General features: G+C 69.7%; 27 protein-coding genes, 2 tRNA genes and 4 pseudogenes (2 of these 33 only partly in view). 27 read left to right on the forward strand and 6 right to left on the reverse strand.

Annotated elements, in window-relative coordinates:
* The 4 genes from ACXIZN_RS00575 to ACXIZN_RS00590 form a co-directional block, all read left to right on the forward strand.
* A protein-coding gene (locus ACXIZN_RS00575) for a S8 family serine peptidase (protein WP_457951830.1) crosses the window boundary here: on the forward strand, window positions 1-1,736 show its 3' portion. 1,669 nt of this gene lie to the left of the window's left edge; the window shows 1,736 of its 3,405 coding nt (coding positions 1,670-3,405); the start codon falls outside the window, past its left edge; it ends in the stop codon at window positions 1,734-1,736.
* A 236-nt stretch (window positions 1,737-1,972) separates the two neighbouring features.
* A complete protein-coding gene (locus ACXIZN_RS00580; RefSeq protein ID WP_007031599.1) occupies window positions 1,973-3,016 on the forward strand; it encodes a 3-isopropylmalate dehydrogenase in 1,044 nt (347 codons plus the stop codon).
* Between the two features lie 450 nt (window positions 3,017-3,466).
* The gene (gene cimA, locus ACXIZN_RS00585; protein WP_457951831.1) at window positions 3,467-5,092 is read left to right on the forward strand and encodes a citramalate synthase; all 1,626 of its coding nucleotides are present in this window, start codon (window positions 3,467-3,469) and stop codon (window positions 5,090-5,092) included.
* Between the two features lie 19 nt (window positions 5,093-5,111).
* Window positions 5,112-5,882 (forward strand): fumarylacetoacetate hydrolase family protein, encoded by a 771-nt coding sequence (locus ACXIZN_RS00590; RefSeq protein WP_457951833.1) that lies wholly within the window; start codon window positions 5,112-5,114, stop codon window positions 5,880-5,882.
* Window positions 5,883-5,952: 70 nt separating this feature from the next.
* Here ACXIZN_RS00590 and ACXIZN_RS00595 read toward each other — a convergent pair whose 3' ends face one another.
* Entirely contained in the window at window positions 5,953-7,191 is a 1,239-nt protein-coding gene (locus tag ACXIZN_RS00595) for an FAD-dependent oxidoreductase (RefSeq protein ID WP_457951834.1), read from the reverse strand.
* Window positions 7,192-7,734: 543 nt separating this feature from the next.
* Between ACXIZN_RS00595 and ACXIZN_RS00600 the strand changes: the two genes are divergently transcribed.
* The 3 genes from ACXIZN_RS00600 to ACXIZN_RS00610 all read left to right on the forward strand — a co-directional run bounded on the left by ACXIZN_RS00600 (window position 7,735) and on the right by ACXIZN_RS00610 (window position 8,796).
* Window positions 7,735-8,469, forward strand: coding sequence for an HAD family hydrolase (locus tag ACXIZN_RS00600; protein ID WP_457960432.1), 735 nt, complete (start codon window positions 7,735-7,737; stop codon window positions 8,467-8,469).
* A gap of 51 nt (window positions 8,470-8,520) precedes the next feature.
* Window positions 8,521-8,592, forward strand: a tRNA-Gln gene (locus ACXIZN_RS00605).
* A gap of 131 nt (window positions 8,593-8,723) precedes the next feature.
* Window positions 8,724-8,796: transfer RNA gene (locus tag ACXIZN_RS00610), tRNA-Glu, on the forward strand.
* Between the two features lie 1,539 nt (window positions 8,797-10,335).
* Here ACXIZN_RS00610 and ACXIZN_RS00615 read toward each other — a convergent pair.
* Together ACXIZN_RS00615 and ACXIZN_RS00620 are read right to left on the reverse strand one after the other, a co-directional pair.
* Window positions 10,336-10,989 (reverse strand): response regulator, encoded by a 654-nt coding sequence (locus ACXIZN_RS00615; RefSeq protein ID WP_457951836.1) that lies wholly within the window; start codon window positions 10,987-10,989, stop codon window positions 10,336-10,338.
* A gap of 56 nt (window positions 10,990-11,045) precedes the next feature.
* Entirely contained in the window at window positions 11,046-11,639 is a 594-nt protein-coding gene (locus ACXIZN_RS00620) for a thioesterase II family protein (protein WP_457951838.1), read from the reverse strand.
* A gap of 311 nt (window positions 11,640-11,950) precedes the next feature.
* Here ACXIZN_RS00620 and ACXIZN_RS00625 point away from each other — a divergent pair, with 311 nt between their 5' ends.
* Window positions 11,951-13,279 (forward strand): UDP-glucose dehydrogenase family protein, encoded by a 1,329-nt coding sequence (locus tag ACXIZN_RS00625; RefSeq protein WP_457951839.1) that lies wholly within the window; start codon window positions 11,951-11,953, stop codon window positions 13,277-13,279.
* Between the two features lie 223 nt (window positions 13,280-13,502).
* On the opposite strand, the gene ACXIZN_RS00630 is transcribed toward ACXIZN_RS00625, so the two are convergent.
* Together ACXIZN_RS00630 and ACXIZN_RS00635 are read right to left on the reverse strand one after the other, a co-directional pair.
* Window positions 13,503-14,627, reverse strand: coding sequence for a serine hydrolase domain-containing protein (locus tag ACXIZN_RS00630; RefSeq protein WP_457951840.1), 1,125 nt, complete (start codon window positions 14,625-14,627; stop codon window positions 13,503-13,505).
* A gap of 92 nt (window positions 14,628-14,719) precedes the next feature.
* A complete protein-coding gene (locus ACXIZN_RS00635) occupies window positions 14,720-16,420 on the reverse strand; it encodes a fatty acyl-AMP ligase (RefSeq protein WP_457951842.1) in 1,701 nt (566 codons plus the stop codon).
* A 272-nt stretch (window positions 16,421-16,692) separates the two neighbouring features.
* Between ACXIZN_RS00635 and ACXIZN_RS00640 the strand changes: the two genes are divergently transcribed.
* The 18 genes and pseudogenes from ACXIZN_RS00640 to ACXIZN_RS00725 all read left to right on the forward strand — a co-directional run bounded on the left by ACXIZN_RS00640 (window position 16,693) and on the right by ACXIZN_RS00725 (window position 53,648).
* Window positions 16,693-18,093, forward strand: coding sequence for a class I adenylate-forming enzyme family protein (locus ACXIZN_RS00640; protein ID WP_457951844.1), 1,401 nt, complete (start codon window positions 16,693-16,695; stop codon window positions 18,091-18,093).
* Window positions 18,093-19,019 (forward strand): ACP S-malonyltransferase, encoded by a 927-nt coding sequence (locus ACXIZN_RS00645; protein WP_457951846.1) that lies wholly within the window; start codon window positions 18,093-18,095, stop codon window positions 19,017-19,019. Before ACXIZN_RS00640 ends, ACXIZN_RS00645 begins: the two co-directional genes overlap by 1 nt.
* A 35-nt stretch (window positions 19,020-19,054) precedes the next feature.
* Window positions 19,055-25,672: an SDR family NAD(P)-dependent oxidoreductase gene (locus ACXIZN_RS00650; protein WP_457951847.1), complete on the forward strand. Its 6,618-nt coding sequence runs from the start codon at window positions 19,055-19,057 to the stop codon at window positions 25,670-25,672.
* Window positions 25,673-25,691: 19 nt separating this feature from the next.
* Window positions 25,692-29,285, forward strand: a pseudogene (locus ACXIZN_RS00655) (type I polyketide synthase); the annotation flags it as partial.
* A 111-nt stretch (window positions 29,286-29,396) separates the two neighbouring features.
* Window positions 29,397-33,215: pseudogene (locus tag ACXIZN_RS00660) on the forward strand (SDR family NAD(P)-dependent oxidoreductase); the annotation flags it as partial.
* A pseudogene (locus tag ACXIZN_RS00665) lies at window positions 33,212-34,762 on the forward strand (acyltransferase domain-containing protein); the annotation flags it as partial. The pseudogenes ACXIZN_RS00660 and ACXIZN_RS00665, both read left to right, overlap by 4 nt.
* A gap of 318 nt (window positions 34,763-35,080) precedes the next feature.
* A pseudogene (locus ACXIZN_RS00670) lies at window positions 35,081-37,594 on the forward strand (type I polyketide synthase); the annotation flags it as partial.
* Window positions 37,595-37,622: 28 nt separating this feature from the next.
* Complete coding sequence (locus ACXIZN_RS00675) at window positions 37,623-43,652, forward strand: SDR family NAD(P)-dependent oxidoreductase (RefSeq protein ID WP_457951849.1); 6,030 nt, start codon at window positions 37,623-37,625, stop codon at window positions 43,650-43,652.
* A 480-nt stretch (window positions 43,653-44,132) separates the two neighbouring features.
* Entirely contained in the window at window positions 44,133-45,395 is a 1,263-nt protein-coding gene (gene ccrA, locus ACXIZN_RS00680) for a crotonyl-CoA carboxylase/reductase (RefSeq protein WP_457951850.1), read from the forward strand.
* Between the two features lie 10 nt (window positions 45,396-45,405).
* Entirely contained in the window at window positions 45,406-46,638 is a 1,233-nt protein-coding gene (locus ACXIZN_RS00685; RefSeq protein ID WP_457951852.1) for a glycosyltransferase, read from the forward strand.
* Entirely contained in the window at window positions 46,635-47,357 is a 723-nt protein-coding gene (locus ACXIZN_RS00690; protein ID WP_457951854.1) for a PIG-L deacetylase family protein, read from the forward strand. The genes ACXIZN_RS00685 and ACXIZN_RS00690 overlap by 4 nt, the downstream gene beginning before the upstream one ends.
* A 49-nt stretch (window positions 47,358-47,406) precedes the next feature.
* Window positions 47,407-48,654: a nucleotide sugar dehydrogenase gene (locus tag ACXIZN_RS00695; protein WP_457951856.1), complete on the forward strand. Its 1,248-nt coding sequence runs from the start codon at window positions 47,407-47,409 to the stop codon at window positions 48,652-48,654.
* Between the two features lie 41 nt (window positions 48,655-48,695).
* Window positions 48,696-49,910 carry a glycosyltransferase gene (locus tag ACXIZN_RS00700; RefSeq protein WP_457951857.1) on the forward strand — a complete coding sequence of 405 codons (1,215 nt, stop codon included), beginning with the start codon at window positions 48,696-48,698 and terminating at the stop codon, window positions 49,908-49,910.
* Between the two features lie 69 nt (window positions 49,911-49,979).
* Window positions 49,980-50,168, forward strand: coding sequence for a hypothetical protein (locus ACXIZN_RS00705; protein WP_457951859.1), 189 nt, complete (start codon window positions 49,980-49,982; stop codon window positions 50,166-50,168).
* A gap of 31 nt (window positions 50,169-50,199) precedes the next feature.
* Window positions 50,200-51,957, forward strand: a complete 1,758-nt coding sequence (locus ACXIZN_RS00710; protein WP_457951860.1) for an MDR family MFS transporter — start codon at window positions 50,200-50,202, stop codon at window positions 51,955-51,957.
* A 35-nt stretch (window positions 51,958-51,992) separates the two neighbouring features.
* Complete coding sequence (locus tag ACXIZN_RS00715; RefSeq protein WP_457951862.1) at window positions 51,993-52,274, forward strand: hypothetical protein; 282 nt, start codon at window positions 51,993-51,995, stop codon at window positions 52,272-52,274.
* 7 nt (window positions 52,275-52,281) lie between these two features.
* The gene (locus tag ACXIZN_RS00720) at window positions 52,282-52,437 is read left to right on the forward strand and encodes a hypothetical protein (RefSeq protein WP_457951864.1); all 156 of its coding nucleotides are present in this window, start codon (window positions 52,282-52,284) and stop codon (window positions 52,435-52,437) included.
* A 59-nt stretch (window positions 52,438-52,496) separates the two neighbouring features.
* A complete protein-coding gene (locus ACXIZN_RS00725) occupies window positions 52,497-53,648 on the forward strand; it encodes a sensor histidine kinase (protein ID WP_457951866.1) in 1,152 nt (383 codons plus the stop codon).
* Window positions 53,649-53,678: 30 nt separating this feature from the next.
* Here the strand turns inward: ACXIZN_RS00725 and ACXIZN_RS00730 are convergent, their stop codons facing one another.
* A complete protein-coding gene (locus ACXIZN_RS00730) occupies window positions 53,679-55,469 on the reverse strand; it encodes an ATP-binding protein (protein ID WP_457951868.1) in 1,791 nt (596 codons plus the stop codon).
* A 342-nt stretch (window positions 55,470-55,811) separates the two neighbouring features.
* Here ACXIZN_RS00730 and ACXIZN_RS00735 point away from each other — a divergent pair, with 342 nt between their 5' ends.
* Window positions 55,812-57,671, forward strand: the 5' portion of a protein-coding gene (locus tag ACXIZN_RS00735; protein WP_457951870.1) for an AAA family ATPase. It continues 927 nt past the right edge of the window; the window shows 1,860 of its 2,787 coding nt (coding positions 1-1,860); the start codon lies at window positions 55,812-55,814; the stop codon falls past the right edge of the window.

Here is a 57,671-nt window from a genome sequence, read left to right on the forward strand (position 1 = left end):
GCAAGGGCCGCGTGTCCGTGCCGACCACCGATCAGTCCATTGTGGACACTCCGAGCTCGTTCACCTCGCGTGGCGGGCGCGGCCCGGCCGTCAAGCCGGACGTCGCGGCGCCCGGTGACTCGATCGCGTCCGCGCTGAGCGGCAGCGGGGCCGGTCGCCTGGTCATCTCCGGGACCTCGATGGCGGCTCCGCACACGTCGGGTATCACCGCCCTGATCCGTCAGGCGCACCCGGACTGGTCGGTCGAAGAGGTCAAGGCCTCGGTCGTCAACACCGCCGGTCACGACATCCGTGACGCTTCGGGCCGCGTTTACGGGCCGCAGCGCGTCGGCAGCGGCCGGATCGACGCGAAGGCCGCGCTGGACAACCAGGTCCTGGCCTACGTCGTCGACAACCCCGGCTTCGTCTCGGTCAACTTCGGTGTCGTCGAAGCGGGCGGCCCGGTCACCCTGACCAAGACGGTCAAGGTGGTCAACAAGGGCATCAAGCCGGTCGAGTACTCGGTGGGCTACGAAGCCGTGAACTCGCTCCCCGGTGTCGAGTACACAGTGGACAAGCCGACCGTGAAGCTGAGCCCGCGTGGTATCGCGCTGGTGAAGGTGACCCTGAAGATCGCCGACCCCAAGGCGCTCCGCAAGGTCATGGACCCGACCATGGCGGCGACGCAGGTCGGCCTCGCCCGGCAGTTCGTGGCGGACGCCTCCGGCCGGATCGCGTTCACCCCGAAGAGCGGCACGACCGTTCCGCTGCGGCTCGCGGTGTACTCCGCGCCGAAGCCCGTCTCGTCCATCAACACCCCGGGCAACGTCAACTTCGGCGCCGGCCAGACCCAGGCCGTGCTGAACCTGACCGGCAAGGGCGTGGACCAGGGCACCGGTTCGCAGCGGTACCGCTCGCTGATCAGCGTGCTCGAGCTGCAGGCGGAATCCCCGCAGCTGCCCGAGTGCGACGGCGACGTCACCACCGACTGCACCCTGAACCAGACGGCCAAGGGCGCCGACCTGCGCTACATCGGCGCGGCGTCGACGGCCCCGCTGGCCAAGGCGCAGGGTGAGCCGGAGAACGCGTTGCTGGCCTTCGGCCTCACCACCTGGAGCGACCTGGCCAACCTGGGCAGCAACACCTCGCCGTTCGTGGACATCGACACCACGGGCGACGGGCAGCCGGACTTCGAAACCTATGTGACCAAGGTGACGTCCACCGACGTCCTCGTGGCGGTCACCGTGGCGCTGAAGCCGGGCTTCCCGCAGGTGGACATCCAGCCGATCAACGGCCAGCTCGGCGACGTCGACACGAACGTGTACGACACCAACGTCGTCGTGCTGCCGGTGAGCATCGCGGCACTGGGCATCGACCCGAACGCCGCGTCGCACAAGATCAGCTACACCGTCGGGACCTCCGGGTTCTACGCGGCGCCGGGTGCGGACTCGTCGACGATCGACTATGTCGGCACGCCGCTTTCGTTCGACGCCTTGGCTCCCGCGTACACCGTCCAGGGCGGCGGCGACTCCGCGCTGGGCTACGTCGCGAAGCCGGGCACGGCGCTGGTGGTCAACCGCAACGCGGCCGCGCAGGACACCGTGCTGGGCCTGCTGGCGATCGAGCACCACAACGCCTCGGGCAACCGGGCGAACGTGGTGAAGATCCAGGCGAACGCCGGTGGTGGCGACACGGGTGTCGACCGGCCGGGCAACGGTGGTCGGCACACCGGACGTCAGCCGATCGGTGTGGGCTGACGCGGTAGTGCGGTAATCCGCGTTCGATGAGGTGAGGGACGCCCTGGCGGCATGCTTTCCGCCAGGGCGTCCCTTCTTGTTTTCACTCTTTCGGCTGTCTCGCTCTGTGGGAGATTCCGGCATAAGGGTGGTGCGGCTACGGCTACCGGGCTACGGCCGGTAACCTTCCGCTGCTGGCGTTTTCTTGCGGATGGGCCATCCGGACTGCCGGTGGCCTGGTCTACGGAGGTGTGTGGATGCGGCTCGCGGTGATCCCAGGAGACGGGATCGGGCCCGAAGTGGTCTCCGAGGCGCTCAAGGTGCTCGGTGAGGTCGTACCGACTGCGGAGATCACGAACTACGACCTCGGCGCCGCCCGGTGGCACTCCACCGGTGAGCTGCTCCCGGAGTCGGTACTCGGTGAACTCCGTCAGCACGACGCGATCCTGCTGGGCGCGGTGGGCGACCCGACGGTGCCGAGCGGCATCCTGGAGCGCGGGCTGTTGCTGCGCCTCCGGTTCGAGCTCGACCACCACGTGAACCTGCGTCCCGCCCGGTTGTACCCGGGGGTGCGCGGACCGCTCGCCGAGGCGGGCGAGATCGACATGGTCGTCGTGCGTGAAGGCACCGAAGGCCCGTACGCGGGCAACGGCGGCCTGCTGCGCAAGGACACCGAGAACGAGATCGCGACGGAGGTCAGCGTCAACACGGCGTTCGGCGTCCGGCGCGTGGTGACCGACGCGTTCAACCGGGCCGAGGCGCGGCCCCGCAAGCACCTGACGCTCCTGCACAAGACGAACGTGCTGGAATACGCGGGTTCCCTGTGGTCGCGGATCGTGGAAGAGGTCTCGCTGGAGCACCCGGAGGTGACCGTCGCCTACTCCCATGTGGACGCCGCGACCATCCACCTGGTGACCGACCCGTCCCGTTTCGACGTCGTGGTGACCGACAACCTGTTCGGCGACATCATCACCGACCTGGCGGCGGCCGTGACCGGTGGCATCGGGCTGGCGGCGAGCGGGAACCTCGACATCACCCGGCGGAACCCGAGCATGTTCGAGCCGGTGCACGGCAGCGCGCCGGACATCGCGGGCCAGGGTCTCGCCGACCCGACCGCCGCGGTGCTGTCGGTTTCGCTGCTGCTGGACCACTTGGGACAGAAGGAGGCGGCGCGGCGGATCGAGGCCTCGGTGGCCTTCGACCTCGCGACCCGCGACCAGGCGTCGCCCGGTGCGACGCACGCGATCGGTGACCGGCTGGCGGCCCTGGTGTCGTCGAACGTGCGGCCGGTCACTCAGTAGTTCTTCGGGCTGAAGGGCCCTTCGCCGCATCTCGTGCGGTGAAGGGCCTTTTTGTCGCTTCGGGGGGCGCTCTGGGGCGCGGTGGCAGGTCCGTGAAGGCCTCCTTGCCTACTCTGAAGGTAGGGATGGAGGCCCTCGCTACGTGTTCGAGCGGTGTGTCGCGAAAGCCACTTTCGCGACGTCTGATGTCCCGAAAGTGGCTTTCGCGACGCGGCCGATGCGACGCCGGCGGCCCCGGAGCCGCGTCCCGGAGTGTGGAATCTTTCGCCCGGCTTGTGGACGCCCGCCGGGGCGTGTGCCATGATGCGTCCGTGACCTCCTGCACCATCATTATCGCCGAGCGCGCCGGATAACAGCTCCACAAGAGCCCCCGGCGCGCAACCTCTCGCACCCATGCGGGAGGTTTTTTTGTTGCCTGAACACGTTTTGCCCCACCACGAGGAGATTCCCGTGACCCGCAAGGAGCCCGCCGATACGCCGCTCGGCGACGCCTTCCACCTGTACGACACGACGTTGCGCGACGGCGCGCAGCGCGAGGGGATCTCCTACTCCGTCACGGACAAGCTGGCGGTGGCGAGGCTGCTCGACGATCTCGGGGTCGGGTTCATCGAAGGCGGATGGCCGGGCGCGCTGCCCAAGGACACGGAATTCTTCGCCCGCGCGGCTTCGGGCGAACTGAAACTGCGCCACGCCGCGCTCGTCGCCTTCGGTGCGACGCGGAAGGCGGGCGCCAAGGCCGAGCAGGACCAGCAGGTACGGGCCCTGCTCGATTCCCAGGCGCCGGTGGTCACCCTCGTGGCCAAATCGGACCTGCGGCACATCGAACGCGCGCTGCGGGTCGATGTCGACGAGGCGTGCGAGATGGTGCGAGACACCGTCGCGTTCCTCGTCGGCGAAGGACGTCGCGTCTTCCTTGACGCGGAACACTTTTTCGACGGCTACGCGTACTCCCCGGACACCGCGCTGAGGGTGCTCGACGCGGGAGTGAACGCGGGCGCCGACGTCGCCGTGCTGTGCGACACCAACGGCGGCCAGCTGCCGCTGGGCCTCGCGGAAACCGTCCGCGAGGTCAAGGAAAGGACCGGATTCCGGCTCGGAATCCATTGCCAGGACGACACTTCCTGCGCGGTGGCGAATTCCGTCGCCGCCGTGCAGGCCGGCGTGACGCACGTCCAGTGCACCGCCAATGGTTACGGCGAACGGGCGGGTAACGCCGATCTGTTCGCCGTGACGGGAAATCTGGTGACCAAGCTCGGTATGGAGGTGCTCCCGACCGGAGGCGCCGCCGAGCTCACCCGGGTCTCCCATGCCCTTGCCGAAATCGCGAACATCGCCCCCTACACCCACCAGGCTTACGTAGGGGCGTCGGCCTTCGCCCACAAGGCGGGACTGCACGCGAGCGCGATCAAGGTGGATCCGTTGCTGTACAACCACATCGATCCAGCTTCCGTCGGCAATGACATGCGGGTACTGGTCACCGAGATGGCCGGCAGGGCCAGCCTGGAGCTCAAGGGACGTGAGCTCGGGGTCGACCTTGCCGGCCAGCCCGAGGCGCTGACGAGCGCCGTGAAGAAGGTGAAGCGGCTCGAATCCGAAGGCTGGTCCTTCGAAGCCGCGGACGCTTCACTCGAACTGCTGCTGCGGCGGGAGGTCGACGGCCCGCAGAGCGACGTCCTCGACGAACCGCCGTTCGAACTCGAGTCGTACCGGGTCGTGCTGGACCACCGGTCCGACGGCGAGGTCGTGTCCGAGGCCACGGTGAAGGTGCACGTCGCCGGGCAACGCGTGATCGCGACCGCCGAGGGCAACGGCCCCGTGCACGCGCTCGACGCCGCCCTGCGCGAGGCGCTCAGCCCGCATCTGTCCTGGTTGGACAGTGTGGAGCTGGCCGACTACAAGGTGCGGATCCTGCCCGGCCATCCAGGCGCCGCCGCCGTCACCCGCGTGCTGGTCGAGACCAGCGACGGCGAGCGGGAATGGACCACGGTCGGCGTGCACGGCAACATCGTCGAAGCGAGCTGGCTCGCGCTGTGCGACGCGCTCGTGCACAAGTCCCTCAGGGAGGGCCCGGCGTGAGGAGTCGTACAGTGGGGGAGTGCGTCTAGCCCGAATTGCTCATCCCGGTGGTGTCGCGTTCGCTTCGATCGAAGGGGACGGCGACGACGCCCAGGTACTGGAAATCGCCGAGCACCCCTTCGGCAACCCCAACTTCACCGGCAAGCGCTGGCCGCTCGCCGACGTCCGGCTGCTCGCGCCGATCCTGCCGTCGAAGGTGATCGCGGTCGGCCGGAACTACGCCAAGCACGCGGCCGAGTTCGGCAACGAGGTCCCGCAGGACCCGATGCTGTTCATCAAGCCGTCGACCACGGTGATCGGTCCGAACGTGCCCATCCGCCGTCCGCGCGGTGTCGGCCGCGTCGACTTCGAGGGCGAACTGGCGATCGTCATCGGCCAGCCGGTCAAGAACGTGCCCGCCGCCCGCGCGGCGAGCGCGATCCTCGGCTACACCGTGGCGAACGACGTCAGCGCGCGTGACCTGCAGAAGTCCGACGGCCAGTGGGGCCGGGCGAAGGGGTTCGACACCTTCTGCCCGCTGGGCCCGTGGATCGAGACCTCGCTCGACACGGCCGACCTCGCGCTCAAGTCCGAGGTGGACGGTGTCCTCAAGCAGGACGGCCGGACGTCGGACCTGGTGCACAAGATCCCCGAGCTGGTCGAGTTCGTGTCCGGGGTGATGACCCTGCTGCCCGGCGACGTCATCCTGACCGGCACGCCCGAAGGCGTCGGCCCGATCGAGGACGGCCAGTCGGTCTCGATCACGATCGAAGGCATCGGCACGCTGACCAACCCGGTGCAGGACATCTGACCTCAAGTGCCATGAAAGGTCCTTTCCTTGCAAAATTTGCAAGGAAAGGACCTTTCATGGCGTTCGGGACCTAACTCCCGGCCGGCTCCATCGCCCGCCGCGCGAAGGCAGGCGCGTGCTCGGGCCGCAGCCCCAGGCCCAGCAACCGGGCTGGAACGTAGGACAGCACGGGGAACCGGCCGAACAGCTTCACCATCACCGCGGGCGGACCGTTGCGCCTGCCCTCCATGACCGGTTTCATGACGTTCTTGTGCAGCATCCGCTGCAGTCCCTGCACCAGCATCGTCGGCGCGAGACGGCGCTTGCGGACCTTCGCCAGCTCCGCCACCGAAGGCCTTCCCCGACGCAGCGACGCGGCGAGCAGGGTGGCGGCCGCGACCGCGTCCTGCACCGCGAGGTTGATGCCGACCCCGCCGACCGGCGACATCGCGTGCGCCGCGTCACCGATGCACAGCAGCCCGTCGACATGCCACTTCCGAAGCAGATTCATCTTGACGTCGAGGAACTTGATGTCGTCGGTCGTCTTCAGCTCGTCCAGGCGGTCGGCCAGTTCGGGGAGGATCGCGGCCACGTTCTCCCGGAACGCTTCGATGCCCTTCTCGCGAAGGTCGCCACCCTTGGGGCTGAGGTAGGCGATCTGGAAGTAGCCCTTGCGTGGGAGCGGCACGGCGAAGCGCCGATCCCGCATCTTCGGGGTCAGCATGCCCTCCTGCTCGCCGTCCCGCCGCGAGATCCGGAACCACCACGCGTCGAACGGGATGGGGTAGTCCTTCGTCATCAGCCCGGCCTCGCGGCGGGCCAGCGACCAGCGCCCGTCGGCGGCGATCACCAGGTCGGCGCGTAGTTCGCCGGTCTTCCCGTCGGCGTCGCGGTAGCGGACCCCGCTCACCCGGCCCTGTTCGAAGATCAGCCCGGTCATCTCCGTGCTCTGCCGCAACGTGAACGTGGGCTCCTTCGCGCCGGCGTCGGCGAGCAGGTCCAGGAAATCCCACTGCGGGACCATCGCGATGTACGGGTGCGCCACCTTCAGGCGGGTCAGGTCGGCGAGGCGCATCATCGTGCCGTCCTCGGCCGGGAAACCGGCGTAGGAGATCTCGCTGTGCGGCAGGTTCAGGAACTTCTCCCCGAGACCCAGCTCGTCGAGCAACGTCAACGTCGACGGGTGCACGGTGTCGCCGCGGAAGTCCCTCAGGAAGTCCTTGTGCTTCTCCAGCACCGTGACCTCGACCCCGGCCCTGGCCAGCAGCAATCCGGCGACCATGCCTGCGGGGCCACCGCCGACGACCACGCAGTTCGTGCGTTCGTTCATCCGTCCCACCCCTTCGAAACCCTTATTCATCACTTGTTGAATAAGCTCAGCATGCACCTGCCCGGCCGGCGCGTCAAGCGCCATCCGGGCGGATGCGCCGTTCGGGCTATGACCGGGGTCTCACCGGTCCGGGTGCCGGGCTGACTGTCCAAAAAGGACGCTAACGGGACGGCGAAAAGTCCCGGAAGGACGGCGATCGCGGAAAAGCCCTTGTGGACGGTCCGCGACTCGAAGCCGGGTAAGGATTTCGTTGTCGTCACAGGGTGTGCGCGCCGCGGATCGGACCGGGTGCGCCTGGGCCGCATTTCACCCGGCCGCCCGCGTTAGCCGTTGGCCGGTAACTAAAACACGACATCTCACCAACTGGGAGTAGAGTGCCCGCGCCGGAACAGACCAGCCTTTATCACCTCATCGGCAGAGTCGCGATCGCGCTGAGTGCCCTAGCCTCACTTGGTGGATTTCGCTCTCGTGCCCCGGACCCCGTCACGAACCACGCCGGACGCTCCGGACGGAGCGCCGTGGGAGCCGCCGGAGTTACGGTTGGTGTGCCTCGACATCGATGACACGTTGATCGACTGCACGGCGGCGATCCGGCTCAGCCTGAGCGCGCTCACCGGCCAGAACGACCTTTGGCCGCTGTGGGATCTCATCACCGAAGAGCATGTCGCGCTGGTGGTGGCGGGCGAAATCGATTACGCGACCATGCATCACAAGCGTACTGAATGTTTCCTGGCGGAGATCGGCATTTTGGCCGACGAAGACCAGGTCAAGGGCTTCGAAAGACGTCGTCGTGAAATTCTCACCCGTTCGTGGCAATTGTTCGAAGATGTCCTCCCGTGCCTGGAATGGTTGAGGGCAGCTGGCGTCCTCGTCGCCGCCGTCACGAACGCCTCCGGCGCGCATCAGCGCAAGAAGATCGCCGACCTCGGGCTCGCCCGCTTCTTCGATCACGTGGCCATCGCCGGTGAACTCGGAGTAGCCAAACCCGACCCGGCGATGTTCCACTCGGTCTGCCTCGGCCTCGGCTGCGACCCGGCCCAGGCGGTCCACGTCGGCGACAAGCTCGACACCGACGCCATCGGCGCACGCGACGCCGGCCTGGGCGCCGTGTGGCTCGACCGGGACGGCATCGCCGAGCGCGCCCCAGCGGGGGTGCACACCATCTCCGGCCTCGACGAGCTGCCTGAGCTGCTCGTTTCCGAGTTCGCGAAGCTCGGCGTCCCGGCTCAGCGCGCTACGGAGACCCCCGCTTTCACGGCGCGGAACAGCGTGCTCTAGTATTCTTTCTCGTGCGGCACCGAGCCGGTCAAGGCCGGAACGGTACCTCACTGGGGTATGGTGTAATTGGCAGCACGACTGGTTCTGGTCCAGTTAGTCTAGGTTCGAGTCCTGGTACCCCAGCTGGAGAACTCTCCGGAGTGAAACACAGAGTGACCCCCCTGCGAAGGCGGGAAACCCGGTCTGGTAAGTTTCTCCACAGCAACACAGCAGGTGAACAACTGAAAACCTCCTTCTGAAGGAGGAAGTTCCTAGCCCCCGTCGTCTAGCGGCCTAGGACGCCGGCCTCTCACGCCGGTAGCGTGGGTTCGAATCCCATCGGGGGTACGCGCAGCTTCCACCCAAAAAGTCTCGACCGGAGCGGTCGGGACTTTTTGCGTTTTCAGGGGAAGTCATCGCCTCGTTGATCCTTTCTGCGGCTACGGCTGTTTCCGGTACCTGATCGACCGGCAGTTTTATGGTAATGGTCACTTGGACGCCGACGCCATGACCTTCACGGTGAGCTGGGTGATTTCGAAGAGATGCGGGGCGTCCTTCGGGGGGCACTTCAGGTCTCACGAGGTCGCCCCGTCGGCTGCTCCTGGCGCAGAACCGACGGGCCACTTCCGCCAGCCGGCGTTGAAGGCGTTCACGTTCGGCTCGACGCTGTTGAGCTGCGCTGTCGTCCACTGTGGCCAGGTCGGCTTCGATCCTTCGCCGGACGGGGCCTGAAGAGGTGGTCAGCGTAGAAAGCTGAAACGGCTTCGAGTAGTTCGTCTTCGCGGAGCCGGATCGCCGCTGGAAGTCCGGCGTTGCCGCGGTTGTTCTTGCCTGGTCGGCATAGGTAGCAGAAAAGCCTGTTGTGTTTCGTGTCACCGGCCATGCGCCGTCCGCAACTGTGGACGACCATGCCGCGGTGTTGGGCTGATCGTCCGCCCGCGACCCTCGCCGAGCCTCGATGCGGCTGGTGGGCTCGTGGACGTTCTTGCAGGTCTTCTGTGGACGTTCGCCTCAGGAGCGCGACGCGAACCTCGTCGCGGAGCAAGGCGCTGGGCATACCCAGGGGCGAGGCTGGGTAGTCGGAGGGGCCGGAGATATAGCTGGCGCTGAGCCGGATTCGTGCACGGCCCAATGGCGCAGCTCACCCGATCACGGCGTTGAGCTGTCGGCGGAGACGATCACCTTCGCGCCAGGAACCGTTGTGGCATAAGCGGAATAGCGGCGATCACCGGATTGAGCGCTTGATCGCAGCGACAGTCCGACAACGCTTCGTACCCGCCCCAGTTCTGCCGAGACGTGCTCGGCCGACGGCCAGACTCGTCGCACGACGGGCGGCGAATCCAACGAGATCGGCAGAGACATGTCCTCGTTGATTCGACGAGTCTCGTTCGCCGGTGACGGCGTGCGGAAGTAGGTCGTGCGTGTCGTCGTTTGGGGCCTTGACGGTGTTCCGCGTTGTCGATGCGGTTCAGGGTCGGCTGGGGTCGAGTCCGGCCTTGAGGGTGTTCGGCGGCGGTGGGCTTGGATGCCACGTCCGTCGGGCTGGTCTCGTTGGCAGGGTGACGATCGGAGGCCGCGTAGGAGTAGCTGGGCCAGGACGGTTCCCAATGTCGCATTAGAGACGCTGAGTGTCTCTAATGCGACATTGGGAACCCTGGCCGACGATCATGCTGGGTAGCGCCCGCGAGAGCCGGTCCGTGCCGTGAAGCGTCCTTCAGCCCCTTAGGGCTACTGGGTCCGCAGGCCGTCGAAGGCGACCACGCGGTCGATCTGAGGGGCGAATTGTCCGGCTCGACCAGTCGGCCGATGCACACGTCGCTTATTGAGGCGGTGACCGGGATCTCGCCTTGTGCGGGAGAAAATCGGCGGCTGTTTCCCCGCGGCAGGTCAATCCGCATAGTGGTGGCGTTTGGCGTAGGCGATCGCTTCGACGCGGTCCTTGCTGGCCGTTTTGGCGAAGATGCGGTTGATATGGGTCTTGACCGTCGTCCCGCTGATGAACAGCCGCTTCGAGATCTCCCGGTTGCCGTGCCCGGCGGCGATGAGCTTGAGCACGTCGATCTCCCGCGCCGTCAGGCCGTCGGCGGGCTGCTGGGTCGCGGGCTGGCTCCGGGTGGCGGCGCGTACCAGGCTCCGCTGGACGTCGGGGTCGAGGACGGCCTGTCCGGCGGCCGCCGCGGCGATGGCACGGGCGATCGCGTCCTTGGACGCCGATTTGGTGAGGTAGCCGAGGGCCCCGGAATCGAGGGCTTCGAGCGCGAGTTCGTCGGTCGCGTACGTGGTGAGGACGACGACCTGGGTGTCCTGGTGCTCGCGCCGGATGTGGCGGGTCGCTTCGATGCCGTCGGTACCGGGCATGTTGAGGTCCATCAGCACGACGTCGGGACGGTGTTCGGCGACGAGACGGATGGTCTCATCGCCGTCGCACGCCTCGCCGACCACGGTGATCCCCGGCATCGTGCCCAGCAGGAGGACGAGTCCTTCGCGGACCGCGGCCTGATCGTCGGCGACGATCACCCGGGTTTCGGTTGCTTCGGTCACAAGGACAGTTTCCCCGATCAGGTTCACCGGGTACAACGAGGTGCCGGCGGGGGCGTTCATTCGATCGACGCCGAGACCAGGCGGTCATGGATCAGGTTGGCGATTTCCTCGCAGTGGGTGTCCAGGAACTTCCCGCCGCCCGGCCAGACCTCGAGGTCGAACCGGCTGGTCGTGCATTCGCGCCAGCGGGGCAGTTCCGCCGCGTCGTTCCCGCCCGCCAGCGCGACGACCGGCGAGTTCAGCTTGACCGTCTCGAACTTGGGTGAACTGCCCCAATCGGCCACGAACGTGCACAACGGCTGGATCTGGGTCTCCTGTTCCAGTCTCGCCGCCGTCTGGAGGGTGAACTCGCCGCCCCCGCGGTGCCCGAACAGGGCCAGTGGCAGATCCGTCCAGTCGCGCAGCAGCTCGGTACTGTCGTGCACCAGTTCGACGACGTTGCCGATGTAGCCGTGCGTCCCCTGCCGCACGCTGCCGGGATACTGGATCGTCAGTACTTCGACCGACGGCAGCAGCAGCTGGATCAGGCGCCACAGGGGCTCCGCCGTGCCGACCGGATGAGGAAAAAACGCCAGCCGGAACGCCGCGGGCTGCAGTGGGTCGATTATCCTCATCAGGCCGACGTCGCGGTCGGTAATAGGCTCGCGCATTGACGGATCCTTTTCTTATCAGATGCCGGATTTGACCTTACCGAACTTGATCGTTTTCGACGTCATGCTTCAGGTGGATATCATTTGGAGTAATGGGTGGACGTCGTTCTACAACCCCCTCACGACGGCTGGACCAGCTTGGGGTCCCTAGGGGGCGGCTAGGGGTTACCCGCTGAATGGGGCACGGTTAACGTCGGAAAACGTCCTGGGGTCGGCCTTTGGTTACTCGATCCGGCCTTTGTGCCGTTGCTGAAACCGCTTTTCCCCCTTTCGGCCGCCGCCCGGGAATCCGTGACTACCTTGGTGGCGAAATGCATTCTTATCGGATAGCCGTCATCGGCGCCGGTTACGTCGGATTGACCGCGGCGGCGTGCCTCGCCGCCCTCGGGCATCGGGTGACCTGCGCCGACGTGGATCCGGCGAAACTCGAGCTGCTCGAACGCGGCGAGACGACCCTGCTCGAACCCGGTCTGGCGGAACGCGTCACGACCGGGCTGGCCGCGGGGCGGCTTCGGTTCGTCCTCGGCGCGGCCGCCGCGGTTACGGACGCGGAGGTGGTGTTCCTCTGCGTGCCGACCCCGATGGCCGCCGACGGCGAGGCCGACCTCGCGATCGTGGAGGCCGTGGTGGCGGAGATCAGGGATCTGCTGCCGTCCGGTTGCGTCCTGGTCGAGAAGTCCACCGTTCCGGTCGGCACGGCCGCCCGGATCTCGGACCTGCTCGACCGGGAGGACATCGGGGTGGTGTCCAATCCCGAGTTCCTCCGCGAGGGAAGCGCCGTCGAGGACTTCCTGAACCCCGACCGGATCGTGGTCGGCTCGGACAAGCCCGCCGCGGCCGAGCGCGTCGCCGCCCTCTATGCCGGGCTCGGCGCGCCGACCGTGATCACCGACGCCGCGAGCGCGGAGATGGTGAAGTACGCGGCGAACTGCTACCTCGCGACGAAGCTCTCCTACGTCAACGCGCTCGCCGAACTCTGCGAACGGCTCGGTGCGAACATCGTCGACGTCGCCGAAGGCATGGGCTACGACCGGCGGATCGGCACGTCGTTTCTCCGGCCGGGGCCGGGCTGGGGTGGCTCCTGCCTGCCGAAGGACACCCACGCGCTGTTGGCGGCGGCCGGCGCGGCCGGGGTCGACTTCACTCTGCTCAAAGCGGTGATCGGGACGAATTTCCGGCAGGCGGGCCGAATCGCGGACAAGGTGGCGGTCGCCTGCGGACTCGCGCCGGACGCCCGCCTGGACGGTGTCCGGATCGGTCTGCTCGGCCTCGTCTTCAAGGCGGACACGAACGATCTGCGGTCCTCACCGGCGCTCGCGGTGGCGGAAGAACTCGCCGCGCGGGGCGCCGAACTCGCCGGGTACGACCCCGGCCTGCTCGCTTGCGACCCCGGGAGCAGCGCGGAACGCACCCGGCTGGACGACCTGATGTTCCTCGCCGACGACCCCTACCTGACCGCCAAGGACGCGCAGGCGGTCGTGGTGCTCACCGAATGGCGGGAGTTCCGGACGATCGACTGGCGGCGGATGGCCGGGCTGCTGACGAAGCCGGTCGTCGTGGACACCCGCAACCATCTCGACCGGGACGTCGTCGAACTGGCCGGGCTTTCCTGGAGCGGGGTGGGCATCGGCACCGCGTGACACGTCGCGAAGCCACGTTCGGGAGCGAGTCCCGAACGTGGCTTCGCGACGCCGGTGACCGGTCAGCCGCAGAATTCGGCGAGCATCGCGCGGAACACGGCCGAACGCGCGGTGTCGGAGGACAGGTTCGTGGTGACGCCNCCCCCCCCCCCCCCCCCCCCCCCCCCCCCCCCCCCCCCCCCCCCCCCCCCCCCCCCCCCCCCCCCCCCACGCCGGTGACCGGTCAGCCGCAGAATTCGGCGAGCATCGCGCGGAACACGGCCGAACGCGCGGTGTCGGAGGACAGGTTCGTGGTGACGCCGACCGTGATCTGCCTGGCGCCGTCGGGAGTCCGCATACTCCAGGTGTTGTAACCCGGTACCGAACCGTTGAACCCCCACGCCTCCGGCGCGGCGCACCCCTGCGGGAGCCGGAGCCGCATGACGCCGAGGCCCGAGTCCAGTCCGGGAACGCTGCTGGGCACGGTCTTGCGCATCTCGGCCAGCTGCGCCGCGGGGAAGAGCCTGCCGGCGAGCAGGGCGCCATAGAACCGGTTCAGGTCGTCGGTGGTGGAGATCAGGTTCCCGGAACCCCAGAACCGCGACATCTCGTAGTCGGTGACGTCGGTCGGCGGCGCGTCGGGGCCGTACAGCTGCTCGTAACCACGGGCGGCCGCGCGGTGGACGTAGGGATAGCGGTACGGGAGGGAGCTGTCCCGCATCCCCGCCCGGTCGAGAACCCGTCGCTGCAACACGGAGTTCAGCCCGTCACCGGTGAGGTTTTCGACGAGTTTCCCGAGCACGGCGTAATTGGTGTTGGAGTACACCATGCCCTGGCCGGGCGGGAAGGCCAGCGGCTTGCCCTCGGTCCCCTTCCGGATGGTCTCTTCCGGTGTCTGGTGCTGCCAGCGGGTCGTGTCGATCTCCGGAAGGCTGTTCCACCGGTCGGTCGCCGGGATCCCGCTGGTGTGCTGCAGCAACTGGCGTACGGTGATCGGCTCGGTGTACGGCAGCAGCCCGGGAAGCCGGTCCTGGACGCGGTCGTCGAGGCCGGTCTTGCCCTCACCGGCCAGTTGCAGGACGACGGTGGCGACCAGGCTCTTGGTGATGCTTCCAGCCCGGAAACGGCCGCGGGGGTCCGGCGCGCCGCCGGTCGTGACGTCGCCGACGCCGCTCTGGCCGTACCATCTGCCGTCCTGGTCGAGCACGGCGGCGTACGCGCCGGGCGCACCGGCGGCGACGGCGTTGTCCAGCGCCTTTTGCAGGCCTTCCCTGGCCGGGGCGGCGATGGCCGGACCGGCGGCGAGTGTTCCGGAGAACAAGGCGGTGACGGCGGCGATCGCCGCCATACCGCGAAAGAGACGATTCATGCGCCTGACGCTAAGAGGCGCCCCGCGCCGGGACATCCCCCTAAAACCCCTGCCGTGTCCGGACTTCTCGCGAACGACCCCTTATCGCGAGATCAGACGAGGGCCAGTGCGGGCAGCGGCCGCCGGTCACTGTAGAGCGGATCGAGCCGCCCCGCGCGATAGAGCTCGCGGGTCGCGCCCCGCCGGATCTTGTTGCTGGTGGTGCGCAGGATCGCGCCCCGGCGGACCAGGACGACCCGTGCCGGCTGCACGGTGAGGGCCAGCCAGAGCCGCCGTCGGACGGCGGTCACGATCGCGCGCAGTTCTGCCTGGTCCGGGCGGCCGCGGACCTCCTGAATGATCACGATCTCCGTCCCGTCACCCTGGACCGCGACACCGGTTTCCACCTGGGCGCCGAGTTCGGCGCGGATCTCGGTCTCGAGCCGTTGGGGCAGCAGGACACGGTCGCCGTCGTCGAGCGCGTCGACGGTCCGGCCGAGGACGTACAGCTCTCCTTCGTGGCGGACGCCGAGGTCGCCGGTGCGCAGGTAGCCGTCCTCGGTCCGGTTCGGCCCGGCGCGCCAGTACCCGGCCCCGACGCTCGCGCCGCGAAGCTGGATCTCCCCGACACGGCCAGCTTCGAGCGGAAGCCCGGTCGCGTGGTCGGCGATGCGGAGGTCGAACGCCTTCGGCCAGCCGCAACAGGCCAGTTCGTAGCCCTCGGCCGGGTCGTCGGTGAGCACGAACTTGCCCGCTTCCAGCGATCTCGCGTCGACGGTCCGGAACACCGGCGGATTCCCGCCCGCGCCGCTGACGTAGACGGTCGCCTCCGCGAGGCCGTACACCGGGGTCAGCGTGCCGTCGCCGAGCCCGGCGCGCCCGAACCTGGCCGCGAACGCGCGCAGGGTGACCGGATTGACCGGTTCCGCGCCGTTGAGGGCCCAGCGCCAGCTCGACAGGTCGAGGCCGTCGATCTGCTCGTCGGTGATCTTCGCCGTGCACATCCGGTAGGCGAAATCCGGTCCGGCGGACATCTCCAGCCGATAGCGGTCGATCAGCCGCAGCCAGGTGTACGGCCGCTTCAAGAAGGTCATCGGCGCCATCAGGACGCTGGTCCCGCCGAACAGCAGCGGTTGCAGCGCGATGGCGAGACCCATGTCGTGGTAGAGCGGGGTCCAGCCGCCGAACCGGCCGGTGGAGCCGGGGCCGAGGTCGGCGAGCAGCGCTTCCGCGTTCGCGACGATGTTCGCGTGGGAGAGCAGCACGCCCACCGGGTCACGGGTCGACCCCGAGGTGTACTGGATCATCGCGGTGGTGCCGCCATCGATCCGCGGCCGCCGCCAGGAACCGGCGTCCGCCTCCTCCGGCCCGTCCGTCACCAGGCACGGGCTCGTCGTCAGCTCCCGCATTCCTGGGAGGAGCCGCGTCGTGCCCAGCATCGCCGACGGCTCGGCGTCCGAAAGGATCCGTGCCAGCCGCTCGGCCTGGTAGCGATTTCCGCCCGGCGCGGGGGCGGGGACCGCCACGGCGCCGGCGTACAGGCAGCCGAGGAAGGCGGTGAGGAAATCCGGTCCGTCCTGGCTCACCACGAGCACCCGCTCGCCGGGACGCACCCGCGCACCGAGCAGGACGGCCGTCCGGCGCGCCGCCCGGTCGAGTTCGCGATAGGACAGCGAAACGGCGGGTTCGGGTAGCTCGGGGTCGTCGACGAACGCGACGGCGAGCCGGTCACCGTCCTCCTCCGCCCAGTACCGGAGCAGGTCGACGACGGTACGGGCGGGACTTGTGTCGGGAACGGAAATCGCGTCGGTCACGAGGATGTCCTTACCGGTCGTAGCCACCGCAGCGGGTACCGCGAGGAGAAGGTGCGGCCCGTCAGTCCGCGGAAAGGCAGGAATCTCCTGCAGGCAAGGAGTACCGGCGCCGCGAGCCGGCGCTCAACCCCTAGCGCACGAGGGAAGGCCCCTATTGCCGGGAAAACCGGCCGGGTTGAGTGGGGTGGTAGGGGCGGTTAGGGGGTGAACGGGCGAGGGCTCCGTACTTAGCATCGGTCCGAGCGAACCCGCCTGTCCGACGAGAGGGAGCCATGACCGCGAAGATCTTTGCGCCCGACTCGGTGCGGACGCTGGCCGAGGCCGAGCGGACGGGGCTGCAGGTAGCCGCCGTCCTCGGCGAATTCGGGATCGGCGCGGGTGATCGGGTCGTGCTCAAGGCGGCCAATTCCGCCCACTACGTCACCGTCCTGCTGGGACTGGTCGAGGTGGGTGCTTCGATCGTGCTCGTGGACCAGGGTGACTCCCTGTCCCGTACCGAGGAGATCTGCCGCCTGTCCGGTGCGAAACTGTCCCTTGTCGACGATGACGCGACGTTCGGCGGTGAAGCGGTCTTCCTCGACGAGATCCACGCGGCCGCCGCGGGCGTCGTCGTCGAGGACAGGCCGGTCTCCTTCGAGATGTGGGGCGAACGGCCCGACGGGCTCGTGCTGTGGACGTCGGGGTCGACCGGGACACCGAAGGGCGTCGTGAAGTCCGGCGGCCGGTTCCTCCGCAACGTCGAACGCCATCTCGCCCATGTCGGGTACCGCGAGGACGACGTCATCCTCCCGCTGCTCCCGTTCGCCCACCAGTACGGGTTTTCCATGGTGCTGGCGGCTTTCGCCCTCCGCTGCTCGCTCGTCGTCGCACCGTACCGGCGGCTCGACCGCGCCCTGCGGTTCGGCGCGGTCTGCGGGACCACGGTGGTCGAGGCGACCCCGGCCACCTACCACAGCATCCTGCGCCTCGCCGCCGGGCGGCCGGAGCTGCGTCAGTGCGTCGAGCGGGCGAGGATGACCTGTGCCGGCGCGGCTTCGCTGGAAAAGAGCCTGTCCGATCGCTACCTCGCCGAGTTCGGCAGGCCACTGCTGGACAGCTACGGCAGCACGGAACTCGGTAACGTCGCCTTCGCCTCGCCGGACAATCCGGTCCACTGTGGACTACCGCTTACAGGGGTCTCGCTGCGGATCGTCGGCGAGAACGCCGAGCCGATCGAAGCCGCGGGCGAGGTCGGCGAGATCGAAGTGGACAGTCCCGACGCGATGACCGGCACCATCGCGGAAGACGGCTCGCTGGTCCCCTTTCCCGAAGGCTGGTACCGCACCGGTGACCTCGGCCGGATCGACGAGCACGGCAACGTCACCGTCCTCGGCCGGAAACTGGCCGTGAACCGGATGGGCTACACGATCTATCCGGACGCGGTGGAGCGCAAGGCCGAGGAGCTGGGCTGTCCGGTCAAGATCATCAGCAGGCCCGATGACCGTGGCGGCGCGCAGTTGATCTTCTTCGTCGCCGACGATCAACGCCGCGAGTCCCGGTACTGGCGCGACCGGTTCAGCGCCGCGCTCCCGGTGTACGAGCGGCCCAACCGTGTCCATGTGCTCGAAAGCTTTCCCGTGACCCGCAACGGGAAGACCGACAAGAAGAAGCTCGCCGAGCTGGCGGGGCACTGATGACCGCGATCGTCTTCCCGGGGATGGGTCCGTCGGACTTCGCGTCCGTCGGACGGTTCATGGTCCTGGATCCCTATGTGCGCGGGCGGCTGGCCGAGGCGGACGAGGCACTCGGCTACGACCTCCTGGAAGCCTTCTACAGCAGCCAAGACGCCTATTCCGAGTACACGCAGGTGGCCTTCCTGGTGAACTCGCTGGCACTGGCCGACCGGGCGGTGGAAGAACACGGCCTGCGGCCCGAGGTCTGTGCCGCGCCGAGTTTCGGTCAGCGGGCGGCCTCGGTCTTCACGGGTTCGCTGGGTTTCGCCGACGGCGTGCGCATGACCGCCGAACTCGCCCGCTGTGAGACCGAGTTCTTCCGTGCGCGGTTCTCCGACGTCGTCACCCACACCGTGGTACGCATCCACCGATCCACAGTGGATGCTCTGCTCGACGGGCTCAGGGACCGCGGTGAATTCGCCGAATATTCGGGTTTCCTCGACGACGACTTCTTCATGGTCTCCTTGCGTGAGCCGATGCTGGCGGAATTCACCGAGGGCGTCCGCGCGGCGGCCGGCTATTCGCTCGCCACGATCCGGCCGCCGGTGCACGCCCGCTCGTTCACCGGACTGCGGGAGCGGGCCGCCCGCGAAGTGCTCGACCGGTACCCGATCGAGGCGCCGCGGCTTCCGGTGGTCGCCGACTCCACCGGCGCCGTCGTCGACTCGGCCGAAGCCATGCGCGCCATGCTGCTGGACACCTTCGACCGGCCGATCGACTGGCCGTCGGTGGTCGCGACGCTGCGCCGTCTCGAGGTGGAGCGAATCGTCTTCACCGGCCCGGACGCGCTTTTCCGGCGCTTGGACCGCACCAAACGGAACTTCACCGTGACCGGCTTCGACCCCAAAGGTGTCGTCGGCAGGCTCACGGCCCCGGTCGCCGGCTGAGCGACCCGGGATGCGATGGCACGAAAGGGGCGCCAGTGCGTGACGAACTCAACCGGGCACCGGAATTCGAGGCGCGGCACATCCTGTCGCGCCTGGTGTGCGGGCACACCGCGGAAGTGCTGGACGTGGAGTCGGTCGACCCGTCGAGCGCCTTCGCGGACCTCGGGCTGGGTTCGATCGCCGCGGTGGACCTGCACCGGCGGCTGACCGCGGCGACCGGCCTCGAGTTGCCGGTGACGATGGTGTTCGACCACCGCACCCCGCGGGCACTCGCCGACGAGCTGTACGCCCAGCTCTCCGGCACGCCGCTGGACGCGGACAACGGTGTCACCACCGCCGCGGATCCGGCCGGGCCGATCGCCATCGTCGGGATGGCCTGCCGTCTGCCCGGCGGGATCACCTCGCCCGAACGGTTCTGGCGGCTGCTGACCGACGAAGGTGAGGTCGTCTCGGACTTCCCGGACGACCGGGGCTGGGACGTGGAGGCGCTGTACGACCCGGATCCGGCCACGCCGGGCCGGACCTACACCCGGCGCGGCGGCTTCCTGCACGACGCCGGGGAGTTCGACGCCGAGTTCTTCGGTATTTCGCCGCGTGAGGCGACGGCGACCGATCCTCAGCAACGGTTGCTGCTCGAGGTCGCGTGGGAAGGGCTCGAACGGGCGGGGATCAGCCCGGACGGCCTGCGCGGGACCCCGGTCGGCGTGTTCACCGGCGTCGAGAACCAGGAGTACGGCCCCGGCCTGCGGCACGTCGGCGCGGGGCTGGAAGGCCATCTGCTGACCGGGACGGCCGCGAGTGTCGCGTCCGGCCGGATCGCCTACACGCTGGGTCTCGAGGGCCCGGCCATCACCGTGGACACCGCTTGCTCGTCATCGCTGGTGGCGTTGCATCTGGCCGCGCAATCCCTTCGCCGGGGTGAATGCGACCTCGCGCTGGCGGGTGGGGCCGCGGTGATGTCCAGCCCTGGCGGGTTCCTGGCTTTTTCCCGGCAGCGCGGGCTTTCGGCGGACGGCCGTTGCCGGGCCTTCTCCGCGGACGCCGACGGCACGGGCTGGTCCGAAGGAGCCGGGATACTGGTCGTCGAGCGGCTCTCGGACGCGATCGCCAACGGGCACCGGGTGCTGGCCGTGCTGCGCGGTTCGGCGGTCAACTCCGACGGAGCGTCGAACGGGCTCACCGCGCCCAGCGGTTCCGCGCAGCGCCGCGTCATCCGGAGCGCGATGGCCGACGCGGGGATGACCGCCGTCGACGTCGACGCGGTGGAGGCGCACGGCACGGGCACGAAACTCGGTGACCCGATCGAAGCGAGGGCACTGCTGGCCACCTACGGCCGCGACCGTGACCGTCCACTTTGGCTCGGTTCGGTCAAGTCGAACGTCGGCCACGCCCAGGCCGCGGCCGGTGTGATCGGCGTGATCAAGATGATCCTGGCGCTGGGTCACGGCTTCTTGCCGAAGACCTTGCACGTCACCGAGCCGACCCCGCACGTCGACTGGTCGGCAGGCGACGTCCGCCTGCTGACCGAAGCCGTCCCGTGGCCGGAAACGGGCAGGCCGCGGCGCGCGGCCGTCTCGTCGTTCGGCGTGAGCGGCACCAACGCGCACGTCATCATCGAGGGGCTCACCACCCAGCTGGACGAACCGTCCGAAGCAGACGTAGCCGGTCCGTTGCCCTATGCCCTTTCGGGCAGTGGCCAGGCCGGGTTGCGCGCGCAGGCGCGAACGCTGGCCGACTTCCTCGACGGGCGAAGGGAATCGCGGGCGGCCGACATCGCCTACTCGCTCGCGACGACGAGGGCGTGGCTACCCGAACGCGCGGTGGCGGTGGCCGCCGACCGTGATTCCTTGATCGCGGCCTTGCGCGAGTTCGCGGAGCAGGGCTCGGCTCCCGGCGTCGTGACCGGCGGTCCGGCCGAGGGCGGGCTCGCGGTGATGTTCACCGGGCAGGGCAGCCAGCGGCTCGGGATGGGACGCGAGCTCTACCAGCGTTTCCCGGTGTTCAAACAGGCCTTCGACGACGCCTGTGCCGCGCTGAACGCCTTCCTCGACCGGCCTCTGCGAGCCCTCGTCTTCGGCGACGACGTCACGCTGCTCGATCGCACGGAGTACACCCAGCCCGCCCTGTTCGCCTTCGAGGTGGCACTGTTCCGGCTGGTCGAAACACTGGGCGTCCGGCCGGACTTCCTGCTGGGGCACTCGATCGGCGAACTGGCGGCCGCGCACGTGGCAGGCGTGTTCTCACTGGGCGACGCGGCCCTGCTGGTCGCCCACCGCGGCCGTCTGATGCAGGCACTGCCCGAGGGCGGCGCGATGGCCGCGATCGAAGCGACCGAAGCGGAGATACTGCCGTTCCTCACCGAACGGATCGCGCTCGCGGCCGTCAACGGCCCGCGGTCGGTGGTCGTCTCGGGTGACGAGGCACCCGTCCTCGACCTGGTGCGGATCTGGCGGGAGCGCGGGAGGCGCACCCGGCGGCTCACCGTCAGCCACGCCTTCCACTCGGCTCGGATGGAGCCGATGCTGGCCGAATTCCGCTGGGCGGCCCGGGTCGTCTCCTACTCGGCACCGCGGATCCCGATCGTCTCCGACGTCACCGGACGGATTCTCGGCACCGAGGAGATCACCTCGCCGGAATACTGGGTGCGCCATGTCCGGGAGCCCGTCCGGTTCGCCGACGGTGTCGGACGACTGTCCGCGCTCGGGGTGTCGGCCTTCTTCGAACTCGGTCCGGACGCCGTGCTCTCCGGCCTCGGGCCGGCGTGCGCGGACCAGGCGGACTTCGTCCCGGCGGTCAAGGCGGACCGGCCGGAGGTCGCCGCGCTCATGACGGCGCTCGGACGGCTGCACACGCGCGGGGTGCCGCTCGACTGGTCCGCCGTCCTGCCGGAAGCGTCCACTGTGGAACTTCCGACGTATGCCTTTCAGCGTAAGCGATTTTGGCTCGATGACCGTGAGCCGGCGGGTAATGCGGCGTCGGCGGGACTCGGTGACGCCGGACATCCCCTGCTCGGCGCGGTCCTCAGCGTGCCCGAATCCGGCGAGGTCGTGCTCACCGGCCGGATCTCCCGGCGGTCCCGGCCGTGGCTCGCCGACCACGCGATGCTGGACACGGTCCTGTTCCCCGGGACGGCGTGGATCGAGCTGGTCACCCGCGCCGCCGAGGAAGCCGGGTGCGCCCGGATCGACGACCTCACCCTCACCGCGCCGCTGGTGGTGCCGGAACGCGGTGGTGTCTCGCTCAGCGTCGTCGTGCGAGCGGCGGACGAGACCGGGACACGCGCGGTCGCGGCCTACTCACAAGGGGACGAGGACGAAACTTGGACCTGTCACGCCGTCGGGGTGCTCGCTCCGGGCGGAGCGGTCACCCGCGCGGCGGAACCGGACTGGCCACCCGCCGACGCCGAACCGGTGGACGTCACGGACTTCTACCCGCGGCTCGCCGAAGGTGGTTACGGCTACGGCCCTGCCTTTCAAGGCTTGCGGGCGGCTTGGCGACGGGGCTCGGAGATCTACGCGGAGGTCGGGCTTCGCGACGGCACCGACGCCGCGGGATTCGGCGTACATCCGGCGTTGTTCGACGCGGCACTGCACGCGAGCGTCCTCGCCGAGGACACCGGCGCGGTCGCGCTCCCGTTCTCCTGGCGGGGCGTCGAGATCCACCGGGTGGGCGCGTCGGCCCTGCGGGTGCGGATCGTACCCACCGGAGACGGTGCCGTCGCGATCGATCTCTTCGACCGGACGGGTGCTCCGGTGGCATCGGTGGAGGAGCTGGTCTCCCGGCCGATGGATCCCTCCACCGTGGAGACCAGAGGCGCCGACCCGCTGTACCGGATCGACTGGGCCGAGCTTCCCGCGCCGCTCGCGGGAGAGGTGCCGGAGCTGGTGTTCGCCACCTTTCCCACAGTGTCCACAAGGGACTCCGAAGCCGTTTCCGCGGCGCTGGCCCGTGCGCTCGAACTGATCCGGCGGTGGCTCGCCGAGGGCCATTCCCCCGCGGCGAGGCTCGTGTTCGTGACCTCCGGCGCGGTCGACGCGGGTTCGGGTGAACCGGTCACCGACCTGGTCCACGCACCACTTTGGGGACTGGTGCGTTCGGCGCAAGCGGAGAACCCAGACCAGTTCCTTCTGGTGGACGTCGACGACACGGAGGAGAGCCGAGCGCTCCTGCCCGTACTCGCCGCGTTCGGGGAATCGGAACTCCTGCTGCGCAAGGGAAAGGCATCGGCGCGCAGGCTCGTGCGGACCGGATCGGGTCCGCTCGACCCGCCGGATGGACCTGCTTGGCGGCTCGACGCCCCGGTGCGCGGCACACTGGAGAACCTGAGCCTCGTCCCCGTCGACGAGGCGCCGCTCCCGCCGGAACACGTCCGGATCGCCGTCCGGGCGGCGGGAATGAACTTCCGCGACGTCGTGTCGCTGCTGGGGATGGCCGCGACCGCGGACGTGCTCGGCTACGAAGCGGCCGGTGTGGTCGTCGAGGTCGGCGACGGCGTGGCGGATCTCGCCGTCGGCGACCGGGTGCTGGGCCTGGTGAGCGGCGGTTTCGGACCGAGGGCGGTGGCACCGCGCGATCACCTCGTCCCGATGCCGGAAGGCTGGGATTTCCCGGCCGCCGCGGCGGTCCCGCTGGTCTTCTCGACCGCGACGTACGCCTGGGACGACCTCGCCGATGTCCAGGCGGGACAGCGGGTGCTGGTGCACGCCGGGGCGGGCGGGGTCGGGATGGCCGCGATCGGACTGGCGGCACGGCGGGGCCTCGAAGTGTTCGCCACGGCCAGTCCGGGCAAACACGAGGTACTGCGGTCGCTGGGTGTGGCCGAGGATCACATCGCGTCGTCGCGGGATCTGGACTTCGCGGGCAAGTTCCTGGCGGTGACCGGTGGCGAGGGCGTCGACGTCGTGCTCAATTCGCTGACCGGCGAGTTCGTGGACGCGTCGTTGCGGCTTCTGCCTCGTGGCGGGCATTTCCTGGAGATGGGCAAGACCGATATCCGCGACGCGGACGAGGTCGCCGCACGGCTTCTGCCTCGTGGCGGGCATTTCCTGGAGATGGGCAAGACCGATATCCGCGACGCGGACGAGGTCGCCGCACAGCACCTGCCTCGTGGCGGGCATTTCCTGGAGATGGGCAAGACCGATATCCGCGACGCGGACGAGGTCGCCGCACAGCACCCCGGTGTGCGTTACCGAGCGTTCGACCTGATCGAGGCCGGCCCCGCGCGGATCCAGAAGCTGCTGCTGGAGATCGCCGATCAACTCGGCGGCGGACTGCTGTCGCCGCCGCCCGTGCTGGCTTGGGATGTGCGGCGGGGCGTGGAGGCGTTCCGGTTCATGAGCCGTGCGCGGCATGTCGGCAAGTTGGTGCTGACGGTTCCTTCCGTGCTGGATCGGGCGGGGACCGTGCTGGTGACCGGCGGTACCGGTGGGCTCGGTGGTTTGGTGGCCCGGCATCTGGCGGCGGAGCATGGGGTCCGGAGTTTGGTGCTGACCGGTCGCCGGGGTGTCGAGCCGGAGTTCGTGGAGGAGTTGCGCGGCGGTGGGGTGTCGGTGTCGGTGGTGGCGTGTGACGTCGCGGACCGGGCGTCGATGGCCGGGGTGCTGCACGCCATCCCGGATCTGACCGGGATCGTGCACGCGGCCGGAGTGCTGGACGACGGGTTGGTCGAGTCGTTGTCGCCGGAGCGGTTGGCCGAGGTGTTGCGGCCGAAGGTTGATGGGTTGCTGAATCTGCACGAGTTGACTCGTGGCGGGGATTTGGCGATGTTCGTGGCGTTTTCGTCCGCTGCGGCGACGTTGGGTGCTGCGGGGCAGAGTGGCTACGCGGCGGCCAACACGTTCGTGGACGCGTTGATGGAAGTACGGCGGGCGGAAGGGTTGCCCGCGACGTCGATCGCCTGGGGACTGTGGGCGCAGCGCACCGGTATGACCGCTCATCTGTCCGATGTGGACGTCGAACGGCTGGTCCGGTCCGGCGAGGTCCCGCTGTCCATCGAGCTGGGGCTGCGGTTGTTCGACCAGGCGGTCGCTTCGCCATGGCCGTCGGTCACCGCGCTCGGCCTTGATCCGGTCAAGATGCGTTCGTCCGGCACCGTACCGCCGGTACTGCGGGCGCTGGCGGGCCCGGTCCGGCGGCCGGCCGCGGCCACGGTGACCTCGGAACGGTCGTGGGCCGAACGGCTCACCGGGCTCGCCGCGGCGGAGCGGGAACCGTTCGTGGTGGAGGAGATCCAGCGACAGGCCGCGCAGGTGCTCGGGCATGGCGGCGCCGGCGACATCGGCCCGGCCACGGCCTTCAAGGAACTCGGTTTCGACTCGCTCACGGCGGTGGAACTACGGAACCGGCTGCAGGGGCTCACCGGCCTCCGGCTGGCGGCCACCGTGGTGTTCAACCATCCGAGCCCTCAGGCACTGGCGAGGCATCTCGTCACCGTCCTGGTGCAGGAAGAGCCGGACGCCGATCCGGCCGAGGCCCGGTTGCGGGCGGCTCTGGCGAAGATCCCGCTGTCCCGGTTCGCCGAAACCGGGGTGCTGGACACGTTGCTGGCGTTGACCGGGCTCGCCGTCCCGGTACCGGCTGAACCGGGCGGGCTCGACGAACTCGACGCGGACAGCCTCATCGCGCTGGCGATGAGCGGCGAAGAACAGCAGTGAACAGCCTGACGATCCTGATGTGGAGCACACGATGACCGACGACCGCCTTGTCGACGCCCTGCGCACGTCGCTGAAGGAGACCGAACGGCTCAGGCTGCAGAACCGGAAGCTCATCGCGGCCGCCAGCGAGCCGATCGCGATCGTCGGGATGGCCTGCCGGTATCCCGGCGGGGTGACCTCGCCCGAAGACCTCTGGCGGCTGGTGGCCGACGGCGTCGACGCGATGTCGCCGTTCCCCAGGGATCGTGGCTGGGATGTCGACGGTCTCTTCGATCCGGATCCCGACCGGGCGGGGACCACCTACGTCCGTGAGGGCGGCTTCCTCGATGGCGCGGGCGAGTTCGATCCGGCGTTCTTCGGTATCTCGCCTCGGGAAGCGGTGGCGATGGACCCGCAGCAGCGGCTCGTCCTCGAAACCTCCTGGGAGGCCATAGAACGGGCGTCGCTGGACCCGGCCACCCTGCGCGGCTCCGCGACCGGGGTGTTCATGGGCGTGATCGACAACGACTACACGACCCGGCTCCGTGCCGTGCCCGACGACCTGGAACCCTTCCTCGGCAACGGCGGGACCAGCAGCGTCGTCTCCGGCCGGGTCGCCTACACGTTCGGGTTGGAGGGCCCGGCCGTCAGTGTCGACACCGCGTGCTCGTCTTCGCTGGTGGCCCTGCATCTCGCGGTGCAGTCGCTGCGCCGCGGGGAATGCACGCTCGCACTCGCCGGCGGCGTCACGATCATGGCGCACGCGGACGACTTCGTGGAGTTCTCCCGTCAGCGTGGTCTGGCGCGTGACGGCCGGTGCAAGGCGTTCGCGAACGCCGCCGACGGGACGGGCTGGGCCGAGGGTGCCGGTGTGCTGGTCGTGGAGCGGCTTTCGGACGCGCTCGCGAATGGTCATCGGGTCCTGGCGGTGGTTCGCGGTTCGGCGGTGAACCAGGACGGCGCGTCGAACGGGTTGACAGCGCCGAACGGGCCGTCGCAGGAACGCGTGATCCGCACCGCGCTCGCGGACGCGAGCCTCGCCCCGGCGGACGTCGACGCGGTGGAAGCGCACGGTACCGGCACCAGGCTGGGTGATCCGATCGAGGCTCAGGCGTTGCTGGCCACCTACGGTCAGGATCGCTCGCGGCCGTTGTGGCTGGGGTCGTTGAAGTCCAATATCGGGCATTCGATGGCGGCGGCCGGGGTCGGCGGCGTGATCAAGATGGTGATGGCGCTGCGGAACGGGACGCTCCCGGAGACGTTGCACGTCGACGGGCCGACGGACCAGGTCGACTGGTCGGCGGGTGCGGTGGAGTTGCTGACCGAGTCCCGGCCTTGGCCGGAGGTGGGGCGGTCACGTCGCGCAGGGGTGTCTTCGTTCGGGATCAGCGGAACGAACGCGCATGTGATCCTGGAGCAGGCGCCGCCGTCGGTCGAGCCGGTACCGTCGCCGGAGGCCGGAGTGGTGCCGTGGGTGCTGTCGGCGAAATCGGCCGACGCCCTGCGAGCGCAGGCAGAACGGCTGGCGGATTTCGTCCGTGCACGGCCAGATCTGTCCCTTGTGGACATCGGCGCTTCGCTGGTGCGGTCGCGGGCGAGTTTCGGCCATCGCGCCGTGGTGGTCGGCGAAAGCCGGGACGCCCTGCTGGAGGCGTTGAACTCCCTCGAACCCGTTGCGAGTGCGGGTTCGGGTGTGGTGTTCGTGTTTCCTGGTCAGGGTTCGCAGTGGGTGGGGATGGCTCGGGAGTTGGCCGGGGTGTCTTCGGTGTTTGCTGAGTCTCTTGTGGACTGTGAGCGGGTGTTGTCTTCGTTTGTGGATTGGTCGTTGCGGGACGCTCTTGGTGATGAGGTGTTGTTGGGGCGGGTTGATGTGGTTCAGCCTGTTCTTTTTGCGGTGATGGTGTCGTTGGCGGCGTTGTGGCGTTCGGTGGGTGTGGTGCCGGATGTGGTGGTGGGTCATTCGCAGGGTGAGATCGCGGCGGCGTGTGTGGCGGGGGCGTTGTCGTTGGAGGATGCGGCGCGGGTGGTGGCGTTGCGTTCGCAGGTGATCGCTCGGACGTTGGCGGGTAAGGGCGGGATGGTGTCGGTCGCGTTGCCGGTGTCGGTGGTGCGGGATCGTCTTGCGGTGTGGGGTGATCGGATTTCGGTGGCGGCGGTGAATGGGCCGTCGTCGGTGGTGGTGTCGGGTGAGCCGGAGGCGTTGGATGAGTTGATCGTGTCGTGTGAAGGGGACGGGGTCCGGGTTCGGCGGATTGCGGTGGATTATGCGTCGCATTCGGCGCAGGTCGATGGTTTACGCGATGAGTTGGTGGAGTTGCTGGCGCCGATCGTGCCGAGGTCGTCGTCGGTTCCGTTGTTCTCGACTGTCACTGGTGACTGGTTGGACACCGCCGGGATGGATGCGGCGTATTGGCATCGCAACCTCCGTCAGACCGTCCAGTTCGAGAAGGCCACCGCCGCGCTTGCGGAAGGGCACGGACTGTTCGTCGAGGTCAGCGCCCATCCGGTGCTGACCGGCGCGATCCAGGACACCGTGGCGGACACGGAAGCGGCGACCATCGGGACGCTGCGCCGTGACGACGGCGGCTGGGACCGGTTCCTCACCTCCGCGGGCGAGGCCTTCGCTCGCGGCGCAGAGGTGGCCTGGACCGGGCAGTTCCCCGCTGACGTGTCCATAGTGGACCTTCCGACCTACGCCTTCCGGCATCAGCACTTCTGGCTCGACAGTGCCCCGGCCGCCGGGGACGTCTCCGCGGCCGGGCTGGCGGACGCGGAGCATCCGCTGCTCGGCGCGGTGGTCGCCCTGCCCGGTGACGAAGGGGTGGTCCTGACCGGCCGGATCTCCACACGGAACCAGCCCTGGCTCACCGAGCACACCGTTCTCGGCGAGGTGATCGTGCCGGGGACCGCCTTCGTCGAACTGGCCGTCCGCGCCGCGGACGAGACCGGCTGCGGGCAGGTGGAGGAACTCACGCTCGCCGCGCCGCTGATCGTCCCCGAGCAGGGAAGTGCCGAGCTGCGGGTGGTGGCGGGCGCGGTGGACGAGGACGGCAGGCGCGGACTGACCGTCCACTCGCGACTTGGCGAACAGTCCCCGTGGACCTGCCACGCGACCGGCACACTCGCGCTCGGTGTCCACGCCCCGTTGTCGGAGCTGGGCACCTGGCCGCCCGCCGGTGCGGAACGCGTCGATCTCGACGGGCACTACGACCGGCTCGCCGCCGACGGATACGGCTACGGGCCGGCGTTCCGGGGCCTGCGTGAGGCGTGGCGGCTCGGCGAAGACCTTTACGCTGAGGTCGCGTTGCCTGACGGGACCGACACCGAGGGGTTCGGCCTCCATCCCGCGTTGTCCGATGCCGCACTGCATATTCTCGGAGTGGCAGGCCAGGGGCGGCTCGAACTGCCCTTCGAATGGCGTGGTGTGTCCTTGCACGCGTCGGGGGCCTCGGTTCTGCGTGCGCGGATCTCCCGCCATGGCGGTGGATTCGGCCTGTGCCTCGCCGACACCCAGGGCGCACTCGTGGCCACTGTGGACTCGTTGACCCTGCGGCCGTTCTCCGGCCGGGGACCCGTCGTCGACGAGGCCGGTCCGCTCTACCGGGTCGAATGGCCGGTGCTGCCGCGCGAGGACGCGTCGCCAAGACCGTCGGTCGCGGCGCTGGGCGACCTCGAGGTGCCGGGGGCCAGGCGTTACGCCACTCTCGCTGAGATCGAAGACGTTCCGGAGTACGTCTTCGCCGGTGTGCCGGCGGACCACGGCCCGCACGAAACGTCGTCGGCGGTACTCGAACTCGCCCAGCGGTGGCTGGAGGACGAACGGTTCACGGCCGCGAAGCTGGTCTTCGTCACCACCGGCGCGGTCTCGGCCGAGCCCGGCGAACGGATCACCGGTCTCGCGCAGGCGACGGCCATCGGGTTGATCCGGTCGGCGCAGTCGGAGAACCCGGACCGGTTCGTGCTGCTCGACGCGGACACCCTCGGCGAGGTGGTGCTCGCGGCGCCGGCCACCGGGGAGGCCGAGCTCGTCGTCCGCGGGGAGGCCGTACGCGGCCGCCGCCTGGTCCGCGTGTCCACAAAGGACGCGCTGCTCCCGCCGTCCGAAGGCCCGTGGCGTCTCGACGTGTCCGGTGAGGGGACGCTGGAGAACCTCGCGCTCATCCCGGTCCCCGAGGAGCCGCTCGGTGACCGGCAGGTCCGGGTCGCGGTCCGCGCGGCGGGGGTGAACTTCCGGGATGTCGTCGCGTCCCTCGGGGTCGTGCGGGTCGACGAACCGATGGGTGGCGAGGCCGCCGGGGTGGTCGCCGAGATCGGCGCGGGCGTCACCGATCTCGCCGTCGGCGATCGTGTCACCGGGGTCTTCACCGGCGCCTTCGGCCCGGTCGCGACCACGGAGCGGGCGAACCTGGTGCCCATGCCGGACGGCTGGACGTTCGCCGAAGCGGCGTCGATCCCCGTCGTCTACACCACCGCGCTCTATGGACTTGTCGACTTGGCGAACGTGCGGGCGGGGCAGCGGATACTGGTGCACGCCGGGGCGGGCGGGGTCGGGATGGCCGCGATCGGACTGGCGTCGCAGTGGGGGCTCGAGGTGTTCGCCACGGCGAGCCCGGCGAAGCATGACGTCCTGCGGTCGCTGGGGCTGGCCGACGATCACATCGCGTCGTCGCGGGATCTGGACTTCGCGGACAAGTTCCTGGCCGTGACCGGTGGCGAAGGTGTGGAGGTCGTCCTCAACTCCCTCGCGGGCGAGTTCGTGGACGCGTCGCTGAGGCTTCTGCCTCGTGGCGGGCATTTCCTGGAGATGGGCAAGACCGATATCCGCGACGCGGACGAGGTCGCCGCACGGCTTCTGCCTCGTGGCGGGCATTTCCTGGAGATGGGCAAGACCGATATCCGCGACGCGGACGAGGTCGCCGCACAGCACCTGCCTCGTGGCGGGCATTTCCTGGAGATGGGCAAGACCGATATCCGCGACGCGGACGAGGTCGCCGCACAGCACGCCGGTGTGCGGTACGCCGCCTACAACCTCCCTGATTTCGAACTCGATCGCACCCAGGAAATCCTGCGCGAGGTGACGCAGCTGTTCGCGGGCGGCCGGCTGCGACGGCTTCCGGTGCTGGCTTGGGATGTGCGGCGGGGCGTCGAGGCCATGCGGTTCATGAGCCGTGCGCGGCACGTGGGCAAGTTGGTGCTGACGGTTCCTTCCGTGCTGGATCGGGCAGGGACCGTGCTGGTGACCGGCGGAACAGGTGGGCTCGGTGGTCTCGTGGCCCAGCATCTGGCCGCTGAGCACGGGGTCCGGAGCCTGGTGCTGACCGGTCGCCGGGGTGTCGAACCCGAGTTCGTGGAGGAATTGCGCGGCAGTGGGGTGTCGGTGTCGGTGGTGGCGTGTGACGTCGCCGACCGGGCCTCGATCGCCGCGGCACTCGACGCCATCCCGGATCTGACCGGGATCGTGCACGCGGCCGGAGTGCTCGACGACGGACTGATCGGCTCGTTGTCGCCGGAGCGGCTGACCGAGGTGTTGCGGCCGAAGGTGGATGGCTTGCTGAACCTGCACGAGCTCACTCGTGGCAGGGATTTGGCGATGTTCGTGGTGTTCTCGTCGGCCGCGGCGACGTTGGGTGCGGCGGGTCAGGGTGGCTATGCGGCGGCCAACACCTTCGTGGACGCGTTGATGGAAGCCCGGCGAGCGGAAGGATTGCCCGCGGTTTCGATCGCCTGGGGATTCTGGGCGCAGCGCACCGGCATGACCGCGCACCTCACCGAAGCCGACGTCGACCGGATGCGGCGCGCGGGCGAGAACCCGTTGTCCATCGATCTGGGGCTGCGGTTGTTCGACCAGGCGGTGGCCTCGCCCTGGCCCTCGCTCACCGCGCTGGATCTCGATCTCGCCAAGGTGCGGTCGGCGAGTTCGGTGAGCCCGGTGCTGCGAGGGCTGGTGGGCCCGGTCCGGCGCCGGGCCGCCGCCGTTTCCGGCGACCGGTCCTGGGCGGACCGGGTGCGGGCGCTGGCCCCCGCCGAACGTGAGCGTTCCGCCGTCGAAGAGGTGCGGCGCCAGGCCGCGGTGGTCCTCGGCCACGGTACCGGCGGCGATATCGGGGTTTCGGCGGCGTTCAAGGAACTCGGGTTCGACTCCCTGACCGCGGTCGAACTGCGCAACCGGCTGCAGGCGGCGACCGGGCTGAGGTTGCCGGCCACCCTGATCTTCGACCATCCGACGCCTCGGGCGCTGGCCAGGCATCTGCTCGGAGAGGTGGTGGGTGACGTTCCGGCGGCGGAGCGGACGCCGGCCACCAGAGCCGACGGTCAGGAGCCGATCGCCATCGTCGGGATGGCCTGCCGGTATCCGGGCGGGGTGGCCTCGCCGGAAGACCTGTGGCGGATGGTCGCGGACGGCGTCGACGGGATGTCGCCGTTCCCCCGCGATCGTGGCTGGGACGTGGACGGTCTCTTCGATCCGGATCCCGATCGGACGGGGACCACCTACGTCCGTGAGGGCGGGTTCCTGGACGGCGCGGGGGAGTTCGATCCGGCGTTCTTCGGTATCTCGCCGCGGGAAGCGGTGGCGATGGACCCGCAGCAGCGGCTCATCCTGCAGACCTCTTGGGAGGCCTTGGAACGGGCCTCCCTGGACCCGTCGTCGCTCGCCGGTTCGGCGACCGGGGTGTTCATGGGCGTGATCTACAACGACTACACGACCAGTGTGCCGTCGCCGCCGGAGGACGTTCAGCCGTTCCTCGGGAACGGTGGTTTCACCAGCGTCGCGTCCGGGCGGGTGGCCTACGCGCTCGGGCTGGAGGGCCCGGCCGTCAGTGTCGACACGGCGTGCTCGTCTTCGCTGATGGCGCTGCATCTCGCGGTGCAGTCCCTGCGGCGAGGTGAGTGCACGATGGCGCTCGCCGGTGGATCGTCGGTGATGGCGACACCGGTCTCCTTCACGGACTTTTCACGTCAGCGTGGTCTGGCGCGTGACGGCCGGTGCAAGGCTTTCGCGAACGCCGCGGACGGGACGGGCTGGGCCGAGGGTGTCGGTGTGCTGGTCGTAGAGCGGCTTTCGGACGCCCTGGCGAACGGTCACCGTGTACTCGCGGTGGTCCGGGGTTCGGCGGTGAACCAGGACGGTGCGTCGAACGGGTTGACAGCGCCGAACGGCCCGTCGCAGGAACGCGTGATCCGTGCCGCGCTCGCGGACGCGAGCCTCGGCACCGCCGACGTCGACGTGGTGGAGGGGCACGGGACCGGAACGACGCTGGGTGATCCCATCGAGGCGCAGGCGTTGCTGGCCACGTACGGCCGTGAGCGCGACCGTCCTTTGTGGCTGGGGTCGTTGAAGTCCAATATCGGGCATTCGATGGCCGCGGCCGGGGTCGGCGGCGTGATCAAGATGGTGATGGCGCTGCGGAACGGTGTGCTGCCCAAGACGTTGCACGTGGACGAGCCGTCGCGGCAGGTCGACTGGTCTTCGGGTGCGGTGGAGCTGTTGACCGAGTCCCGGCCGTGGCCGGAGGTCGAGCGGCCGCGCCGGGCAGGGGTGTCTTCGTTCGGGATCAGNGGCTCACCACGGCGGACGTCGACGCGGTCGAGGCGCACGGCACGGGTACCACGCTCGGTGACCCCATCGAGGCGCAGGCGTTGCTGGCCACCTACGGCCGGGACCGGGACGAGCCGCTGTGGCTGGGGTCGATCAAGTCGAATATCGGGCACACCCAGACCGCCGCCGGCGTGGCCGGGGTGATCAAGATGGTGGAGGCGATGCGGCACGGGGTGCTGCCGAAGACGTTGTACGTGGACGAGCCGACCCCGCACGTGGACTGGTCGGCGGGCGCGGTCGAACTTCTCACCGAGAACCGGCCGTGGCCGGAGCTGGACCGCCCCCGCCGGGCCGGGGTGTCCTCGTTCGGGGTCAGTGGCACGAACGCCCACCTGATCCTCGAACAGGGCGACGAGCCGGAAGAACCGTCCTTCGCGGACCAGACGGCACTGCCGGTTCCGGTGCTGCTGACCGCCGCTTCGGAACCCGCGCTGCGCGGGCAGGCGAGCCGTCTCGCCACTTGGCTGGCGGAGCGGCCGGAGTACGGGCCCGCCCTCGTCGCCAGGTCGCTGGCGGCCACCCGTGCCCTGTTCGATCGCCGTGCCGCCGTCGTCGCGGCCGACCGTGACGAACTACTCGCCGGGCTGGCCGCGATCGCCGACGGCACCGCGCCCTGTTTTCCCGCCGGTGCCGGGAAAACCGCCTTCCTCTTCGCGGGACAGGGTAGCCAGCGGCTCGGCATGGGCCGCGAACTGCACGAGACCTATCCGGTGTTCGCCGCGGCGTTCGACGAGGTTTGCGCCGCGCTGGACGAACACACCGCGACCCCGGTCAGGGACGTCGTCTTCGGTGACGAAAAGGCGCTGCTGGACCGGACCGGGAACACCCAGCCTGCCTTGTTCGCGTTCGAGGTCGCGTTGTACCGGCTGCTCGAATCCTGGGGTGTCCGCCCGGATCTGCTCGCGGGTCATTCGATCGGTGAGATCGCGGCGGCGCATGTGTCGGGTGTGTTGTCGCTGGGTGACGCGGCGGCGTTGGTGGTGGCGCGTGGCCGGTTGATGGAGGCGTTGCCTGAGGGTGGCGTGATGGTGGCGGTGGAGGCGTCGGAGGATGAGGTTCGGCCTGAGCTGACCGGTGTGGTGGGGTTGGCGGCGGTGAACGGTCCGCGGTCGGTGGTGCTTTCGGGTGCGGAAGACGCGGTGCTGGGGTTGGCGGCGGTGTGGCGTGGGCGTGGTCGCCGGGTGAAGCGGTTGCCGGTGAGTCATGCGTTTCATTCGTCGTTGATGGAGCCGATGCTGGCGGGGTTCCGTGCGGTGGTGGAGCGGCTTTCCTTTGGTGAGCAGCGGATTCCGATCGTGTCGACGGTGTCGGGTGAGCCGGTGGAGATGTCGGCGGAGTACTGGGTCGAGCATGTGCGCGCGACGGTCCGCTTCTCGACGGTGTCGGGTGAGCCGGTGGAGATGTCGGCGGAGTACTGGGTCGAGCATGTGCGCGCGACGGTCCGCTTCACCGACGGCATGACCTACCTGGCCAAACAGGACGTGTCCAGCTACCTCGAGATCGGGCCGGACGGTGTGCTGTCCGGAATGGCGCAGTCCAGTGTGGACGGTGACTTCCTGTCCTCCGTCCGCGCCGAGGGCGACGAGGTGCGCGCCTTCACCGCGGCGCTCGCCGGGGCGCATGTCCGGGGTGCCCGGCTCGACTGGGCCGCGGTACTCCCGGCCGATGCGTCCACTGTGGACTTGCCGACCTACGCCTTCCAGCATCGGCACTTCTGGCTCAAGGACGCTCCCGGTGGCGACGTCACCGCGGCGGGACAGGCGGCGGCGGGGCATCCGTTCGCGCGGGCAGTCGTCGCCCTTCCCGATTCGCCCGGGTCCGGCGGCGGAGTCGTGCTGACCGGGCGGCTTTCGCTCGCCGAGCACCCTTGGCTGACCGAACACCAGGTGGCGGGCGACGTCCTGCTGCCGGGTGCGGCCTTCGTGGATCTCGCGCTGCGGGCCGGCGTCGAGGCCGGGTTCACCGGCCTGGACGAATTGACGATCGAAGCGCCCTTGGTCCTGACCGAAACCGTCGAACTCCGGGTCGTGGTGTCCGGCCAGGACCAGGTCGCCGTCCATTCCAGGGCGGAAGGTGAACCCTGGACCCGGCACGCCACCGGTGTACTCGCCATGGCCGCGCCGGGCGAGGCACTCCGCGAATGGCCGCCCGCCGGTGCGGAGCCGGTCGAAACCGAAGGCCTGTACGCGGATCTGGACGATCTCGGTCTTCGGTACGGCCCGGCGTTCCAGGGGCTGCGGCGAGCTTGGCGGCGCGACGGCGAGGTCTTCGCCGAAGTCGCCTTGCCCGGTGCCGTCAGTGACGACGGAACCTTCGGCCTGCACCCCGCGGTGCTCGACTCGGCCCTGCACGCCGTGGGACTCGGTGATTTCTTCGGCCACGACCAGGCGCGGTTGCCGTTCGTGTGGTCGGGCGTCGGCCTGCACTCCGGCGGGGCGACGGCCCTGCGGGTCCGGATCGCCGCGGTGGGCGCGGACGCCGTGCGCCTCGACCTCGCCGACGAGTCCGGTGCTCCGGTGGCGACGGTCGCCGGGCTGACCCTGCGGCCGGTCGTGACCGCGGGTGCCGGCTCGGACGCGTTGTTCCGCGTCGACTGGATCCCGGCACCGGCGGCCGTTCGCGTCGATCGATGGGCCGTGCTCGAGGACACCGGAGTGGCCACCCTCGCCGACCTGGGCCACGACGTGCCCGAAGTGGTGTTCGTCCCGTTCGGCCCCGGCGACTCCACGAGCGTGCACGCCGCGGCAGGGAGAACACTCCTCCTGGTGCAGGAATGGCTGGGAGAGGAGCGGTTCGCCGCTTCGAAGCTCGTCTTCGTCACCCGGAACGCGGTGGCGGCCGGAGCGGACGACGAGGTCCGCGATCTGGCGGGTTCCCCGGTGTGGGGTCTCGTGCGGTCCGCGGAATCCGAGAACCCCGGCCGGTTCGGCCTGCTCGATGTGGACGGCGAGGTCCCCGCGGCGGTCCTGGCCGAGGCCGTCGGCCACGGCGAACCGGAGGCGGCCGTTCGCGGCGGCGCCGTCCTCGTCCCGCGGCTGGCCCGGCAGGACGCCGAACCGGTCGAGGCGGGACTCGGCACCGGCACTGTGGTGATCACCGGTGGCACCGGCGCGCTCGGTGCCTTGGTCGCGGCACACGCGGTGACCGCGCACGGGGCCCGTGACCTGCTGTTGCTGAGCCGTCGCGGTCACGCGGCCGAGGGAGCCGGGGAACTGGTGACCCGGTTGGAAGCCCTGGGTGCCAAGGTGTCCGTGGTGGCGTGCGACGTCACCGACCGGGACGCGCTGGCGGCCGTCCTGTCCGATGTGGACGTTTCGGCCGTGGTGCATACGGCCGGCGTGCTCGACGACGGCGTGGTCGGCTCGCTGACCCCGGACCGGGTCGGCGCCGTGCTGCGCCCCAAGGCGGACGCGGCGTGGCACCTCCACGAGCTGACCCGCGATCGGAAGCTGACGGCGTTCGTGCTCTTCTCTTCCGCGGCCGGGATCTTCGGTAACGCGGGACAGGCTGCCTACGCGGCGGCGAACACGTATCTGGACGCGCTCGCGGCCCATCGCCGCGCGGCGGGTCTCCCGGCGACGTCCATCGCCTGGGGAATGTGGGCCCCGTCCGGTGGCATGGCCGCCACCCTCGGCGAAGACGAGGCGCGCCGGATCGCCCGCTCCGGCGTCGGCTCACTGTCCGAAGAGGAGGGTCTCGCCCTGTTCGACGCCGCGCTCGGTACCGGCCGTGCCCTGGTGGTCGGCATCCGGCTGCGGACGGCCGCGCTGCGCCGGGCGGGAGCCGGGCCGCTGCTGGCCGGGCTCCTCCCGGCAAGGACGCTGAGTGCCGCCGGGCCGGACACCTCGGCCGCGTTGCGGGACCGGTTGCGCGGTTCGGACCGGGAGCGGCGCCAGGAGACGCTGCTCGACGTCGTCCGCGCGGAGATCGCCGCCGTGCTCGGTTTCGAGGGCACCGATGAGATCGACGTCACCAGGGCATTCCGTGACCTCGGTTTCGATTCGCTCACCGCGGTCGAACTGCGCAACCGGATCTCGGCGGTCACCGGGCTCCGGCTGCCCGCCACGCTGGTGTTCGACCAGCCGAGCCCCGAAGGGCTGGCCACCCATCTGGCCGCCGAACTGTCCGAAGAGGACGGTCCGGTCGTGCTCGCCGAACTGGACCGGCTCGCCGAGCTGGTGCGTTCGGTGCCGGAAGACGGCGCGGCGCAGGTGGTGGCCAGGCTCGAAGCGCTGCTGGCGAGCCTGACCGGCACCCGCGAGGCGGGCGATGTCACGGATGTCCTCGCGGACGCGGACGACGAAGCGATGTTCGACCTCCTCGGCAAGGAATTCGGGATCTCGTGACATCCGACGAGCGACAGGGGAAAGACCGATGACGAACGAGGAGAAGCTGCGGCACTTCCTCAAGCAGACCACGGCCGAACTGCACCAGACGCGGCAGCGGCTGAGGCAGGAGGAGAGCCGGTCGGCCGAACCGATCGCGATCGTCGGGATGGCCTGCCGTCTTCCCGGCGGCGTGGTCACTCCCGGCCAGCTGTGGGAACTGGTCGAACAGGGCAGGGACGCCATCACCGGTTTCCCCGACGACCGCGGCTGGGACGTCGACGGTCTGAGCGGGGCGGGCGGTTTCCTCGACGACGTCGCCGGATTCGATCCGGCGTTCTTCGGGATCGTGCCGAGTGAGGCGGTCGCGATGGACCCGCAGCACCGGCTGGCACTGGAGGTCTCGTGGGAGGCGCTCGAACGCGCGGGGATCGACCCGCGCTCCGCGCGCTCCACCAGAACCGGGGTGTTCGTCGGCGTGATGAACGGTTCCGACTACGTCTCCGCCCAGACCGACGTGCCGGCCGGTGCCGAAACGTTCGTCGGCACCGGGAACACCGGCGCCGTGGTTTCGGGGCGGATCGCCTACGCCCTCGGTCTCGAGGGTCCGGCGCTGACCGTGGACACCGCCTGCTCGTCTTCGCTGGTGACTCTGCATCTCGCCTGCCAGTCGCTGCGCCAGGGCGATTCGGCGCTCGCGCTCGCCGGTGGGGTGACCGTCGTCTGCGCCCCGGACTTCTTCGAACTGAGCGGGCAGGCGCTGGCGCCGGACGGCCGGTGCAAGGCGTTCGGCGAGGGAGCCGACGGCACCGGTTTCGCCGAAGGCGCGGGAATGGTCGTCTTGGAACGGCTGTCCGACGCCCGCCGCAACGGCCGCCGGGTGCTCGCGGTCATCCGCGGCAGCGCGGTCAACTCCGACGGCGCGTCCAACGGGCTCACCGCGCCGAGCGGCCCCGCCCAGCGCAGGGTGATCGAAGCGGCGCTGGCGAACGCACGGCTCACCCCCGGCCAGATCGACGCGGTCGACGCGCACGGTACCGGCACCTCGCTCGGCGACCCCATCGAGGCACAGGCGCTACTGGCCACCTACGGCCGCGGCCGTCCCAGGGAAACGCCGCTGTGGCTGGGTTCCCTGAAGTCCAACATCGGGCACACCCAGGCCGCCGCCGGCGTGGCCGGGGTGATCAAGATGGTGGAGGCCATCCGCCGCGGCGTCCTGCCCCGGACCCTGCACGTCGCCGAGCCGTCCCGCGAAATCGACTGGGACTCCGGAGCGGTGTCCCTGCTCACGGAGAACAGGCCGTGGCCGGAGACCGGGGAACCGCGCCGCGCCGGGGTGTCCTCGTTCGGCCTCAGCGGGACGAACGGGCACCTCCTGCTGGAACAGGCACCCGCCGAAGAGGAGCACCCCGGGTGCGCCGTCGAGGGTCCGGTCCCGCTGATCCTGTCGGCGAAATCGCCCGCGGCACTCCGGGCACGGGCGGCGGGCTTGCGGACGTGGTTACGCCGTAACCCCGGGCAGCCGCCCGCCGAGGTCGCACGCGCCCTGGTGACCACCCGGACCGCCTTCGAGTATCGCGGCGCCGTCGTCGGCACCGAACCGGCCGAACTCGCCGAAGGACTCGCCCTGCTGGAAGCCGGGGAGACCGCGGACCACGTGGTCACCGGAACCGCCCATGCGGGCGCGAAGGTCGCGTTCGTCTTTCCCGGGCACGGCTCCCAGTGGGCCGGGATGGCCGAGTCGCTCCTGGAGACCTCGCCCGAATTCGCCGAGAGCGTCGCCGCCTGCGACGCGGCGTTCGCCGAGGTGCTCGACTGGTCGGTGGCCGCGGCGTTGCGCGGGGACGCCGGAGCCCCGGCGTGGGACCGGGTCGACGCGGTCCAGCCGATGTTGTTCACCGTGATGGTGTCCCTCGCCGCGCTCTGGCGCGCGCACGGGATCGAGCCCGGCGCCGTGCTGGGCCACTCCCAGGGCGAGGTCGCCGCCGCCCATGTCGCGGGGGCGATCGGGCTCGCCGACGCGGCCCGGATCGTCGCCCGCCGCAACGACGCCCTCTGCACCCTGATCGGACACGGCGCGATGGCGTCGGTGCTGGCCTCGCCGGACGACGTCCTCGCCAGGATCGCGAAGTTCGGCGACCGGCTCTCGCTCGCCGTCGTCAACGGCCCGGCCGCCTGCGTCGTTTCCGGCGAGGTGGAAGCGATCGACGAGTTCGTCGCCGGCTGCGGCGCCGAGCGGATCCGCGCCCGCCGGGTGCGCGGCGCGGACGCGGCCGGGCATTCCGCCCAGGTCGAGGCGCTGCGCGAACGGATGCTCGCCGAGCTGACCGTGCGGCCGGAGCAGTCGGCCGTCCCCTTCTATTCCACAGTGGACGCCGGACCGCTCGACACGACGGAGCTCACCGCCGGGTACTGGTACCGCAACGCCCGGCAGACCGTGCGCTTCGCCGAAACCGTCCAGCGCGTGCTCGAGGACGGCCACCTCGTCCTGATCGAGGTCAGCCCGCATCCGGTGGTCTCCGTCGGCGTGCAGGGCATCGCCGACGACCGGGGTTCGGCCGCGGTCGTGGTCCCGACCCTGCGCCGCGACCATGGCGGCCTCGGCCGGTTCCGCGCCGCCTTCGCCGAAGCCGTCGTCAACGGTGCCCCGGTCGACTGGGCGAAGGCCTTGCCCGGCGACGGTCTTCCGGTCGAACTGCCGACGTATCCCTTCCAGCGCGAGCGATACTGGATGACCACCGGCCGCGCCGCCGGGGACGTCACCAATACCGGCCAGCGACCGGCGGGCCACCCGCTGCTGGCCTCGGAGATCTCGCCGGCCACCGGCGACGGACTCCTGTTGACCGGCAGGCTTTCCCTCGGCACGCACGGCTGGCTCGCCGACCACGGCGCGCTCGGGACGGTGCTGCTGCCGGGCACGGCGTTCGTCGAACTCGCGTTGTGCGCGGGGGAGAGGCTCGGCTGCGCCGGGCTCGACGAGCTGACCCTGGCGTCGCCGCTGGTGCTCCAGGAGACCGGTGGTGTCGCGATCCAGGTGCACGTCGGGGAACCCGGCGGCGACGGCAGGCGGACGGTATCGATCCACAGCCGGCCCGAGAACGGGGACGAGGCTTGGACGACGCATGCCGAAGGGACGCTCTCGCCCGGTTCCGCACCGGTCGCCGAACTGGGGGCCTGGCCACCCGTGGGCGCGGAACCCGTTTCCCTGGAAGGGTTCTACGAGCGGCTGAACGCGGCCGGGGTCGGCTACGGCCCGGCATTCCAAGGCCTGCGGGCCGCGTGGCGCGCGGGTGACACGATCCACGCCGAGGTCGCCCTCCCGGACGATCTCGGCCGCGCGGCGGAGGACTACGGGCTGCATCCCGCCCTGCTCGACGCCGCGCTGCACGCCGGATCCGCGGGTGGCGGGCCGATCGCGGACGAACCGCTGCGCCTGCCGTTCTCCTGGACCGGGGTCCGGCGGTACACGCCGGGCGCCGCACGGCTCCGGGTGCGGCTGACGAGGAAGAACGACGGGAACGAGGTCGAGCTCGACGTCTTCGACGAAGCCGGGACCCCGGTCTTGTCGGCCGGGTCCCTCGTCCTCCGCGAGATTTCCGCCGAACAGCTGAGCGCGGCGGGCGGGGACCACGACACCCTGTTCGAAGTGGACTGGGTCCAGGCCCGCACCCTGGCCGCGGCGACCGCCACGTGGGCGGTGCTCGGTGAAGGCCTGCCCGGCCCGAGCCACCCCGACCTCGACGCGGTGCGTGCCGCGGCTCCGCTGCCCGAACTGGTCTTCGCGGTCCTGGACGCGCCGTCCGGAGGCGTCCCCGACGCCGGAACGGTGCACGACGAAACCGCTCGTGTCCTCGACCTCGTCCAGCGCTGGACGACCGGCGAAGCCTTCGCTGACAGCCGGCTCGTCCTCGTCACGCGGGGTGCCGTCGCGGCAGGGCAGGGGGACACGGTCCCGAACCTGGCCCACGCCGCGGTCTGGGGACTCGTGCGCACGGCGCAGTCGGAGAACCCCGGCCGGTTCGTCCTCGTCGACACCGACGGCGAAGAAACGTCCCAACGGCTTCTCGTCGCCGCGGCCGCGGGCGGCGAACCCCAGGTCGCGCTCCGCGAGGGCACGGCGTGGGTGCCCCGGCTGTCCCGGGTCCCGCTGGACGCGCCGGGACGACCGGACGGCTTCGGCACCGGCGGCACCGTCCTGGTCACCGGCGCCTCCGGCACGCTCGGCGGGCTCGTCGCCCGCCACCTGGTGGCCGAACGCGGGGTCCGCAGCCTGGTGCTGACCAGCAGGCGCGGGGCGTCGGCCCCGGGTGCCGCGGAACTGGCGGGCGAACTCGCCGAACTGGGCGCCACGGTGGACGTGGTCGCCTGTGACCTCGCCGACCGCGAGGCCGTGCGCGGACTGCTCGCCGGAGTGCCCGCGGACCGTCCGTTGACCGGTGTCGTGCACTGCGCGGGCGTGCTCGCCGACGGGGTGCTGGGTTCCCTGACCCGTGAGCGCCTCGACCAGGTGCTCGCCCCCAAGGTCGACGCCGCGCTGAACCTGCACGAACTCACCCGCGACCTCGACGCGTTCGTCCTGTTCTCCTCCGCCGCCGGCGTCTTCGGCAATCCCGGTCAGGCGAACTACGCTGCGGGCAACGCCTTCCTCGACGCGCTGGCCGTCCACCGCCGTGCCCGTGGCCTGCCCGCCTCGTCACTGGCCTGGGGGCTGTGGGAGGAACGCAGCGGGATGGCCGGAGGTCTCGCGGAAGAAGAGCTGGACAAGCTGCTCCGCCCGGGCTTCTCCGGGCTGAGCAGCAAGGAAGCGCTGGCGTTGTTCGACACGGCGAGCGGGCTGGACCGGGCCGCCGTCGTGCCGATGCGCCTGGACGTCGCCGCCGTTTCCGGTTTCGACGACGTGCCGCCGTTGCTGCGCAAGCTGATCCGCCCTCGGCCGGGGGCGGGCGGGAACCGTGACGCGGCGGGGGCGTTCCGCCGCCGGTTCGTCACCGCCACCGCGGCGGAACGGCCCGACGTCGTGCTGGCCTACCTCCGCTCCGAGGTCGCCGTGGTGCTCGGCCTCCCGGACGCCGACGCCGTCGAGCCCGACCGCCCCTTCCTCGAACTGGGCTTCGATTCGCTCACCGGGGTCGAACTGCGCAACCGGGTCGCCGCCACGGTCGGTACCCGGTTGCCCCCGACCGTCGTCTTCGAACACCCCACCCCGGCCGCGCTCACCGGCTACCTCGTCGAGGCCCTCGCCGAGCGGACGGCGGGTGCGGAGGACACGCCCGCCGAGTCCCTGCTCGGGCCGCTGGTCGGCAGGGCCGCCGAACTCGGGAAAATGCCGCGATTGGTGGAATTGTTCGCTTCGGTGGCCGAGTTCCGGCCCGTTTTCGACCGGCCGGGAGACGCGCCGATCACGCCGGTCCGGCTGGCGGACGGCCCGGCCGGGCCGAAACTGGTCTGCGTCCCGTCGGTGCTGGCGATGTCCGGCCCCCAGGAATACGCGCGGTTCGCCGCCCGGTTCCGCGGCGAACGCGACCTCGTCGTCCTGCCGCTACCCGGATACCGGCGGGCTGAACCGCTTCCGGACACACTCGGGGTGCTGGCCACCGCACAGGCCGACCGGCTGCTGGCCGAGTACGGCGAGGAGTCCTTTGTGGTCGCCGCGCATTCATCCGGCGGCGCGCTCGCCCACGAGCTCGTCCGCGAACTGGAACGGCGTGGAGCGCGTCCGGCCGGGCTCGTCCTGCTCGACCCCTACGCCCCCACCCGGCACGCCTTCGACGGTGTCCAAGAACGGCTGCTCGCCGGAATCGGTGGCACGGAGGGCTTTCTGCCACCGGACGACTACCGGCTGACCGCCATGGGTGGCTACCTTCGTCTGCTGTCGGAGTGGACGCATACCCCCGTCGACGTGCCCACGCTGCTCGTGCGGGCCACCGATCCGTTGCCTGCCTGGCGGGACGGCGAGGGCTGGCGGTCCACCTGGGCCGGTCCGCACGCCGAGACCGAGGTGCCCGGCGATCACTTCTCGATGATGGAGACCGAGGTCGCCGGGACCGCCGCCGCGGTGCACTCTTGGCTCCTTCGCTGAGCGGGGATACGACGGCGCCGATAAGGCCGGGTGGGATCGGAACACGGCTTCGCGATGGGATGACCGCCCTGGACAGCGGAGCTCCGTGTGAAGTGTCCACTAGAGACACTTCACACCGACTGCGCGAACCGATTGATGTCCCCATGTCCGTTTCTGGCGCGGGTCGTGAGCGGTAAAGGGGTTATTGAGGGGTAAGGCGTGTTGCGAAAGCCACTTTCGCAACGCCGGCGGGGGGTGGGTAGCCGCTCGGGCGGGGTCGATCGTGGCGGGAGAGGTCCGGCTGTGTCGCGAAAGCCACTTTCGCGACGTCTGGTGTCCCGAAAGTGGCTTTCGCGACACNGGCGGGGTCGGGGTAGGGGCGGGTAGGGGTTGTCCGCACTCCGGCCGCTCGATAATTTTCTCCGCATAGAGAGAATTTCCGCGAATCCCCGGTGAAATGGCCCGGGTCCGGTATCCGCCCGAACAGGTAAGGAATCATCGATGGCTCAATCCTTGTATGAGATCGGGGATGTCCCGCCGTTGGGCGAGGTACCCGAGAAGATGTACGCCTCCGTGATCCGCCAGGACAGGTTCGGCCAGCCCAAGGACGCCTTCCGTACCGAGGTGGTCGACGTGCCGAAGCCCGGCCGCGGCCAGGTGCTGGTGTACGTCATGGCGGCGGGGATCAACTACAACAACGTCTGGGCGGCCAGCGGCGGACCGATCGACGTGATCGCCATGCGCCAGAAGATGTTCGGCGCCACCGAAGACTTCCATATCGGCGGTTCGGACGGTTCCGGCGTGGTGTGGGCCGTCGGTGACGGCGTCGAGCACGTCAAGGTCGGCGACCCGGTGGTCATGTCCGGCGGTCAGTACAAGGAGAACGACCCGGATCTGCGGCTCGGCGCGGACCCCCTGTACCTCAAGAGTATTCAGGCCTGGGGTTACGAGACCAATTACGGTTCGTTCGCGCAATTCGCGCTCGTCGACGAATACCAATGCCTGCCGAAGCCGTCGAATCTCTCCTGGGAGGATTCCGGCAGCTTGCTCGTCACCGCCGCCACCGCCTACCGCATGCTGACCCACTGGGATCCGCATACGGTCCGTCCCGGCGACCCCGTCCTGATCTGGGGCGGCGCCGGCGGCCTCGGCTCGGCGGCCATCCAGCTCGTCAAATACCGCGGCGGTATCCCGATCGCGGTCGTCTCCGACGACGTACGCGGCGAATACTGCAAGAAGCTCGGCGCGAGTGGTGTCATCAACCGCAAGGAGTTCTCCCACTGGGGACGGCTGCCCGACACCGGTGACGAGGAGGCCTCCCGCGCCTGGCTCGCCGAGGCACGGCGGTTCGGCAAGAAGATCTGGGAGATCCTCGGCGAACGCAAGGCTCCCAAGATCGTGCTGGAGCACTCCGGCCAGGACACGCTGCCGACTTCGCTGTTCGTCTGCGACACCGGCGGGATGGTCGTGCTCTGCGGGGGGACCAGCGGCTACAACGGCGACCTCGACCTGCGTTACCTGTGGATGCGGTCCAAGCGTGTTCAGGGCTCGCACGGGTCGACGAACAAGCAGAACCGGGAGCTCATCCAGCTCGTCGCGGACGGCCGGATCGATCCGTGCCTCGAGTTCTGCGGCTCGTTCTCCGAAATCGGCGACGCACACCAGATGCTCCACGACAACAACCACCCGATGGGGAACATGGCGGTCCTCGTCAACGCCGCTCGGCGCGGCGAGACCACTTTCACCGCCGGATCAGGAAGCTGAGGGTCAGTTCATGCGCGTTCTTTCCACGATCACGGGATCGCAGGGCCACGCCCGTGCGGTGCTTCCGGTGGTCCGCGGCCTGGTCGACGCCGGGCACGAGGTGCTGGTGGTGCTGCCGTCGCATCTGGCGGTGGTCTTCGAGGGGTCGGGCGCACGGGTGGAACCCGCGATGCCGAACCTGGTCGACGCCATCGTGGCGGAGGTGCGGAAGGTCCTCGCCAACGCGGGCGAGACCCAATACGGCCCCGAGATCTTCGACGACCCCCGGGTCAAGATGATGCTGTTCGCCGCGGGCCCGCATGTCACCGGTGCCTACCGCGCCGTGCTCCCGCTCGCCGAGGAGTTCAAGCCGGACCTCGTCTTCCGTGACGGCGGTGAGCTTTCCGGTGTGCTGATCGCCGAGAAGTTCGGTATCCCGCACGTCTCCGCGCCCTCGGGCACCGGCAACGTCGTCGACCCCGACGGCGCGGGCTGGCTGCTCAACGAGCGGCGCAAGGAGGTCGGCCTCCCCGAGCGCACCGGCAAATGGTCGATCTACGCGCACGGCAAGATCGACTGTGTACCGAACGAGTACTCCTTCGCCGCGTTCGATGTCCCGCCGGCGATCACCTACCGGCAGCCGATGCTCGGCGCGATGAAGCACTCGCTTCCCCCGGAGCTGGCCGGGCTTTCCGGTGACAAGCCGATCGTCCTCGCCTCGGTCGGCACCTCGCTGCCCGTCCTGCTGGAAATGCAGGAGCGGGGGATCGGCCTGCCCGACGGCATGATCGACCCGGTCGAGACGCTGTACCGCATCGTCCAGGCCCTGTCCACGATCGACTGCCACGCCGTGGTGTCCACCGGCGGGGTCAAGGTCGAAGGGATCGAGATCGGCCCGAACGTGCACATCATGGACTTCGTCCCGCAGCCGCTGCTGCTCGAGGTGACACAGCTCTTCCTCACCCATGGCGGCTACAACGGAATTCGCGAGGGTATCCGCGCGGGCGTCCCGATGGCCGCGCTGCCGCAGTTCGGCGACGAGCACCACAACGCCGAACGGCTCACGAAACTCGGTCTGGGCGAATGGATCACCGACGTCAGCCCGGAAGGCATCGCGAAGGTGTGCGACAGCGTGCTGAACAACGAGACGATCCGCCAGAACATCCGCACGGCACAACGGAAGATGCTCGGCCTACCCGGCATCGAGTCGGTGGTCGGCTATCTGGAGTCCCTTGTGGACAAGACCGCCAAGGCCCGGTCGTGACCGGACGGCCGGGCGCGGTCGCCGCGCTCGGACTGCGACCGGGTGACCGCGCGCTCGTGGTGGCCCCGCATCCGGACGACGAGACCATCGGCCCCGGCGGCACCGTGGCCCGGCTCGCCGCCGAGGGGGTCGAGGTACACGTCCTGTGCGTGACCGTGCGCGCCGCGAAGATGTGGGGCAGTTCCAGCGATCCCTCGGTGCGGCACCAGGAATTCGACAAGGCCTGCGCAGCACTCGGGGTCACCGGCGCGACGATCGCCTGGGTGGACGAGACCGGCACGATGGACATCTGCAACCGGCGGCGTGAACTCGTGGACCTCATCGAGAAGCACGAGGTCGCCTCGTTGGCCGCGGTCCGGCCGCACGCCCTGTTCATCCCGTCCGAGGGCGGCTATCACCAAGACCACCAGGCCGTGCACCGCGCCGCGTTCGCCGCGGCGCGGGTGCAGCCCGCCGGCCTCAAGCCGACCCCGCGGATCGTCCTGGGCTACCGGGGTGTCGAGGACCGCTGGTCCGCGGTGAACGAGTCCTGGTGGCTGCACGTCGACACTTCCCGCCACTGGGAAGCCAAAGAAGAGGCGTTGCGCGCCTACGGCACGCAGATGCGTTCCAGCGGGCCGCGATCGGTCGAGCAGATCCGCGGCATCGACGCCGCCACCGGCTCCTCGATGAACTGCGCGTACGCCGAATCCTTCGTTCCCTACCGCCTCGCCTACTGACGAGCGCGCGTCCCTTTCGCTTCACCCGTGGAATTCAGGAGGTCCCGCCATGGGGAGCCATCAGGTCGGCATGGTCGGCATCGGCTATGCCGGACTGCCTTTAGCCGTGGAACTGGCCAAGGCGGGAAACGACGTCGTCGGTTTCGACATCGACCCGTCCCGCGTCGAGACGGTGAACGGCGGCCGCTCGCCGGTCGACACCGTGACCGACGCCGAGATCCGGTCCTTGCGAGACACACTGCGCGCGTCCACCGATCCGGACGTGCTCGCCGCGTGCTCGATCATCGTGATCTGCGCGCCCACCCCGGTGGACGGCGACAAACCCGATCTGGGACCGCTCACCAGCGCTGTCGAGACGGTGGCCGGACGGCTTCGCGCCGGGCAGCTCGTGATCGTCGAATCGACCACGCACCCCGGTACCACCGACGGGCTGCTTCAGCCCATCCTCGAACGGTCCGGCCTGCGTGCCGGCGTCGACTTCAACCTCGCCTACTCGCCCGAGCGGATCGACCCCGGCAACACCCGGTACCGGATCGGCAACACCCCGCGCGTCGTCGGCGGTCTCACCCCGGCGTGCGCTGAGCGGGCGGCCGGGTTCTACCGGCAGGTGACCTCGGTCCACGTCACCAGGGGGATGCGCGAGGCGGAGGCCGCGAAGATCCTGGAGAACACCTACCGCCAGGTGAACATCGCGCTGGTCAACGAGTTCTCCCAGCTGTGCCACGGGATGGGGATCGACGTCTGGGACACCGTGGCCGCCGCCGCCACGAAACCCTACGGATTCCAGCCGTTCTGGCCGGGGGCGGGCGTCGGCGGGCACTGCATCCCCGCGGACCCGCTCTACCTGATCCACCACGCCGGGACGCTCGGCATGGCCTTCCAGGTCGCCGAGACCGCGCACCGGATCAACGAGGGTATGCCGGCCTGGGTGGCCGACCGCATCACCAAAGACCTCGAAGAGCAGGGCGGCCCGATCGGCGGCGCGACAGTGCTGCTGCTCGGCATCACCTACAAGCCGAACACCGACGACGTCCGGCACACCCCGGCGGTTCCGATCGCCGAGGCGCTGCTCGAACGCGGCGCCAAGGTGATCTGCCACGACCCGTACGTCGACGGGCTGAGCTGGCCCGGCGGCCGGATCGAAAGCGTGCCGGACCTCGCCGACGCGGTGCGCGAGGCGGATCTTTCCGTGCTGCTGCAACGGCACGATCTGTTCGACCTCGACCTCATCGCACGGGCCCGGCGGTTGTTCGACGCCACCGGATCCATCCGTGCCGGCCACAGCGTCCTGCTCTGAACGAGCCCACCCGCGAACACCTTCTTGGGAGCGACACACCGATGCGCGTTCTGGTCAGTGTCACCGGCTCGGCCGGGCACGCCAACTCCATGCTGCCGATCGCCAGGGCGCTCACCTCGGCTGGCCACGAGATCCTCGTGGTCACCACCGAGCGGCTCGCCGGCCGGTTCGCCGAATTCCCCGACGTACGCCCGATCCTGCCCGGGCTGCTGGAGAAGTTCGCGCCGATCCTGCGGATCCTGCGGTCCGGCGAGGAACCGCCGCCCGGGCTCCTGGAGCAGTTCTCCGACATCGCCGGGCAGATGGCCTGGGTCGACACCGCGCCGCACGTGACCACCGCGGTACAGGCGATCCTGCCCGTGGCCAAGGAGTTCCAGCCGGACCTGATCCTGCGCGACGGCGCCGAACTGGCGGCCGTCCTGGTCGCCGAAACGCTCGATGTGCCCTTCATCTCGGCTCCGTCGGGCGACGGCAACGTCCTCGACCCGGTGCGGGTGCTGCCCCCGCTCAACGAGCGCCGCGCCGAGAACGGGCTGCCTCCTTCGGAGGATCCGTGGTCGATCTACACCTTCGGGCGGATCGATTGCGTGCCGTCGGAATTCTCGTTCGCCGCCTTCGACGTGCCGCCCGCCGTCCACTACCGGCAGCCCTCCGTGGAAGGCCGTGACGGTGACCTGCCCCCCGAACTCGCCGCCAGGATCGGGGGCCGTCCGCTGGTGCTGGCCACCGTCGGCAGCGAGTTCGGTGCCACGCAGGAGGCGATCGACGCCGGACTCGGCGTCACGGGCGGTGGACCGGATCCGGCCGTCGCCGTGCGGACCCTCGTCACGGCGCTCTCGACGCTGCCCTGCTTCGCCGTCGTCTCCACCGGCGGGCTGACGGTCGAAGACCTGCCCGAGGCGGACGATGTGCTCGTCTCCTCCTGGGTGGACCAGCCTCTGCTGCTCCGGCACGCCGACCTCTTCGTCACCCATGGCGGGTACAACGGGATCCGCGAGGCGATGGCCGCCGGAACCCCGATGGTGGTCGTCCCCCAGGACGGGGAGAACGAGCACAACGGCCGCCGCCTGCACGAATTCGGCATCGGCGAGCTGGCCGCCGCGGATTCGCCCGAGGCGGTTTCGGCGGTGTGCCGGGAAATCCTGGACGACGAAGGTTACGCGACCCGGGCCGAATCCGTCCGCGACGCTATGCGGGCCCTGCCCGGTATCGCGGATTTGGTGGCACATCTGGAATCTCTGGCCGGAGTGGGTTGAGAAGAATCTCCACCCAAATGACAACCGTGGAACGCCGCGGGTACAACCGCCTCGCCGGTAGCGTCGGTGGTGACCGACACGAAAGGACTGAGAACGATGAACTTCCTTGCCACGGCGGAAAATTCGGTAAACCTGGCGGTCGACAGTGAAAGCCTGATGAATTTCGCCCTGCTCCGCTTCGGGCTGATCATCGGTGGCGTGCTCGTGGTTGCGATCGTCCTGTTCGGACTGTTGATGATCTTCAAACGCAGGCGCTGATCGGCGCCCGCCCGTCGTGATGAGGTGAAGCGTGGAATCGTCCACTTCGGAGGAACAGACGGCCAGAAGGGCACGGCAGCATCGGCTCGTGATGGCGGTGCTGCCCGGGCTGATGGCGGGGATGTTCCTTTCCGCGCTGGAACAGACGATCATGAGCACCTCGATCCGGACGATCGCCGACGGGCTGGGCGGGCTGAGCCTGCAGGCGTGGGCGACCACCGCGTACCTGGTCACGTCCACGGTCGCCGCGCCGATCTACGGCAAGCTCTCCGACATCTTCGGGCGCAAGCGGATCTATCTCATCGCGATCGGGATCTTCCTGCTGGGTTCGCTGGCCTGCACCTTCTCCCAGTCGATGTACCAGCTGGCGGTGTTCCGCGGGATCCAGGGACTCGGCGGCGGCGGGCTGATGGCGCTGGCCTTCGCGATCACGGCGGACCTCGTCCCACCGCGTGACCGTTCGCGGTACCAGGGCTACTTCATGGCGGTGTGGATCGGCGCGAGCATCCTCGGCCCGACCGTCGGCGGCCTGCTCGCCGACGCCGAGAGCATCCTCTGGATCGACGGCTGGCGCTGGGTCTTCCTGGTCAACCTGCCCATCGGCCTGCTCGCGATGATCGTGATCGCCAAGGTCCTCGACCTGGAGCACCGGCGCCAGGATCCGAAGATCGACGTCCTCGGGGGAGCCGCCATCACCCTCGGCGTAGTGCCCCTGCTGCTGTTGGCCGATCACGGTCGCGACTGGGGCTGGGCGTCGCCGGCGGCGCTGACCTGTCTGCTGGCCGGGCTGGCCGGGATCGCGGCGTTCATCGTGGTCGAACGCAGGGCGGGCGACTCTGCACTGATCCCGCTGCGGCTGTTCCGGATCTCCACCTACCGCACCGCGATACTGACCGCCGTCACCGTCGGTGTCGGTATGTTCGGCGCCATCTCGCTGGTGCCGCTCTACCTCCAGCTCGTGCGTGACGCGTCGCCGATGGAATCCGGCCTGGTGATGCTGCCGATGATGGCGGGCATCATGATCGCCACCGCCGTCTCCGGGGCGCTGATCTCGCGGAAGGGGCGGTACAAGATCCTCCCGGTGGCCGGCGCCGCGGTCACCGCCGCGGGGATGTTCGCCTTCTCCTTCGTGGGCACCGGATCCCCGATCTGGTTGCCGCTGCTGCTGGTGCTGCTGTTCGGGATCGGGATCGGATGCTGCACGCAGGCCGTCACGGTCGCCGCGCAGAACGCGGTCCCCGCGCGGGACACCGGGGTGGCGACGGCTTCGCTGATGTTCCTGCGGCAGATGGCAGGCGCGCTCGGTGTCGCGCTCTTCCTCTCCGTCGTCTTCGGGACGCTCGGGGGGAAGATCTCGTCGGCCTTCGAGCGGGCCAAGGCCGATCCCGTGGTCGCGGCGCTCACCGCGGACCGCTCGGTCGTCACCGCGCCGCGCAACAGCGCGTTCTTCGAGTTCCTGCGGGGTGGCCAGGAGGTGCCCGCGGACTCGTCGTTCCTGAAGACCATGGATCCGGTGCTGGTCCGCCCGTTCCGCGAAGGATTCGCCGAAGCGCTCCAGCTCGGCTTCCTGATCGGCGCCGCGGTGATGGTGGTGACGCTGATCCTCGCCCTGTGCCTGAAGGAGGTGCCGCTGCGCGAGATGAGCGTGTCCGAACTGCTGAAGCAGGAGGCCGAGGCCGAGCGTGAGGCGGCCGAGGGCACCGAGCACTCCGCGGGTGGAGAAAGCTCCACCCACGTCCACCCGAAGTCCACCCGTGACCGGGCACGGGAAGCCAGCCCGCCGCGCTAGCGTCGGGTCGTCAGGTCGTTCGGAAGGAAAGCGTGATGTCCCTTGCGGTGGACAGTGGGAATTTCATGAACTTCGTGCTGCTGCGCTTCGCACTGATCGCCGGTGGTGTGCTGCTGCTGGCGATCATCGCTTTCGCCGTGCTGATGATGCTCAAGCGCCGGGGTTCGGTGGACCAGGCGACCATCGACAAGGCCCGCGAACGGGTCGGGCCGATCGCGCGCGGCCTGTACGAGAACCGCCGGGAACTGCGGCGCGGCCGCTCGGGTCTGCTGGGCGTCCTGTTCTCCATGCTGAGTGATCGCGATCGCAGAAGGTGAGTGGACCGTGCTGACGCTCCTGCTCGCGGAGGAGAAGGACGACACCGAACTGCTCGAGCACCTGCTGCTCGACAAGTTGTGGAAGATGGGCATCATCGTCGTGGCGGTGATCATCGCGATCGTGGCGATGGTTATCATCTACCGGAAGGCAGGCCGCCGCTGACCACCGCTGCCGGGGTCGGCGGCCGCGGCGATGTCCGGCCGGGGGTGATCGTGTTCGGCGTGTCCGAATCCAGGGGCGAGCGCAGGGACGCGGCCTCGTTCGTGCCCGCGAGCCTCGTGATGCAGATCGTCGGCCTGGGGTTGCTGGTCGGCACCCTCGCCACCGCCCGCGAGGATTCGATCGCCATGTGGGTGGTCTACCTCAGCAGTCTCGTCTGCTGGTTCGTCTTCCATCTCCTGGTCGAGCACCGGCCCCGGATCGCCGGTGCCGCGCTGGTCCTCGCCGCCGTGCTGCCCGCCGCGGCCGCGGCATGGGCGGACGACTCGACCGCGGTGATCATGGTGAGCGTCGTGCTCGGCCGGTACACCGCGTGGCGCCTCCCCCGCACGTCGTCGATCTGGCTGGTCTTCGGCGGTTGCCTCGTGCTCACGCTGGCCAGTTCGGCCGTCGGCGGCTCCGGCCTCGGCGATCTCGCGGGCTACACCCTGGTGATCCTTCTGCTCACCCTGCTCGGGCTGAACCAGCGGCAGTACCAGTTGCGCGCCGAGCAGGCCGAGCAGCTGCTGCATCAGAACACCCTGATGCAGCAGGAACAGGCGCAGGTGGCGGTGCTCGGCGAACGGGCGAGGATCGCCAGGGAGATCCACGACGTACTGGCCCATTCGCTCGGCGCGCTGAGCGTCCAGCTGAAGGCGGCCGACTCCTTGCTGGAAGCGGGCGACGTCTCCACCGCACGCGACCGGGTCCAGCGGTCCAACCGGCTCGCCGACGAAGGGCTCGCCGAGGCGAGCGCGGCGGTCGCCGCCCTCCGCGACGACGTCGCCTCCTTGCCGGACATGCTCACCGACCTTGTCGATCAGTTCGGGCGTGACCACCACACCGTGGTCCGGCTGACCACCACCGGCACCCCGCGGCCGCTGCCGTCCGGTCCGACGGTGGCCGTGGTCCGGGCCACCCGCGAAGCCCTCACCAATGCCGCGAAACACGCTCCGGGCAGCGAAGTCACCGCTCTGCTCGACTACGGCCCCGGCTCCATCCGGCTCGAAGTGCGCAACGACATCCCCCGGGCGTCCTTCGGCAGCGACCGGCCGGTGTCCGGCTACGGGCTGGTAGGGATGCGGGAACGGCTGGCGCTGGTGGGCGGCACCCTCGAAGCCGGCCCGGGCGACGGTGACCGGACCTGGCGACTCGTCGTCGAGATCCCCGCCTGAGCGGTCGGCGGGTCTGCACGCTGGTCCTGCTCAGCCGAACCGGCCGGGCCAGCCACGGAGTATGTACACGACGAGCAGGGTCAGCACGGCCAGTGAACTGAGCAGGATCGTGATGCGCCGCTTGGTCCGGGCAAGGCCGTCTTCGTGGCGGATCGAGGCGTCGAGGAACTCTTGGGCCGCCCCGCTGACCGTGATACCCCGTCCGGTGAGCGAACGATTCACCTCCAGCCGGTAACCGCGGTAGAGCAGGGTCGGATCGCGGTTGTTCGCCAGCCAGTCCGCGGCGTCGTCTTCCAGCCGCTGGCGGACCAGCAGTTCGGCCCGGTCGTTGTCGATCCAGGCCTTCAGCCGGGGCCAGGCGTGCAGCAGCGCCGCATGAGCGATCCGCGCCGAACCGGCGTCGAGGGTGATCAGCCGGGCCGCCGCCAGCACGCCGAGTACCCGGGCGACCGCCTCGCCGTCGTCCGTCCCCGCGCGCAGGTCCGCCGGATCGGCCGCCGAGCGCCGGATCTGGCCGGTCGCGAGGTCGACGCGGATCAGCCGGAGCAGGAGCGATCGGGCGATCGCCCGGTCCGCGTCACTCAGCAGCGGCCAGGCGGCCCCGTCGGCGGAAACGACCGCCGCGTTGATCCCGCCCGCGGCCCGGTAGCCGGCCGCGGTGAGCATGTCGTCGTGCCGGAACCGCCACATCCCCGGGAGAGCCCTTGCGAGCAGGGCGAGCGTGCCGCTGTCGGGGGAGACGCTGCCCACTACCCCGAGATCGCCGAGGATCATCTCGGGTAACCCGGTCTCCAGCGCGAGCCCGGCCGCCTTCGCGGGTTCGGTGATCACGTCCCGGAGTTCGTGCGGGTTCATGGCGTCGAGGACGATGTGCCGGGTGCTCGCCGCTCCCGCCGTCTTCAGCGCTTCCCGGCAGGCCTCGTCACTCTCGGTGCGCGTGCATACCAATACCAGTAGCGATCGGACGGACGCGCAGCCGGAAAGTATCCGGAAGACCTGATTGCTGTTCCGTTCACCGACATTTCCACTGAACAGAAGCTCCGCTTGGTCGACAACCAGAATGAGGCCCCCTCCCGCACCGGAAATACGCGCGACGGCGGATTCGGCCGAGCGGCGCAGCGCCTTACGAAATTCTGACGATTCGGGTGAAAATGACAACGCGTCGGCGAGTTCGGGTAAAGCGGCGGTCAGTTCGGCGAGCGGATCGGAAACCGGACAAAAGCGAGCAATCGACCAATTTCGTGTTCCGGTGCCCGTCAACGCGCCGTTCGCGACGGCCGATTCGAGCCCGGCGCCGAGCAAAGAGGTCTTCCCGACCCCGGAGGCCCCGGAGAGCACCACCGGACTACCCATTCCGCTGCTCTGGCGCAGCGCGTTCATCAGCACCCGGACGGCGCGGTCCCGCCCGTGGAACCACGTCGAGTCGGCCGCCGTGAAGGCCTCGGCCCCGAGGTACGGGCACGGCGAAGCGAATCCCTCGGCGATCGTCGGCTTCTCGGCCGTCGTCATCGGCGGCGCGGCGGGAGCGCTGTTGAGCGCGGCGTCCCAGACCTCGCGCCACCTGCCCAGATCGTACAGGCCGGGCAAATCCGGCGTGGGTTCACTCACTTGGGCGAGTCTGATCAACACCTCCAGGACGACCGCCAGCGCGGAGAACTTCGCGGGCACGTTCGTCCCGCGCCGCCAGTCGCTGATCCGCTGATTGGAAACCCGGACAGGCATCCCCCGCTCGTCATGCCGTCGGAGACGGCTGGCCGCCTGCGCGACCCGCGTCAGCGAAGGGCTGCCCGCGCTCGCGTGCAGCCGCTGAAACCTTCTCATGAACTCCGAACGCGCTTCGAACTGATCCATCCACTACCCCCAGAACTCCCGGTCGGTCCCGGACCGGGAGCTTGCCAAGCCATCGTGACCTGGGAATATTTCTACCATCTGGGTGCTCTCCTTCCGGGAGGGTTTCGCAAAATGGAAGAGTCTGCTTGACGGACCCGCCGTCGGGCGGAGTTCAATTTCTGCTGAATTTCCGGGAATTGACTATCTGGGGATGACCGGTTGTTCGCGGGTTTTGCGGTGCGCCGCGCCGGGGAGGGCGTGGTCGGCCGATGTGACGGCGCGCAGGCGCCGCCGGCAGTGTGGGTGCGAGTCCGGATTTGCTTGGGGGCAAAATTGAGCGGGCACGATATTTTCGAGGAGAACGGAAGAGGGCGAGGCGAGCCGTCCGGTACGGAGGGTGACGAGCGGGCCTGGGGGCCTGCCGTACCCGGCCTTACGGAACGCGGTCCCGCGCTCGAGGTGTTGCACCGGGCGTTCGCCGGTTGCCGGGACGGGGCGGGTTCGGTCGTCGTGGTCCGTGGCGCGCCGGGTTGCGGCCGTACGGCGCTCGTCCAGCACTTCGTCGAGCGGCTGGCCGAGACGGAGGCGCTCGTCCTGACGGCGACGGGCACCCCGGTCGAACGGGAGCTGCCGATGGGGGTGGCCGGTCAGCTCGTCCACCAGGCAGTCCTCTCTTCGGAGGCGGTCAGGGCCACCTTGGGCGGCGGGCCCTCCGTGGCGACGGGCGTCGACCCGCTCGCCGTGCACGGCGTCTGTGCGGCGCTGCTGGAGCTGGCGGCGCACCGGCCGGTGGTGATCGTCGTCGACGATCACCAGTTCGTCGACGACGCTTCCCGGCAGGTGCTCCAGTCGCTGAGCCGTCGCGTCCGCGGCGCCAGGCTCCTGGTGGTGCTGACCGAGTGGATGCTGACCGGCACCTCGGTACCGGTGCGAGGCGCGGAGCTGGCGGGCAGGCCGCGGCCGCTGATCGAGCTGCCGCCGTTGTCGCAGGCCGGTGTGACCGAAGTACTGGCGGCCGAACTCGGCCGGGAAGCGGCGCTGAGGTCGGGGCTCGCCTGTTACGGCAACACCGGCGGCCATCCGCTGCTGGTCCGTGCCCTCGTCGAGGATCTGCGGGTCTATCCGGACGAGACCGAGGGCGGGCCCGCCTTCCGCCAGGCGGTGCTGTACTGCCTCGACCGGTGGGACGACGAGATCTCCGCCGTCGCCAGGGGGATCGCGGTCCTCGGCACGCACACCACGCCGGAACTCCTCGTCGAGCTGCTCCAGCTGCCGGCGTACGCGGTCCGGACGGCGGTCGGCGTGCTGACCGCGGCCGGCCTGTCCACGGAGGACGGAGTGCTGCGGCCGGGGATCGCCGCGGTGCTGGCCGAGCAGTTCCCCGCGGGCGACATGGCGGTGCTCAACGCCGTGGCGGCGCAACTGCTCTACGACCACGGGGCCGACGCGATCGAACTGGTCCGCTGGGTGGTCGCCGCCGGGGCCGGGCCGGGGCCGTGGTTCCGGCACGTCCTCCGGCAGGCGTCGGAGCAGGCACTGGTCACCGGGGAGACGGAGCCGGTGATCGGCGGACTGGAACTGGCGATCCGGGAATGCGGCGACGAGGACGAACGGCTCGCCTGCCGCGTCCTGCTGATGCGGCTGGCGTGGTGGTCGAATCCGGCGAAGCTCGCACCGCATATCGAACCGCTGGTGGCCGCGGTTCCCGAAGGCCGCCTGGTCGCCAGGGACGCGGTCGCCGTCATCCGGTACCTGTTCTGGCAGGGCGACCTGGCCAGGGCCGTCCGGCTGATGCCGGTGCTCGAGGATCTGGCCGGCGACGACAGCGGTACGACGCTGGCCGAACTCCGGCTCGCCTGCGAGTGGCTGTTCGGGATGATGCGGGGCAATCCGCCCGAAGCGGTCCGCTCCTTCCTCCCGCCGTCCGGGCGGGGCACGGACGGCAGCAGCCTCGACCGGGCCGAGCACATCCTGCAGGGCAGGCTCGACGGGCTGGTACCGGAAGCCGCGGTGATGGCGCTGCTCGTCCTCGACCACGGCGGCAAGGTCCAGCGTGCCCGGCACTGGTGCGGAGTGCTCGGAGAAGCCGCCCGGCAGCGTGGCGCGGTGACCTGGCAGGCGCTCCTCAGCAGTATCAGCGCCGAGATGGCGTTGAGCCGGGGTGACCTGGTGACCGCGCAGACCCAGGCCGCC

The organism is Amycolatopsis sp. TRM77291 (assembly GCF_054166285.1).

Bases quoted from the DNA above. Each gene is read 5' to 3' on its own strand.
- ACXIZN_RS00580 (WP_007031599.1), top strand. From the start codon at position 1,973: ATGCGGCTCGCGGTGATCCCAGGAGACGGGATCGGGCCCGAAGTGGTC.
- ACXIZN_RS00645 (WP_457951846.1), top strand. From the start codon at position 18,093: ATGACCGCGATCGTCTTCCCGGGGATGGGTCCGTCGGACTTCGCGTCC.
- ACXIZN_RS00625 (WP_457951839.1), top strand. From the start codon at position 11,951: ATGCATTCTTATCGGATAGCCGTCATCGGCGCCGGTTACGTCGGATTG.
- ACXIZN_RS00630 (WP_457951840.1), bottom strand. From the start codon at position 14,627: ATGAATCGTCTCTTTCGCGGTATGGCGGCGATCGCCGCCGTCACCGCC.
- ACXIZN_RS00620 (WP_457951838.1), bottom strand. From the start codon at position 11,639: ATGCGCGAGCCTATTACCGACCGCGACGTCGGCCTGATGAGGATAATC.
- ACXIZN_RS00685 (WP_457951852.1), top strand. From the start codon at position 45,406: ATGCGCGTTCTTTCCACGATCACGGGATCGCAGGGCCACGCCCGTGCG.
- ACXIZN_RS00695 (WP_457951856.1), top strand. From the start codon at position 47,407: ATGGGGAGCCATCAGGTCGGCATGGTCGGCATCGGCTATGCCGGACTG.
- ACXIZN_RS00700 (WP_457951857.1), top strand. From the start codon at position 48,696: ATGCGCGTTCTGGTCAGTGTCACCGGCTCGGCCGGGCACGCCAACTCC.
- ACXIZN_RS00715 (WP_457951862.1), top strand. From the start codon at position 51,993: ATGTCCCTTGCGGTGGACAGTGGGAATTTCATGAACTTCGTGCTGCTG.
- ccrA (WP_457951850.1), top strand. From the start codon at position 44,133: ATGGCTCAATCCTTGTATGAGATCGGGGATGTCCCGCCGTTGGGCGAG.
- ACXIZN_RS00640 (WP_457951844.1), top strand. From the start codon at position 16,693: ATGACCGCGAAGATCTTTGCGCCCGACTCGGTGCGGACGCTGGCCGAG.
- ACXIZN_RS00675 (WP_457951849.1), top strand. From the start codon at position 37,623: ATGACGAACGAGGAGAAGCTGCGGCACTTCCTCAAGCAGACCACGGCC.
- ACXIZN_RS00595 (WP_457951834.1), bottom strand. From the start codon at position 7,191: ATGAACGAACGCACGAACTGCGTGGTCGTCGGCGGTGGCCCCGCAGGC.
- ACXIZN_RS00730 (WP_457951868.1), bottom strand. From the start codon at position 55,469: ATGAGAAGGTTTCAGCGGCTGCACGCGAGCGCGGGCAGCCCTTCGCTG.